Origin of the sequence: Janthinobacterium sp. SUN211, assembly GCF_030587315.1 — a bacterium.
In the GTDB taxonomy this organism is placed as follows: domain Bacteria; phylum Pseudomonadota; class Gammaproteobacteria; order Burkholderiales; family Burkholderiaceae_D; genus Janthinobacterium; species Janthinobacterium kumbetense.
Genome location: NZ_JAPWIC010000009.1, coordinates 112,841 through 170,121 on the forward strand (window position 1 = coordinate 112,841; position 57,281 = coordinate 170,121).

The following is a 57,281-nucleotide window of genomic DNA, read 5'->3' on the forward strand; positions in this document are numbered from 1 at the left end:
TTTCGCAAAACTTGCTGAAAACCAAGGATGGCGCGGGCCGCGTGGCCGCGCATGAAATCATGCTGGCCACGCCGGCCGTGCGCAATCTGATCCGCGAAGCGAAAGTAGCGCAAATGTATTCGGCCATCCAGACGGGCAGCAATGTGGGCATGCAAACCCTGGACCAGTGCCTCACCGACCTGGTGCGGCGCGGCACGATCTCGGCGGAAACGGCCCGCTCGGCCGCCAAGTCCCCTGAAAACTTCCCCGGATAAGCCATGCAGACGACGCACGAACACTATGGCGCCATGCATGCGCTGCTGGCGCAGATGCGCGCACGGGGCGGCTCGGACCTGTTCATCACGGCCGGCTTTCCCGCCGCCATCAAGCTCGACGGTAAACTGACGCCGCTGGCTGGCGGCGCGCTTGACGCGGCCCAGGCGGCCGGCTACGTGCGCGCCGTCATGAACGCGCGCCAGGCGGCCGAGTTCGAGTCCAGCCGCGAAGCCAATTTCGCCATCAGCCCGGAGGGGCTCGGACGTTTCCGCGTATCCGCCTTCGTGCAGATGGGCCAGGCAGGCATGGTCTTGCGGTTGATCAATACCGCCATCCCCAGCCTCGCTGGCCTTGGCTTGCCCGCCATTCTGCAAGACATCGTGATGAGCAAGCGGGGCCTCGTCATCATGGTGGGCGCCACGGGCTGCGGCAAGTCGACCACCCTGGCGGCCATGGTAGGCCACCGCAACGCCCACAGCCACGGCCACATCATCACCATCGAAGACCCCGTGGAATTTATCCATCCGCACGGCAACTGCATCGTCACCCAGCGCGAAGTGGGCGTCGATACGGACGACTGGGCCACGGCCCTGAAAAACACCCTGCGCCAGGCGCCCGACGTGATACAGATCGGCGAAATCCGCGACCGCGATACCATGGACCACGCCATCGCGTTTGCCGAGACGGGCCATCTGTGCCTGGCGACCTTGCACGCGAACAACGCCAACCAGGCGCTGGACCGCATCATCAATTTCTTCCCCGAAGAGCGGCGCCAGCAGTTGCTGATGGACCTGTCGCTGAATTTGAAGGGCATGATTTCGCAGCGGCTGATCCCCAACAAGGATGGCGGCGGGCGCCAGGCGGCGCTGGAAATCCTGCTCAATTCGCCGCTGATGAGCGACCTGATCTTCAAGGGCCAGGTGCACGAGATCAAGGAATTGATGAAAAAATCGCGCGAGCATGGCATGCAGACTTTCGACCAGGCCCTGTTCGACCTGCACGAGGCGGGCGCCATCAGCTATGAAGACGCGCTGCGCAATGCGGATTCCGTCAACGACCTGCGCCTGACGATCAAGCTCAAGGGCGCAACGGCGCCGGAACCGGCCCCGCAGGCGGGCGCCACCAAACTGGGACTCCTCTGACATGACCAGCATCCACGATTTCCAGGCCGAGGCGCTGGACGGCACGCCGGTCGACCTGGCGCGCTACAAGGGCAAGGTATTGCTGATCGTTAATACGGCCAGCGCCTGCGGCTTCACGCCCCAATACCAGGGGCTCGAAACGCTGTACCGCGAATTCCACGACCAGGGCCTGGTCGTGCTGGGTTTCCCCTGCAATCAATTCCGCCAGCAGGAACCGGGCTCGAACGAGGAAATTGGCGCCTTTTGCGAAAAAAACTTCGGCGTCACCTTTCCCCTGTTTGCCAAGGTCGACGTGAATGGCCCGCATACCCATCCCGTCTTTGCCCAATTAAAACAGGCGGCGCCCGGCATATTGGGCACGCAATCGATCAAATGGAATTTCACCAAGTTTTTGGTGCGCAAGGATGGCAGCGTATTTCGCCGCTACGCGACGGCCAGCAAGCCGGCCAGCCTGGCGGACGACATACGGCAATTGCTACAAGAGTAGAAGCGCAATACTTTGACTTAAGACAACAATCATGCGAAATCAATAAAACTGTATTTATTTCATGCTTGATATCAATATTGTGTTTCAAATAGCAAATATCGGTGATAATGTTTACATAATTATTCGCAGATATCGATCATAAAACGATGCCAGTCTTTGGGAAAATATTATCTTCATGGATGCGGATGGGCAGTTATTCCCGCCTCTTCATCCCTATTACCTTCCTGATACTCGCCGTTTCCGCCTTTCGCTATCACGCCCTGCTCGGGACGGAAACGGCGCTGGCCAATGCCCGCTACCAGAGCGAAGCCCGGCAACTCGACCTGTTCCTGGCCAATAGCGTGCTGCCGCTGGCCGTGCATACGGACCGGCATGCGATGCACGACAGCGTGCGGCAAGTGCTGCGCAGCGCCCTGCCGCTGAACCGCAGCCTCGCCGCCATGCGCTGGGATACGGCTGGCGCGCATGTCGAAGTGCTGGCCGACAACAAGCTGACCGACACGCTGGCCGACGGCGTGCCGGCGTGGTTTGCACGCCTGGCGGGCATGGCGGCCATCCGCAGCCGCCTGACGGTGGCGCTGCCGGATGGCGGCGACGGCATCCTCGACGTGCATTACACGCCCGGCCTGCCCCTGGCGCAGGTATGGCAACGGGTGCGCGGGCAAGCCGTCCTCAGCACCATCAACATCGTCCTCGTCTTCCTCCTGCTGGGCCTGATCCTGGCGTCGCACCGCAAGCTGCTGGCGCGGCTCGTGCAGGCGACGGACCGCTTCCGCGATGGCAACTTCGCCGTGCGCCTGGCGGCCGGCGCCACGCCCGAAGCGCAAGCCGTGTCGCAGTCGTTCAACGGCATGGCCGGCGATATCGAAGAATTGCTGACCTCGCTGAAGACCAGCCAGCGCCAGCTGGGCGAACAGTTGAACGAAACCGTGCACATGCAGCAGGCGCTGCAAAAGCTGTCATGGCAAAACTACAATGACGTGCTGACGGGATTGCCCAACCGCGCCGCGCTGGCCGCCCGCTTCGAACAGGAGCTGTTCCTGGCGCGCGAACGCCAGCGCCTGCTGGCCGTCTGCCTGTTCGACCTCGACCATTTCCAGGCCATCAACGACCGCTACGGCGCCGAAGCGGGCGATGAAATCCTCAAGCAGGTGGCCGGCCGCCTGCACGGCTTTACGGGCCAGATCCACTACGCGGCGCGCCTGGGCGGCGATGAATTCGTCCTGCTGCTGTGCGGCCAGGCCAGCATCGCCAGCATCGAACAGAACATCACGCAATTGCTGCAGGAACTGAGCCGCCCCTACCAGGGCGACCAGCAGGCGCTGCACGTGACGGCCAGCGTCGGCATCGCCGTCTACGCGGGCAAGGACTTGAATACGGAAAGCCTGCTGCGCCACGCCGACCACGCCGTCTACCAGGCGAAACTGACGGGGCGCAACCAGTACCACTTCTTCGACACCAACCTCGATGAAGAAGTGCGCACCCACCACAACCAGCGCACGGAAGTGCGCCAGGCCCTGATCAATGGCGAACTGCGGCTGTACTACCAGCCCAAGGTGAACATGCGCGCCGGCACGGTGGTGGGCATGGAAGCGCTGCTGCGCTGGCAGCACCCGCGCCGCGGCGTGCTGGCGCCCGCGCAATTCCTGCCGCTGGTGGAACAGACGGATTTGATCATCGACATCGGCGAATGGGTGCTGCGCCAGGCCCTGTGGCAGATGCAGCGCTGGGTCGCTTGCGGCAAGCACTGGGTCGTCAGCGTGAATATCGCGGCGCGCCACTTCCAGCAACCGGACTTCGTCTCGCGCCTGGAAACCATTCTCGGCGAATTTCCCGGCGTGCGCGCCAGCATGCTGGAACTGGAAATCCTCGAATCGTCGGCCCTGCACGACATCGAAGACGTGCGCCGCATCATCCGCGCCTGCCAGGCGCTGGGCATCACCTTCGCGCTCGACGATTTCGGCACCGGCTACTCCTCGATGTCATACCTGAAACGCCTGCCGGCGAATATCGTCAAGATCGACCAGAGCTTCGTGCGCAACATGCTCAACGACCGCGACGACCTGCACCTGGTGCGCGCCGTCATCGGCCTGGCCCGCTCCTTCAGCTTGACGGTGATCGCCGAAGGCGTGGAAAGCGTCGAGCATGGCGCCCGATTGATCCAGCTGGGCTGCGACCTGGCGCAAGGCTACGGCATCGCCCGGCCCATGCCGGCCGACGCCGTGCTGGAGTGGGCGAACAATTTCATCCCGGCGCCGCAGTGGCGCATCGCCCAATACAGCGAAGTGCCTATTTGACCGGGGTCAAGGCGGAGTCGATCAGTTCGATCCAGTGCCGCACGGGCGTCTCCGTGCCCGACTGCAGGTGGCTCAGGCAGCCGATATTCGCCGACACGATCATCTCCGGCTCACACGCTTCCAGGTTCGCCACCTTGTTGTCGCGCAACTGTTGCGACAGTGCCGGCTGCAGGATCGAATACGTGCCCGCCGAACCGCAGCACAGATGGCTGTCGGCGCACAGGCGCACGTCGACGCCGACGGCGCGCAGCACCTGCTCCACCTTGCCGCGCACCTGCTGGCCGTGCTGCAGCGTGCACGGCGGGTGGTACGCCACCCGCTTGCCGATGCGCCCTTGCAGCAGCGCAACCAGTTCCGCTTCAAACGCGGGCATGATCTCGGACAAGTCGCGCGTCAATGCCGCGATGCGCCGCGCCTTGTCCGCATAGCGGGCGTCGTGCGCCAGCAGATGGCCATATTCCTTCACCGTGGCGCCGCAGCCGGAGGCCGTCATGACGATGGCTTCCGCGCTGTCCACGCAGTCGACGTAGGGCCACCAGGCGTCGATATTGCGGCGCATGTCGTCCAGCGCCGCTTCCTGGTCGTTCAAGTGATGGCGCAGCGCGCCGCAGCAGCCCGCCTTCGGCGCGACGATCAGCTGCACGCCCAGGGCGTCGAGCACGCGCGCCGTGGCCGCGTTGATGTTCGGCGACATGGCCGGCTGCACGCAGCCGTCGAGCAGCAGCATGGTGCGCGCATGCCGGCGCGCGGGCCATGCCCCGGCGGCTGCGCCCGGGCGCAGCTTGTCCTGCAAGCCTTTCGACAGCAACGGCCGCAGCGCCTGCCCCGCCTTGTACACGGGCGTAAACAGCCAGCGGCGCGGCAAGGCTTCCTTCAGGGCGAAGCGCAGCGCCCGTTCGCGCAAGGGGCGCTGCACGCGCTGTTCGACGACGTTGCGGCCGATGTCGACCAGGCGCCCGTACTGCACCCCGGACGGACAGGTCGATTCGCAGTTGCGGCAGGTCAGACAGCGGTCCAGGTGCGTCTGCGTCTTGGCCGTGACGGGCGCGCCTTCGAGCACTTGCTTGATCAGGTAGATGCGTCCACGGGGGCCATCGAGTTCATCGCCCAGCAACTGGTAGGTGGGACAGGTGGCCGTGCAAAAGCCGCAATGCACGCAGGCGCGCAGGATGGCTTCGGCTTCGTCGCCTGCCGGCGTATTCTTGATGAAATCGGCGAGATTGGTTTGCATGCGCTCAAGTCATTCTGTGCGGGTTGAAGATGCCGGCCGGGTCGAAAGCGTGCCGCAGGCGCTGGTGGATTTTTTCAATGGCCGGCGCCAGCGGGTGGAACACGCCCACGGCCTTGTCGCCGCCGCGGAACAGGGTGGCGTGGCCCCCAAGCGCGGCCACGGCCTGGCGGATGTGCTGGCTGCCTGCCGCATCGGCATCGCCGTCGAGCTTGAGCCAGCGCTGCGCCCCGCCCCATTCGATCAGCTGGCGCCCCTTTACAATCACGGCGCTGGCGTGCGGCGGCAGCGACAGGCGCCACAGGCTGCCCGCGCCCGCGAAGAAAGCGTGCGTCTGTTCGCGCACGGACAGCCAGAAGGCGGCCGCGTCTTCCTGCGCCAGCAACTCGCCATTCAAGGATTGCAGGGCCGCCGACACGGCCGCCTCGGCGCCGGACAGGCGCACGCGCAAGACGCCGTCATGCCAGCAACTGGCGGAAATGGGCAGCGGCTTGCCCGCCCATTCATTGAGCATGCGCAAAGCGGCGATTTCCGCGCATTCCAGGCGCAAGGTCGCTTCGCGCAGCGGCAAGGGCAGCACTTTCAGCGACACTTCCAGGATCAGGCCCAAGGTACCCAGGGACCCCGCCAGCAGGCGCGCGACATCGTAGCCGGCCACGTTCTTCATCACCTGTCCGCCGAAGGCCAGGCGCTGGCCGTGGCCATCCATCAGCACGGCGCCCAGCACAAAGTCGCGCAAGGCTCCCGCGCTGGCCCGGCGCGGGCCGGACAGGGCGCTGGCGACGACGCCGCCCACCGTGGCGCCCGGCCCGAAATGGGGCGGCTCGAAGGCCAGCATCTGGTTGCGCGCGGCCAGCGCCGCTTCAATGTCCGCCAGCGGCGTGCCGCAGCGGGCCGTGATCACCAGCTCCGTCGGTTCATAGTCGATGATGCCCGCATACGCGCGCGTATCGAGCACCTCGCCTGCCAGCTGCTGGCCATACCAGTCTTTTGTGCCGCCGCCGCGCAGGCGCAAGGGGCGGCCTGCCGCGCTGGCCGCCAGGATCTGCTGCCTGAATTGTTCCGCTATCGCTTGCAAAAGAGTCTCCGGAAAATTAAAAACGGGGCAGGTTGGCGAACGGCAGGCGTCCCGCCGTCACATGCATCTTGCCGAATTCGGCGCAGCGGTTCAAGGTGGGAATCGCCTTGTCCGGGTTCAGCAAGGCATGGGGATCGAAGGCGCGCTTGACGGCAAAGAAGGCATCGAGTTCGGCGCGCGTAAATTGCACGCACATGGAATTGATCTTTTCCATGCCCACGCCATGTTCGCCCGTGATGGTGCCGCCCACGGCCACGCACAGGGCCAGGATGTCCGCGCCAAACGCTTCGGCGCGCTCGAATTCGCCGGGCATGTTGGCGTCGAACAGGATCAAGGGGTGCAAATTGCCGTCGCCCGCGTGGAACACGTTGGCGCAGCGCAAGCCATGCGTCGTTTCCATGCCGGCGATGCCCGTCAGGACTTCGGCCAGGCGCTTGCGCGGGATGGTGCCGTCCATGCAGTAGTAGTCGGGCGAGATGCGTCCCGCCGCGGGAAAGGCGTTCTTGCGGCCGGACCAGAATTTCATGCGCTCCGCTTCCGACTGCGACACGGCGATGGCGCTGGCGCCCGCCCCTTCCAGCACGGCCGTCATGCGGGCGATTTCCTCTTCCACTTCCTCGTGCGTGCCATCCGCTTCGCACAGCAAGATGGCGGCCGCGTCGATGTCGTAGCCGGCCTTGACGAACGGTTCGACCATGCGCGACGACGTCCGGTCCATCATTTCCAGGCCGGCCGGGATGATGCCGGCCGCGATCACGTTGGCCACCGCATTGCCGCCCGTGACGACGTCGTCAAAGGACGCCATGATGACCCTCGCCGTGGCCGGCTTCGGGATCAGCTTGACCGTCACTTCCGTGACGATGCCCAGCATGCCTTCGGAGCCGATGAAGACGGCCAGCAAGTCGAAGCCGGGCGAATCGAGGCATTCGCCGCCCAGTTCCAGCACGTCACCGTCAATGGTAACAACACGCACGCGCAGCACATTGTGCACGGTCAAGCCGTATTTCAGGCAATGCACGCCGCCCGAGTTTTCCGCCACGTTGCCGCCGATGCTGCAGGCGATTTGCGAGGACGGGTCGGGCGCGTAGTACAAGGCATGTTGCGCCGCCGCTTCGGAAATGGCCAGGTTGCGCACGCCCGGCTGCACCACGGCCGTGCGCGCATACGCGTCAAGGCGCACGATGCGGTTCAAACGCGCCGTCGACAGCACCACGCCATCGGCGATGGGCAAGGCGCCGCCCGACAGACCCGTGCCCGCGCCGCGCGGCACGATCGGCACCTTCAACGCGCGGCAGACGCCGAGGATGGCGATGACCTGTTCTTCCGTATCGGGCAACGTCACCACCATCGGCAGCTGGCGGTAGGCGGCCAGGCCATCGCATTCGTACGGGCGCGTATCTTCGGCGTCGGACAGCACGCAGCGGGCCGGCAGCACGGCCAGCAGGGCCGCGACGACTGCTTGCTGGCGCGCGGCGGTCAATCCGGATTCAGGGGCGGCATTGAGCATAGGATGTGAGCAAAAGTGCATGGGCGTGCAACGATTGTAAGCACAAAAGCGGCGCGCAGCGCATTTTTTGTCCTATTTGCGGGCAAATCCGGGGCCAGGCGGCGCGCGGTGTCGTATGCTGCCCCCATTCTTCTTTACAGGATCGACATCATGGGCAACCGACTTTCGAAAATCGCCACGCGCACGGGCGACAATGGCAGCACCGGCCTGGGCGACGGTAGCCGCACCAGCAAGGACAGTGTCCGGATCCACGCCATGGGCGACGTGGACGAACTCAATTCGAATCTGGGATTGCTGCTGTGCGAAGCCATGCCCGACGCCTTGCGCGACGAACTGGTGGCCATCCAGCACGATCTGTTCGACCTGGGCGGCGAAATCTGCATCCCCGGCTACCAGTTGATCAAGGAAGAGCACGTGCTGCGCCTCGACGACTTGCTGGCGAAATACAATGCCGACTTGCCGGCCTTGAGCGAATTCATCCTGCCGGCCGGTTCGCGCGCCGCCTCGCTGGCGCATGTGTGCCGCACCGTGTGCCGCCGCGCCGAGCGCAGCATCGTCGCGCTGGCCAATGCGGAACCGCTGCACGAACATCCGCGCCAGTACGTGAACCGCCTGTCGGACCTGCTGTTCGTGCTGTCGCGCGTGCTGAACCGCTTTGCCGGCGGCAGCGACGTGCTGTGGCGGCATGACCGCACGCGGGGATAATGCATCCAAAGCCGGCTTGGCCAGCGTACTGGCTGGCCGGTAAAATTATTTATTTATGGCAAGTACGGATCACAGCGGTCGTTGCATAGCATGTGTGCCTTGGTACAGGCACCTGGCGACATCGGATTTTTAATCATGCACTGTTCCAGGTTGTCATCGCAAGTCAGATAGCATTCCAGGTCGCCGTCGCCGGCGATCGCATACGAAGCGCTAACGCCCATGGCAAACAAAAAGAAACCCAGCTTTTTGAACATAAGCACTCCTTTTCGGGAATGAGGGACTGCAGGACGGTTGAGGTGATGCAGCCGGCCCAGCCAGGATGCTGGCGACCGGCCATCCTCATTTATGGCAAGATCGGATCGCAGCTGGCGTAGCAAATCTGTTGCATCCTTCTGCACGCGCCTGGCGACCCCGGCTGGCTGGTCATGCACTGTTCCAGCTCGGCGTTACACTGCGAGTAGCATTCCGGATCGCCGCCACCGGCGATCGCATACGAGGCGCTGAGGCCCATGGCAAACAAAAAGAAACCCAGTTTTTTAAACATCGGTACTCCTTTGCAGAAATGTCAGACGAGGGGCAACATCCATGGCGCGCCGTCTCTTACGCTCCATCCATAAACGGGTATGGCATCCGCGCGTCAATTACGTGGCGGGCGCAGGCATTCCTTCTGGCAAGCCTGATAATTCTCCATGCAGGCCGGCTGGCCGAATTCCACGCAATCGAGCAGGTTGCGTTCGCAGACAAAGGTGCAGTCAGGGCCAAATGCCTGGGCGCTGAAGGACAGGGCGGCGCCGACGGTAAACAGAAAAGCGGCAATCTTTTTGGACATGGTCAGCCTTTCAGGTGAATACGTTGAAACGTCAGATTTTCTTCAGCGCCGCTTCCAGCGCGCCCGTATTGAAACCCTGGATCTTGCGGTTGCCGATCAACACCACGGGCACGCCGCCGCCGCCGAGTTCTTCATGGGCTTTTCTCGCTTCCGGCGATTTTTCGATATCGAGATCGACAAAGTCGATCTTGTTTTCCTTGAAGTACGCGCGCGTCTTGGCGCAATAGCCGCACCAGTCCGTGCCGTACAACACCACCTTCGCCTGGGCATTCGGGAAATACGCGGCGTAATTGCCTTCCGTGTAAGTCGATTTGAATAAACCAGGCAATAAAGACAGGCCATAACCGCTGCCCAGGCCGGCGGCCAATATCACGCCATACATGGCGATGGTTTTAATTTTTTTCTGCATCATAAGTATTGTCAGAGGCGAAAATGATCGATGGCGGACGACGCAGCATGCGCTTGCCGCCCGCCTTGCAACGCACGGGTATCAGGCACCGATTTCGCAGACTTTCAGGCAGGCTTTGTAACTGCCGATGCAAAATGGGGACCTCTCGCCATTTTGCATCGTGCATTCCCGCCATTCTTCCTCGCAGGCAGAGCAGCCGATATCCGAAGCGTAGGCATAGGAAGCACTCAATCCCAGGGTAAAAATAAATGCTGCAATCTTTTTCATTTACTACTCTCCATGTTGGCGATTGCCTCAGGCAATCGCGTCAGACCAGTCGTAAGAAATTTCTTCTTTGCTTGCTACAAAATCGAATATAGACCGCACTTATTTTAGAGTCAACGTTTCCTTCCGATAAATTTCCACTTTGGAAAATATATCGGGAAAGCCCATCGAATGTGGAATTTGGAGAGATTGGGAGGCGCCAAACGTCTATACAATATCGGCGCCGCAAGCAGGTAAAGGCCGGCTGCGGGCGCAGCCGGCCGAGCGGCTACAGCACTTCCAGAAAACTCTTCAACGCAATGATTTCATCGGACGTCAGCTGCAAGCGCTGCAGCAGGGGCGACGTGACGGGAAACTTCGGATCGGCCGCCTGCTGCGCATTCTGCGGCACGGGGCGCGACATGCCCGCGTTGTACATGTTCAGCAAACCCACCATCTGCGGGAACAGGCCGTTGTGCATCCACGGCCCCGATTGCGCCACGCCGCGCAAACCGGGCGTGCGGAACTTGCCAACGTCCTCATCCTTGCCCGTCACCAGGTAGCGTCCCAGGTCTTCGTATTTCTTGCGCCCGTAATACGTCAATCCCAGGTTGTGGAATTGCTGGTCCGTCAGCAAGGCGCCGCTGTGGCAAGTCATGCAGCGCGCCTTGGTGCGGAACAGGTGCAGGCCCAGCAGCTCGCGGTCGTTCAAGTCGGCGCGCTGCCCTTCCAGGAAGGTATCGAAACGAGTGACAGGCGGCAACAAAATGCGCTGGTAGTCGGCCAGCGCCGTCAGGATGCGCGGCAAGGTCACGCCGGCGCCCCGGCCGAAGGCGGCGTCGAATTGCGCCGGATAGTCATCGAGCGCGGACAGCTTGGCCGCCAGGGCCGGCACGTCCATGGCCATCTCGTCCGGATGCTGCAAGGGGCCCAGCGCCTGCTCTTCCAGGGTGGCGGCGCGGCCATCCCAGAACAGCGACTTGATCTGGCCCACGCCCAGCAGGCCCGGCGCATTGCGCTGGCCCAGACGGCCTTCGTGGCCGACGGAGGCGCGCTTGCTGTCGGCAAAGCTGTGGGCGGGACTGTGGCAGCTGATGCAAGCCACCGCGTTCGCACGCGACAAGCGCGGGTCGTTGAACAAGCGCTGCCCCAGCGCCGCGACGGCCGGTGCCACGGGCGGCACAGGTATGGCCGAGACGGGCGCCATTTCCGCGGCGGCCACGCCGACGGGCAGGTGCGGACGGGGCCAGTCGGCAATGGGACGGGCATACGCCTGGCGCAGACAGGCTGCATTCCAGCCCGCCGGCGTGGCGCAAACGGTGGTAGTGGCTTCGCGCGCCGCCGCATCCCCTCCTGCAGGCAATCCCACTGTCATGGCCAGCAGCGCTGCGGCCACCCATCCGGTCTTTCCTGCTGTAAATCTATACACGTCGCTCATTCCTCTTTTGTACGCTGGCTTCGAGCAATGATAACCAGCAACATGGCAACAGCACAGCGAAAGGGGACAGGGCTTGTCTATTCGGCGATCTGCGTCAATTTTCCCGGCGTTTCCTCCGCCTGCGCCTGCACATGTTCGCGCAGCAAGCCGCGCAGCAACTGCACTTGCGCCACGGCATCGGCCTGCAGCGGCGTCAGGCTGTCGGCAACGCAGGGACCAGGCGCGCTGGCGTCGGCGGCGCCGCGCAGCAAGGCATCGATTTCCCCGCTGACGCCGGCGATCCACTGCTGCAGTGCGGGCGGCGCCGGCTCGGCCTGGGGACTCAGGCTGATGCGCGCCGTACTGCCCGCCACGCGGCGCAGCAGCGGCAAGGTGCGCAGCGCCGCCAGGCCCACGCCGCTGCTGCGGTCCAGGCGGCGCTCGATGCGCAAGCGCTGCAAGACCTGTTCCGCGTTATTGCTGGCCAGCCCCGCCTCGCGGCGCAGGCGCGCGATGGCGCTGTCCCACTTTCCGCCCGCCGCCAGCACGGCCAGCAGGTATTTCAGGTTGGCCGACACGGCCTTGGCCAGGCGCTGGTCCAGGTCGTCCGCCTCGCGGTCGGGCCACAGGAAAAACGTGGCCAGCAAGGCCAGCACGCAGCCCAGCACATTGTTGCCCAGACGACTCATCGCATACACCATCTCGCTGGCCGGCGCCGCATAATCGGCCACCAGCACGAAGGCGGGCGTCATGAACAGCACGTGCAGGCTGTAGCTGACACGGCGCAAGGCCATGGTGGCGACGATCAGGGGAAACACCACGAGCGAAATGCCCAGCGGCGTGTAAATGACCAGGCCGATCAGCACGGCCAGCACGGCGCCCAGCACGCTGCCCGCCACCCGCTCGATGCCGCGCGGCCAGGTGGTCGACACGGACGGCTGCAGTATCAATAAGGTCGCCATGGTGGCCCAGTAGCCGAACGGAATGTGCAGCGCCTCGACCAGCAGGAAGCCGGCCGTCGTTGCCAGCGACACGCGCGCCGCATGGCGCCAGCTCAGCGACTGCGGCGTGGCGTTGACTTTCGCCGTCTGCCACGCCTGCCCCAGCGCCAGGAAGGCCGCTTCGCGCCACGGCAGCTGCGCCGCGCGCGGCAAGCCCAGCTCCATGAAGTCCACGTTCAGGCGCAGCGGCAGCAAGGCGCCCAGCGCCGCTTCCAGGCGCCGTCCGCAGCCAGCCAGGCGGCGCTGCAATTCCAGTGGCGGCGTTTCCGGCTGGCGCTGCACGGCTTGCCCCAGGCGGCGCAGCAGCACGGCCATCACTTCCAGGCTGCGCCGCGCGCGCGGGTCCTGGCGCAGACGCTGCTGCTCGCGCTCGCACGTATGCGTGACGGCGATCAGATAGGCGAAGATGCGCTCGGCGTCGCTGAGCGCCAGCAGCAAGTTGTCGTACAGGGCGCTGCGGCCGGCGCGCGCGGGCGGCACGGCGGCCAGCGCCACGCGCGCCGCTTCCAGCGCGGCGCGCGCCTGCGAACGGTAGCTGGCGCCATGCGCGGCAACGTCCGCCTGCGCCGCATCATGTGCGAGGAAGCGCGCATTGTCGCGCGCGATGCCGGCCAGGCGCGAATACGCGGCGCGGATGGCGCGCCGGCTCGGGCCGAACGGGTGGATGCGCCAGACGGTAAAACTGAGCACGGTGGCGAACAGGCAGCCGAACATGTACAGGCCCAGGAAAGGCGCCGCCTGCGTCATCGATGCCAGCGGATGCGTGACCATCACCACGCAGGCCGTGGCGGCCAGGATGGCCACTTGCGCCGTGGCCGCGCCCCAGATGCGCGCCAGCGCGCCGGCCCAGGAAAACAGCAGCACGGCGATGGCTGCCGTCGCCACGCCATGGCCGGCCGCCAGCGCCGTCAGGCCGCCGGCCACCGTCGACAGCAAACCGAAGCCCACCATCGAGACGAAGCGCATGCGCCGCGTGCCGGCCGCGTCGGCCAGGCACGTCCAGAAGGCGCCGATGGCGGCCCAGGAAAAATCGGGATGGTCGAACAGCAGGCCCAGCAGCAGCATGGCGCTCGAGGCGCATGCGGCCCGCAAGCCTTCGGACAGGTTCGTTTCATCGATGGCCAGGCTGACCATCCACAGGGGACGGCGCTGCGCCAGGGTGTCGGTATAGGCGTGCACGCCCGTCAGCCAGCGGCCGGCCAGTGCGCGCGAACGGCGGTGAAGTTTCCTGAGATACAAGTTGGACTTTGAAAGGGTATCAAAGCGTCATCGTAGCATTCTCGAGCGAAAAATGTTGCAGTGCAACGTAAAATCCCCGAAGGCGAAAAAAAAGCGACACCGCGGTGTCGCTTTTCCGTATGCACGCCAGCTTAGCTGACGGCTGCCAGGCGCGGCGGCTGCGTGCCGCCAAAGCGCTGTTCGATCGAGGCGGCGATGCCGCTGGCGTCCAGGCCGACGCTTTTCAGCAGCTGCACGGGGTCGCCATGGTCGATGAAGGTGTCGGGCAAGCCCAGCATCAGGATAGGCTTGACGATGCCCTCCGCCGCCAGGGCCTCGGCCACGGCCGAGCCGGCGCCGCCCATGATGCAGCCCTCTTCCACCGTCACCAGGTAATCGTGCTCGGCAGCCAGCTGTTTCACCAGTGCCACGTCGAGCGGCTTGACGAAGCGCATGTTGGCCACCGTCGCGTCGAGCTTCTCGCCTGCCGCCACGCTAGTCGCCACCATCGAGCCGAAGGCCAGGATGGCGATGCGCTGGCCCTGGCGCTTGATCTCGCCCTTGCCGATCTCGATGCTGGTCAGTTCCGGCACGATGGCCACGCCCGCGCCGGCGCCGCGCGGATAGCGGATCGCGGCCGGACCTGGGTAGTGGTAGCCCGTGGTCAGCATTTGCCGGCATTCGTTTTCATCCGACGCGGCCATGATGACCATGTTCGGGATGCAGCGCAGGAACGCCATGTCGTAGTTGCCCGCGTGCGTGGCGCCGTCGGCACCCACCAGGCCGGCGCGGTCCAGCGCGAACGTCACGTCCAGGTTTTGCAGGGCCACATCGTGGATCAGCTGGTCGTAGGCGCGCTGCAGGAAGGTCGAATAGATGGCCACGACGGGTTTCAAGCCTTCGCAAGCCAGGCCCGCGCCGAACGTCACGGAATGCTGCTCGGCAATGCCGACGTCAAAGTAGCGGGTCGGAAACTTCTGTTCGAACTTGACCATCCCCGAGCCTTCGCGCATGGCCGGCGTGATGCCCACCAGGCGCTTGTCGTGCGCGGCCATGTCGCACAGCCAGTTGCCGAACACTTCCGTGTACGTCATCTTGGCGGGCGCCGTTGCCGGCTTGATGCCTTCGGCCGGGTTGAACTTGCCCGTGCCGTGGTACAGAATCGGTTCCGCTTCGGCCAGCTTGTAGCCCTGCCCCTTCTTGGTCACCACGTGCAGGAATTGCGGACCCTTCAATTGCTTGATATTTTGCAAGGTTGGGATCAGCGAATCGAGGTCGTGGCCATCGATGGGGCCGATGTAATTGAAACCGAATTCCTCGAACATGGTGGCGGGCACGACCATGCCCTTGGCATGCTCTTCAAAGCGCTTCGCCAGTTCCAGCACGGGGCCGGGCAAGACGGACTTGCCGACGTTTTTCGCGGCCGCATAGAACTGGCCCGACATCAATCGCGCCAGGTGGCGGTTCAGCGCGCCCACGGGCGGCGAGATCGACATGTCGTTGTCGTTCAGGATCACCAGCAGATTGACATCTTCCTGCACGCCCGCATTGTTCATCGCCTCGAAAGCCATGCCGGCCGTCATCGAGCCGTCGCCGATCACGGCGATCGCGTGCAGCGGGTCGCCCTTGATCTTGGCAGCTTGCGCCATGCCCAGCGCGGCGGAAATGGACGTCGACGAATGCGCCGTGCCGAAGGTGTCGTATTCGCTTTCGTCGCGCTTCGGGAAGCCGGAAATGCCGTCTTTCTGGCGCAGGGTGTGCATGCGCTCGCGGCGGCCCGTGAGGATCTTGTGCGAATAGGTCTGGTGGCCCACGTCCCAGACGATGCGGTCGTGCGGCGTGTTGAAGACGTAATGCAGCGCGACGGTCAGCTCGACCGTGCCCAGGTTGGACGACAGGTGGCCGCCCGTCTTGGAAACGGAATCGAGCAGGAAGCTGCGCAATTCCTGGGCCAGCGGCACCAGTTGCGAGCGGGCCAGCTTGCGCACTTGCGCTGGTTCATTGATGGTTTCTAACAGTTTCATTTATGCCTTCCGCTGCACGACCAGGTCCGCCAGCTCGCGCAAACGGCGTGCCTTGTCCCCGAATGGCGCCAGCGCCGCATGGGCGTCGCACCGCAATTGTTCTGCCAGGGCTTTCGATGGTTCCAGCCCCAGTATCGATACGTAGGTGGGCTTGTTGGCGGCCGCATCCTTGCCTGCCGTCTTGCCCAGGGTGGCCGAATCGGCCGTCGCGTCGAGCACGTCGTCGACCACCTGGAACGCCAGGCCCACGGCGCGCGCATACGCGTTCAGCGCCGTCATGTCGTCCGCCGTCAAGTCCTTGCCGGCCAGCGCGCCGAGAATCACGGCCGCGCGCAGCAAGGCGCCCGTTTTGAGTTGATGCATCTGTTCCAGCTGCGGCAAGGTCAAGGCCAGGCCGACGCTGTCGAGGTCGATCGCCTGGCCGCCGCACATGCCGGCCGAACCGGAGGCGTGCGCCAGCAGCTTGATCATGGCCATTTGCCGCGCGGGAGGAATCGCCGCGCCGTCGGCCAGCAGCATGAACGCCTGCGATTGCAGCGCGTCACCGACCAGCAGGGCCGTCGCCTCGTCGTAGGCGATGTGCACGGTGGGCTTGCCACGGCGCAAGGCATCGTCATCCATGCAGGGCATGTCGTCATGCACGAGCGAATACACGTGAATCATTTCCAGCGCGCAAGCAGCGCGCGCGAGGGTATCTTGATCGGCATCAAACAATTCGCCAGCCGCCATCACCAGCAGCGGGCGCACGCGCTTGCCGCCGCCCAAGAGCGCATAGCGCATGGCAGCGTGCAGCTTGTGCGGCACCGCGTCCGCCGCCGGCAGGAACTGGTCGAGCCGGCCTTCCACGCCGGACTGGGTGCTTTGCATCCAGTCGCCGAAGGTCACGCCGTCTTGTTGCATGCTGGCCATCATTGGGCGGCCTCGCCGGCATCCGTGAACGGTTTCAACATGTCGCCTTCGAGTACTTTCACCTGCGCTTCGACACTGTCGAGCTGGGTCGCGCAATACTTGACCAGTTCCGAGCCGCGCTGATACGCCGCGACCGATGCTTCCAGCGGCAACTGGCCCGCTTCCATTTGCGTTACCAGCTGCGCCAGTTCCGCCATTGCCTCTTCAAACGAGGCCGGCACTGCGGCAGCGGCAGTTAATTTCTTCGACATAGACTCAGATCTCTTCGTGGCACGAGGGGCTTGTAGGGAGACGCCGGGGATTCCCGGCCAGCATAGAAGCGTTATTTTAGAACAAACCACACTATTAAGTGAAAACTAAAGCGCAATCGACGCGCTCAAAGTCAATAGCGTTGCCAGCTTGTCAGTAGATTTTAGCCGAATCGCCCCTCTGCGCCGGAAATTGCGCGCCAAATGACAATGTTTCTCATTAAAAGCCTATTTGCCGGGGGGTTTTGATAATGCCGAGGCCGATCCGCGCTATAATCGCCGGTTCTGTCCGAAATACCGTTTCAACAAATTTGAATTCAGGTCTTTGCGGATTCTTTCTCTCTGTAGCGGTTGCCCAGGGAATGGCCTGGGGCACTGCTGACCGTTGTACATTTATGGGGGGTTGGGATGTCCGATCTGGCTACTCACGCCAAGCTGGCGCGCTCAAACGCGCAACTTCCGGTCCACGTCTATTTTGACGAAACGCTGTTGCAGCGTGAAATGCAGCAATTGTTCCAAGCCGGCCCGCGCTATGTCGGGCACGAGCTGATGGTGCCGGAAACCGGCGATTTTGCGACCCTGGCGTCTGAGAACGAAGGGCGCATGCTCGTGCGCAACGCCAATGGCATCGAAGTGCTGTCCAACGTGTGCCGCCACCGGCAGGCGCTGATGTTCAATGGCCGCGGCAATGCGAACCATATCGTCTGCCCGCTGCACCGCTGGACCTACGACCTCAAGGGTGAACTGATCGGTGCGCCGCATTTCCCCGAGACGCCGTGCCTGAACCTGTCGAAAACGCCGCTGCAAAGCTGGAATGGCTTGCTGTTCGAGCAAAACGGCTACAACGTGATGGAAAAATTGAAAGATTTGTCCGTCTCGAAAGACCTCGATTTTTCCGGCTACATGTTCGACCACGTGGAAATCCACGAGTGCGACTACAACTGGAAGACTTTCATCGAAGTCTATCTGGAAGACTATCACGTCGAACCGTTCCACCCGGGCCTGGGCAGCTTCGTCAGCTGCGACGACCTGCGCTGGGAATTCGGCAAGGATTACAGCGTGCAGACGGTGGGCGTGCACCGCGGCTTGCAGCAAGCCGGTTCGCCTGCCTACAAGAAATGGCAAGAGCAGGTGCTGCAATTCCGCGGCGGCGAAGCGCCGCCGTACGGCGCCATCTGGCTGACCCTGTATCCGAACATCATGGTCGAATGGTATCCGCACGTGCTGGTCGTCTCGACCCTGTGGCCCGACGGCCCGCAAAAGACGCGCAACGTGGTGGAGTTCTATTACCCAGAAGAAATTGTGTTGTTCGAGCGCGACTTCGTCGAAGCGGAACGGGCTGCCTACATGGAAACCTGCGTCGAGGACGATGAAATCGCCCAACGCATGGATGCGGGCCGCAAGGCCCTGATGGCGCGCGGCGTGAGCGAAGTAGGCCCTTACCAGTCGCCGATGGAAGATGGCATGCAGCATTTCCACGAGTGGTACCGCAACAATATCGAACTGTAATCCCTCAAGGGCCGCCTCGTGCGGCTTTTTTTATCCCCGCGTTTTTCAGGAATCAGATGCAATCTCTTTGGATGCTGTTTGCAAGTTTCATGTTTGCCATCATGGGCGTGTGCGTCAAATTGGCGTCGGACATGTATTCGACGTCTGAAATCGTCATGTACCGCGGCATCATCGGCATGGCCGTCATGAGCTGCACGATTTTGTACCAGGGCGGAAGCTTTAAAACCACGATGCCGGGCCAGCATCTGTGGCGCGGCGTGGTGGGCGTGATCGCCCTGTGGCTGTGGTTTTATGCGATCGCCATCCTGCCGCTGGCCACGGCCATGACGCTCAATTACATGGCGCCCATCTGGATCGCCGTGATTTTGCTGGCGGGCGGCTGGTGGAAGGCGACGCAGCAGGTCGAGTGGCCGCTGGTGGCGGCGATCGCCATGAGCTTTGTCGGCGTGACCCTGCTGCTGCAACCCGTGTTCGAAACGGACCAGGCGGCTGGCGCCATCACGGCCTTGATTTCCGGCATGTTGTCAGCCCTCGCCTACCTGCAAGTGCGCAAGCTGGGCTTGCTGGGTGAACCCGAATACCGGGTCGTATTCTATTTCTCGGTCGTCAATTTCCTCGCCGGCGTGATCGGCCACGTGGCCAGCGTCGGCGGCGGCCCCGTCGTCTGGCATGCGCACACGAGCGGCTACGGCATCGGCTTGCTGGCCGCCATCGGCCTGTGCGCCACCATGGCGCAGATGGCCATGACGCGCGCCTACCGCCTGGGCAAGACCCTCGTGGTGGCCAATCTGCAATATACAGGCATCGTCTTTTCCAGCTTCTGGGGCGTGGTGATCTTTGGCGACCTGTTCGACTGGCATGGCTGGGCCGGCATCGGCATCATTCTCGCTTCCGGCATCGCGGCAACCTATTACAATACCCGCAACACGGCCCGTGGCGCCGCGATCGCGCGCACGGATCCCATCGCCAGCGAAGTGTAAGGAGTCATGACCTTGTATACGACCTTGATCAACAGCAATGATTTGTCCAGCCACGTGAATGACAGCAACTGGGTCATCCTCGATTGCCGCCACGACTTGCTCAACCCGACGGCCGGCAGCGACGCGTTTGCCGCCGGCCACATCCAGAACGCCCAGTTCGCCGATATCGACACGGCCCTGTCCGGCCCCAAGACGGCGCGCGGCCCCGCCTTCACGGGCCGGCATCCCTTGCCCGACCGCAACGCCCTGCTGGCCACCCTGCGCGGCTGGGGCATCAATGACGACACGCAAGTGGTCGCCTATGACGGGCAAGGCGGCATGTTCGCCGCCCGTTTGTGGTGGCTGCTGCGCTGGGTCGGCCATCCAGCCGTGGCCGTGCTCGACGGCGGCCTGGCCGCCTGGCAGGCACAAGGCTTGCCGCTGGTCACGCCCGTGGCGCCCCGTCCTGCCGGCAAGCTCACGGAAAAAGCCAGCCTGACGCGCACGGTCACCGTGCAAGACGTCATCGCCAACCTGGAAACCCGGGCCTTGACGGTCATCGACGCGCGCGCCCCCGACCGCTACCGGGGCGAGAATGAAACCATCGACCCCGTGGGCGGCCACATCCCCGGCGCGAAAAACCGTTTCTTCAAGGATAATTTACAAGCGGATGGCCGCTTTAAAAGTGCCGAGGAACTGCGGCGCGATTTCAGCGCATTGTTTGATGCACCGCAAGCGGCCATCCTGCAATGCGGCTCCGGCGTGACGGCTTGCCACAACTTGCTGGCCCTGGAAGTGGCCGGCTTGCCTGGCGCGGCCCTGTATCCGGGCTCGTGGAGCGAATGGTGCGCGGATCCGGCGCGGCCCGTGGCGACGGGTAACTAAAAAAAAGCGGACCTCGGTCCGCTTTTTTATGCACTGTGGGTAACTACGATGTTATCCCCAGCGCTTGATTCAACTGCTCCAGTTCCACCTGCCACGCCTGCTGGCTGGCCGGCTTCTGGTGGCGCGGTTTTCTCGCCAGGTCTTGCGCCAGCAATTGCTCCAGTTCGCACAAGCGTTCCAACTGGACGTCGATGTCGGTTTGCGCTGGCGCAAGCGCAGCCGTTTGCACGCGCGGCGCGGCTGCCGGCGCTTGCCCATCCTCAAGACTCAGCCGTGCATACGCGCTGGCCGCATCGGGCCACTCTTCCAGCCCGCCGTCGGCCACCACCCAGTAGCGGTTGCAGGCCGTCTCGATCAGGTCGCGGTCGTGCGACACCAGCAGGCAACCCCCTTCGAAGCCCTGCAGCGCCAGCCCCAGCTCCGCCTTGCCCTGCATGTCCAAGTGGTTGCTGGGCTCGTCCAGCAGCAATAAATGATAACTGGCCAAGGAGAGGCCCAGGAACAGCAGCCGCGCCCGCTCGCCGCCACTCAGGGTGGCCACCGTCTGGCCATGGCGCGCATACGGAAAACCGGCCGTTATCAACGCCTGCTTGCGCGCCACCTGGCTGCGCGCAGCCTCGTTTTGCACGGCGAACGGGTACAGGGCGTCGGACAGGTCGGCCGTATCGGCCAGTTGCTTGAGCGACTGGTCGTAATAGCCGATGTTTGCCGCCTTGTGGTAGCGCAAGTCCGTCCGCTCTTGCTGCGCCTGGATCGCTTGCCAGCACAGGCGCAGCAGCGACGACTTGCCGCTGCCGTTGGCGCCCAGCAAGGCGATGCGGTCACCCGGTTTCAGCCACAGCTGGCCGACGTGGAACAGCACGGGAGACGCGGGCACGGCACGCACGTCCAGTCCGTCCAGCGCCAGCAGCTGGTCGGCCGCCAGCACCTTGCCGCGCAGACTCAAGCGCCACGGCGCGCCATCGCTGACGAACGATTGCTCATCTTTCAACTTGTCGATGCGCCGCTGCATGGTCTTGGCCTTGCGCGCCAGGTCTTCATTGTCATAGGTGCGGCCCCACAGGGCCAGGCGGGCGCTGCTGGCCGACAGGCGGTCGATTTCCTTCTGTTCGGCCGCATGGCGGGCGGCGGCGGCAATATCGGCCTCGGCCAGCGCCGCCAGCGCGGGGCCGCACGGCAAGTCGAAATCGTAGAGACGGCTATCGCGCAAGATCCAGCTGCGCGTGGCCACGTTGTCGAGCAATCGCTGGTCGTGCGAGACGAGGATGAAGGCGCCGCGCCAGGCCAGCAGGAATTGCTCCAGCCACAGCAGCGACGGCAAGTCCAGGTGATTGCTCGGCTCATCGAGCAGCAGCACGTTCGGCTCTTGCAGCAGGGCACGCCCCAGCAGCAGTCGCGTGTGCTGGCCGCCGGACAGAGAATGCACGGGCACTTGCGCCGTATCAACATCAAAGCCCAGTTCGGCCAGCAGGCTGTCGACCCGCCAATGCAGTTCCGGCTGCTCCAGCACGGGTGCCAGCAAGGCGTCGTACAGGCTCAGGCTGGCAAGTTCCGGCGGCAAGTGCTGCTCCACGTGCTGCAAGCGGCAGGCACGGGAATAATGGATGGTGCCGGACGTGGCTGCACGCGTGCCGCTGAGCAAGCCCAGCAAGGTGGATTTGCCGCAGCCATTGTGGCCGATCAGGCCGATGCGGTCGCCCTGGCGCAAGGTAAAGGCGAGTTCATTGAAGAGGAAACCGTCGTGGGTATCCAGTTGTAAAGCTTGTGTCGAGATCAGGGTAGTCATGGCTCTTGTCTTTGTTCGGGATGCAAGCATCCGCGTTAACAGGAGCGCTAACGACAACGGAGTACCAGGAAAGGACTCGTATAGGAGGGTGACTTTGCTCTGGCCAGGTTATCGCAGCGCGATAGAACGTGGGCAAGAGCTGGCAAATGCGCTTAAAGAGCGTGCGCGCCATACGGCGAGCAACAAGTTTTCTTCCATGATATTTTCCTCCTTTCTGTGCAAGTTAGTCAGAAAGGCAATATAGCATAGGTAGCACTGCGCCGGCAGTGCCGGACATCAACCGCCGTGGCGCTTATGCGTCAGGAACAGCACGATGCACACGCCCAGCGCGATCAGCAGCACTTGCGGGATGGTTTCGCGCAAGGTGGCGCGGCGCTGCATCTGCGGCATCAGGTCGCTCAAGGCGATGTAGATGAAGCCGGACGAGGCAAACACGAGCACGTAAGGAATCAGGTTGCTGGCGCGGTCCAGGGTGAAATAGCCGAGCAAGCCGCCCGCCACCGCCATCAGGCTGCACAGCAGATTGAAGATGTAGGCGCGCAGGCGCGAGAAACCCGCGTTGAGCAGCACGATGAAGTCGCCGATTTCCTGCGGGATTTCATGCGCGATGATGGCCAGGCCCGTCACCAGGCCCAGCTTCGGGTCGGCCAGGAAGGCGGCGGCGATCAAAATGCCGTCCGTAAAGTTGTGCATGCCGTCGCCCACCAAAATCATCCAGCCGGACTTGCCCGCTTCGTGCTTGTCGTGGCCGTGCGCGTGGTGGTGACCGTCGCCTTCGTGGTGGTGCGAATGGCGCAAAATCGCGAATTTTTCCAGCATGAAAAAGGCCAGCAAGCCCGCCAGCAGGGTGGCGAACAGGCTGCGCGGGTCCGCCTGCGATTCGAACGCTTCGGGCAAGGCGTGCAGCAGGGACGTCGACAACATGATGCCGACGGACAAGCTGACCATGCGCTCGACCACTTTGGAAAGGAATGCAAACGAAAAGATCGCCGCCGCGGTAATGCTGAACACGCCCGCGATCGTGGTCGCGAGCAAAATGGATATAAGGACGGGATCGATGATTTTCTTACCTCAAAATGGCGCCGGGTCACTGGCGCCCGCGATGCTGGCGTCTGGCCTGATGAATGCGTTGTTATCTATTGTTTAATTTTTTGCGCGTCTGGCGGCAGCGTCGCGCGATGAAGATGCAATTGTACTGCATTGGCGCGCACCGGGCATTTTACAGCCCGGTGCGGCTTGCGCGTCAATTTCTGGGAAATGCGGTATTTTTCTGTTGCGGCATCACGCCACACCGTGCTTTTTGAACCAGGCCAGGCAACGCGCATAACCGTCTTTTGCATCGGTCGCCACATAGCTGGGGCGGTAATCGGCATTGAAGGCGTGGCCCGCATCGGGATACACGACAAACTCGGATTGGTTGCCGCCCTTGGCCAGCGCATCCTTCATCTTCGCGATCGACTCCTGGCTGATGCCCGTATCCTTGCCGCCATACAAGCCCAGCACGGGGACTTTCAGGCTGGCGGCGATATCGATGGGGTTGCTCGGCTGCAAGGCAGTCGGTTCGCCGACGAGGCGGCCATACCAGGCCACGCCCGCCTTGATGGCCGGATTGTGCGCCGCGTACAGCCACGTGATACGCCCGCCCCAGCAAAAACCCGTGATGCCCAAACGGCTCGTGTCGCCGCCATTCTGTTTCGCCCATGCAACAACCGCATCGAGGTCCGCCATCACTTGCGCGTCCGGCGTCTTGGCGATGATGCCCTTCATTAAATCGGCAATGCTGGCCACCTTGGTGGCATCGCCCTGGCGCACGAACAGGTCGGGAGCCAGCGCCAGATAGCCCTGCTTGGCGAAGCGGCGCGCCATGTCGGCGATATGTTCATGCACGCCAAAGATTTCCGAAATGACCAATACCACGGGCAAACCCGTCTTGCCTTCCGGCTGGGCCGCATACACGGGCACGGCCTGGCCATCGACCATCACCGACATGCTTCCCGTGACGAGTCCGGCGGAATCCGTCTTGACGACGTTTTGCGCCGCCACGGGCAGCACGGCCACGGCAAAGCCCGTGCCCAGCGCCACCTTCAGGAAACCACGCCGGCCGTCCGGCCCGGACAAGCTGCTCTGGCCCAGCAAACTTTCACAATCGGTGATCATGTCGCTCATGCGTTTCTCCTGAAAATGTTGCATTAAGTGAAGTCAAATCTCTGGACCCAGACAAAATCGTAGCGAGCGGCCCCGAGTTCTGGCCGAGAAGCGCAACTGTGCCAGGCACGGGGCCGCCGAGGCAGTGAGCATCGCAGGCCGGAAATCGCGCCGCGCAGTAGATTTGGTCTGGTGTCCTAGTGCGCTTCGTCCCAATTGCGTCCTACGCCCACCTCGGCCGTCAGCGGCACTTTCAGCGCGGCCACGCCCGCCATCAGTTCCGGCAGCTTGCGCTTGACCAGTTCCAGCTCGGCGTCCGGCACTTCCAGCACCAGTTCATCGTGCACCTGCATGATCATCTTCGTCTGCAAGTTGTCCGCTTCCAGCCAGCCTTGCACGGCGATCATGGCCAGCTTGATCAGGTCGGCGGCCGTGCCCTGCATGGGCGCGTTGATCGCCGCCCGCTCCGCGCCCTGACGGCGCGGGCCATTCGGCGAATTGATTTCCGGCAACCACAAACGGCGGCCGAACACGGTTTCCACGTAGCCGCGCGCCTTCGCTTGCTGGCGCGTGTCTTCCATGTACTGTTTCACGCCGGAAAAACGGGCAAAGTAGCGGTCGATATAGCTTTGCGCGGCCGTGCGGTCCACGCCCAGGTTACCGGCCAGGCCGAATGCGCTCATGCCGTAGATCAAACCAAAGTTGATGACCTTGGCGTAGCGGCGCTGTTCGCTCTGCACTTCCGCGGCCGGCACGCCAAAGATTTCGGCGGCCGTGGCGCGGTGAATGTCGATGCCGTCGGCAAACGCGCGCAGCATGGCTTCATCGCCCGAGATATGCGCCATGATGCGCAATTCGATCTGCGAATAGTCGGCCGAGACGATGTGGCTGCCCGGCGGCGCAATGAAGGCTTCGCGGATGCGGCGCCCTTCCGCGCTGCGGATGGGAATATTCTGCAAGTTCGGGTCATTCGACGCCAGGCGGCCCGTCACGGCCACGGCTTGCGCATAGTTCGTGTGCACGCGCCCCGTGGTGACGTTGATCATCTTCGGCAATTTATCCGTGTAGGTCGACTTCAGCTTGGCCATGCCCCGGTATTCGAGCAGCACTTTGGGCAGCGGATAATCCTCGGCCAGCTTTTGCAGCACTTCCTCATCCGTCGACGGCGCGCCCGTTGGCGTCTTCTTGACCACCGGCAGTTTCAATTTCTCAAAGAAAATTTCGCCGATCTGCTTGGGCGAGCCCAGGTTGAATGGCTGTTCGGCCAGCTCATACGCCTTCTTTTCCAGTTCCAGAATCTTGACGGCCAGCTCGGCCGACTGGATGTTGAGCAATTCATCGTCGATCAGCACGCCGTTGCGCTCGATCTTTTGCAAGACCACGGCCGTCGGCATCTCGATCTTTTCATAGATGAAGGTCAGCTTCTCATCATTTGCCACATTGCCCCACATGGCATTGTGCAAGCGCAAGGTGACGTCCGCATCCTCGGCCGCGTATTTCGCCGCCTGCTCCACTTCCACCTGGTTGAACGTAATCTGCTTGGCGCCCTTGCCGCACACGTCCTCGAACGGGATGGTCGTGTAATTCAGGTGGCGCAGGGCCAGGCTGTCCATGTCGTGCTTCTTGTGCGATTCGAACACATACGATTCGAGCAAGGTATCGTGGGCGATGCCGCGCAACGTCACGCCGTGGTTGGCGAAGATGTGGCTGTCATACTTGAGGTTCTGGCCCAGCTTGGGCTTGTTCGCATCTTCCAACCATGGACGCAGTTTCGCCAGCACGTGTTCGCGCGTCAACTGTTCCGGCGCGCCCGCGTAATCGTGGGCCAGCGGGATATAGCAGGCGGCGTGCTCTGCCACGGAGAGGGAAATGCCGACCATTTGCGCCGTCATCGGTTCCAGCGACGTGGTTTCCGTATCGACGGCCGTCAAAGCCGCCGCATCGATCAGGGCGATCCATTTGTCCAGCTGCTCGTCCGTCAGCACGGTTTCATACACGGCGTCCACGGCCGGAGCGGCATCGGCAAACATGTCGCCCGTCGTGTTGGCGGCAGCGCCGCCAGGTGCCGGTGCGCCAACGGGCGACATCGGCGGCGGCGTGGCGCCCAGTTCGCGCAGCAGGGCCTTGAAGCCGTAGCGCTGGAAGAAGGCCAGCAGCGCTTCCTTGTCTTCGTGTTTCGCCACCAGCGAGTCGGCGATGGTCGTCATGTGTTCGGACAAGTCGCAATCGGTCTTGACGGTGATCAAGGCGCGCGCCTGCGGCAGCCATGGCAGGGCCGTGCGCAGGTTTTCACCCACGGCGCCGCCCACCTTGGCCGCGTTTTCCATCACGCCTTCCAGGCTGTCGTACAAGGTCAGCCATTTGACGGCCGTCTTCGGGCCGCACTTCGAGACGCCCGGCACGTTGTCGACCGTATCGCCGATCAGCGACAGATAATCGATGATGCGGTTCGGCGGCACGCCGAACTTGACCAGCACGGCCGCTTCATCGAGCTTTTCATTGCTCATGGTATTGATCAGGGTCACCTGGCTGTTGACCAGCTGCGCCAGGTCCTTGTCGCCCGTCGACACCACCACATCCATGCCGGCGGCGGCCGCCTGCACGGCCAGGGTGCCGATCACGTCGTCCGCTTCCACGCCGTCGACCATCAGGATAGGCCAACCCATGGCGCGCACGGCTTCGTGGATCGGTTCGATCTGCAGGCGCAGGTCGTCCGGCATCGAGGCGCGCGTGGCCTTGTATTCCGGATACATGTCATCGCGGAAAGTTTTGCCTTTGGCATCGAAAACGCAGGCGATATAGGCGGCCGGGTAGTCGGCGCGCAGGCGGCGCAGCATGTTGACCATGCCGTGCATGGCGCCCGTGGGATAGCCGTCCGGGCTGCGCAGGTCGGGCAGCGCATGGAAGGCACGATAGAGGTAACTGGAACCGTCGACTAACAGCAGGGTGTTTTGCATAATGCCAATAAAATAAGGTGAGCCGCGCCAGCCGGGAAGAAACAGCGGCAGGCGGGCGGAATATCGCCCAATTATCGCAGAGTTTAGGGCCGCGCCACCGGCCGCAACGCCTGCCGCTTCCGGCGTTTTTGCCACCCTGGCGGCCCCGTGCGGGCGCGCGGGCCGCCACTGCCGGCCATTTCGGCACATTAATCAGCCGTATTAAACAGCATTGCCTACCAGTTTGTTACAATGCCTTATAGATAAATTGACGGCATTACACTACTGCACGCGCTGCAGTCCCTCACATGGAAGCGAACCCATCATGATGCGTACATCGACACTCTGGACATTCCTCGCCCTGCCCCTGCTGGCATGTTCGGCCATCGCCAGCGCCCAGACGCCGGCCAAACCGAGCGACGCGCCGCCACAACTGGAACGCATCGAGGAAATGGGCGAAGCGCCCATCACCGTGGCGCCGGCCGCGGCCAAGCAGCAGATTACCGAAAAACGCGAAGCGGGCGTGACGTCCGAAGTGAAAGTGACGAGCGGCGGCAGCACCTATTACATGAAGCCGGCCGCCGGCGGCGACCAGGCCCACAGCGGCGCCCTGCGCGGCCCGCAATGGAAAGTACTGGAATTTGATCTGGGCAAGAAGAAACAGAAACAACGCGACGAAGAGGCCGCGGACGCGCCAGCGCCGCCCGCACCAGCGAAGTAAGCAGCCACTCTCTTCTGCCCTGCCCCGGCCACCTGCGGGGCAGCCGGCTTTTTTTGACCTTTTAGACCATTCCTCTCTTTCCCATGGCAGTTTTTACCGCGCTACACCTGGACGATATCGGCCAGTGGATCACGCAATTTCCACTCGGCAAACCTCTGGCGCTCAAGGGCATCGCGTCCGGCATTGAAAACAGCAATTTCTTCCTGAGCACGGAGTGCGGCGAGTATGTGCTGACGATCTTTGAAAACCTCAGCTTCGAGCAATTGCCGTTCTATCTGCAACTGATGCGCCATTTGGCGGACCGGGGCGTACTGGTGCCGGCGCCGATCGCCAATGCGGACGGCGAACTGGTGACGGCCTTGCAAGGCAAGCCGGCCGCCATCGTCAGCAAACTCGACGGCAGCTCGCAGATGGCGCCGCAAGCCGTGCATTGCGCGGCCGTGGGCGCCATGCTGGCGAAGATGCACCTGGCGGCGCAGGATTTCCCCCTGCAACAGCCGAATCTGCGGGGCCTGGACTGGTGGAACACCACCACGCCGCTCGTCCTGCACCACCTCGACGATGCCAAAGCCCATTTGCTGCGCGCGGAAATCCACTTCCAGGACGCCTTTGCTGCCTGCGATACCTATAAAGCCATCCCGCGCGGTCCCGTGCATGCCGACTTGTTCCGCAACAACGTCATGTTTGACGGCGAACAACTGACGGGCTTTTTCGACTTTTACTTTGCCGGCTGCGACACCTGGCTGTTCGACGTGGCCGTCACCGTCAACGACTGGTGCGTGGACCTGGCCACGGGCGTGCTCGACAAGGCAAGAGTGCGCGCCCTGCTCGACGCCTACCAGGCCGTGCGTCCGTTTACGCATGAAGAACAGACGGCATGGCAACCGATGCTGCGCGCCGCCGCGCTGCGCTTCTGGCTGTCGCGCCTGTACGATTATTACCAGCCGCGCGAAGCGGAAATGCTGACCCCGCACGATCCCACGCATTTCGAACGCATTCTGCGCGAACGTATCGCCACACCTGCTCCGGAACTGTTTTAAACATGGAAAAATTACCTGCAAGTACAGGTTGGCAATGGGTGAAACAAGGCTTCGCCCTGTTTCGCAAGCAACCTGGCGGCATGTCGATGCTGTTTCTCGGCTATATGTTCTGCATGCTGGCCGTCAGCATCGTGCCCGTGCTCGGCCAGATGCTGCCCGTCATCCTCGTCCCCGTCTTTTCCGTCGCCTTCGTGCAAGGCTGCCTGAACATCGACCAGGGCAAGCGCGTCTTGCCCAGCCTGTTGATCTCGGGCTTCCGCAAGCCGGCCTTTCCTTCCCTGTTCGGCCTGGGCGTGCTGTACATCCTGATGGCCATCGTGGCCATCGGCGCCTCGACTTTGGTGGACGACGGCTTGCTGTGGCAACTGGTCACGGGGCAATTGACGGAAGAAGCGGCGCGCACCGCCATCCCCGAATCGCGCCTAGGCCTCGGCATCCTGCTGGCCATCGTGCTGTACGTGCCGGCCGCCATGGCCTTCTGCTTTGCCGCACCGCTGATCTACTGGAAACAAACCGGGCTGGGCAAGGCGCTGTTCTTCAGCTTTTTCGCCGTCTGGCGCTCGCTGTCGGCCTTCATCGTCTTCGCCGCCACCTGGTTCGCCATCAGCGTCGTCACCAGCCAGTTGCTGGCCGTCATCTTTGGCCGCACGCCGCTGATGATGCAACTGATGATGCCGCTGTCGATGATCTTGACCATCATCATGCATTGCTCGTTCTACGCCGCCTACCGCCAGATCTTCGGCTTGCCCGTCGATGAAAGCAAGACGGTGTCGCTGGACAAGCCCAACGACTGATTTTCACGCCGCATGAAAAAAGGGCAGCCTGCGCAGGCTGCCCTTTTTTATTGCTACTCAGCAAACTAGCGGCCCAGGCGTTCCAATTTGGCGATGCCCAGGTCGAGCACCTTCATGCCGTGCTGGCCGAAGTTGATTTGCGCGCGCGCATTGCCGCCGCCGCCTTCGATATTGACGATCACGCCCTCGCCGAACTTGGCGTGCGCCACGGATTCGCCGATGCGCCAGCCGCCGCCCGTGGCTTTTTGCGCGATCTTTTGCGCAATCGCATTGTCCGAACCCAGGCTGGCCAGCTTCGGCGCCTCGTCCCAGGCCGACTTGCGGTTGCCGAACCAGTTCGCCTGCACCTTCGGCGACAGCCATTTCAGCGATTCTTCCGGCAATTCGTCGAAGAAGCGCGACTTCATGTTGTAGCGCGTCTGGCCGTGCAGCATGCGCGTCTGCGAAAAGCTCATATATAAGCGCTTGCGCGCGCGCGTGATGGCCACGTACATGAGCCGGCGTTCCTCTTCCACGCCGTTGTCTTCCTTCGAGCTGCTTTCGTGCGGGAACAGGCCCTCTTCCAGGCCGGTAATGAACACGTTGTCGAATTCCAGGCCCTTGGCCGAGTGCACCGTCATCATCTGCAGCGCATCCTGGCCCGCCTGCGCCTGGTTGTCGCCCGCTTCCAGCGACGCGTGCGACAGGAAGGCGGAGAGCGGCGACATCACGGCCGGCAGCGGCGCATCGGCGTCCAGGATTTCGATGCCATCCTGGTTCACGACGGGCGCGCCCGACTGCGCCTGGGCCGCTGGCCCCAAATGCGCCGGTGCGCCCTGGCCAAAACCTTCTTCGGAAATGAACTGGCTGGCCGCGCTGACCATCTGCTCCAGGTTCTCGATGCGGTCGGCGCCTTCCTTTTCATTCTGATAATGTTGCAGCAAGGTACTCGCTTCCAGCACCACTCTGACCATTTCCGGCAAGGACAATTGCTGCGTTTCGAAACGCACGCCTTCGATCAGCTTGACGAAGCCGGCCAGCACGCTGCCCGCCTTGCCCGCCACGTACGGCACGGCCGCATACAGCGAAATGCCGTACTGTTCCGACGCGGCCTGCAATTGCTCGATCGAGCGCATGCCGATGCCCCGCGTGGGGAAATTGACCACGCGCAAGAAGGCCGAATCGTTGTGCGGATTGTCCATCAATTGCAAATAGGCAATTGCGTGCTTGACCTCGGCGCGCTGGAAGTAGCGCTGGCCGCCATACACGTGATATGGAATCGCGGCCGAGAACAGCGCGTGTTCGATCACGCGCGACTGCGCGTTCGAGCGGTACAAGATGGCGATTTCACTGCGCGACGCGCCATCGGCGATCAGGCTTTTCGCCTCTTCGATGATCCATTGCGCTTCCTGCAAGTCGGAACTGGCTTCATACACGCGCACCTGCTCGCCATGGCCCGCGTCCGTGCGCAGATTCTTGCCCAGGCGCTTGCTATTGTTCGCGATCAATACGTTGGCGCTGTCGAGAATGTGGCCGTGCGAGCGGTAGTTCTGCTCCAGCTTGATCAAGTTCTTCACCTGGAACTCGTGCTCGAAGGCACTCATGTTGCCCACGTTGGCGCCGCGGAACGCATAGATGCTCTGGTCATCGTCGCCGACGGCAAACAGGGCGCCGCCATCGCGGCTGCCGTGGCCGGCCAGCAATTTGAGCCAGTTGTATTGCAGGTTGTTCGTATCCTGGAACTCGTCCACCAAAATATGGCGGAAGCGCGCCTGGTAGTGCTCGCGCAAGGGCTGGTTGCGGCTGAGCAATTCATACGTGCGCAGCAGCAATTCGGCAAAATCGACGACGCCTTCGCGCTGGCACTGGTCGTCGTACAGCTGGTACAGCTCGACCATCTTGCGCTCGTGCGCGTCATACGCTTCCACGTCCGTGGCGCGCAAGCCCTGGTCCTTGGCGTTGTTGATGAAATACATCACCGTCTTCGGCGGGAATTTTTCATCATCGATATTGTTTGCCTTCAACAAACGCTTGATCACGGACAATTGATCCTGGGAATCGAGGATCTGGAAGGTCTGCGGCAAGGCCGCGTCGCGGTAGTGCGTGCGCAGCAAGCGGTTGCACAGGCCGTGGAAGGTGCCGATCCACATGCCGCGCGTGTTAATCGGCAGCATGGCCGACAGGCGCGTGAGCATTTCCTTGGCGGCTTTGTTGGTAAACGTCACGGCCAGGATGCCGGGCGGCGATACCTGCTGGGTCTGGATCAGCCACGCGATGCGGGTGGTCAGCACGCGGGTCTTGCCCGAACCGGCGCCCGCCAGGATCAGCGCATGCTGCGCCGGCAAGGTGACGGCAGCCAATTGTTCGGGATTGAGGTTGTGAAGAAGATTTTGCATGCCGTGATTATACCGGCATGGCTAAAAATACTGTGCATTTGTCCAGCGGTCGCGCCGGATTCGCCGCGTGCGCGCTACAATCGGCATCACTGCACAGCTGATGAAAACATGCCCATGACACCTCCCAGCCACCTCGACGGCGCCCGCGTACTGGCCTGGGCCTGGTCCGACTTGCCTTTCGGCCATGTCGCCGCTGAAGATGGCGCCGCCCCCATCGCCATCCACGGCCTGGCCGTGTGCCGCTACGGGGACGAAGCGCAAGTCTACCGTTTCAGCTGCGACGCGCGCTGGGACACGGTGCAGGATGACGCATATGCCAGCGAGGACGACGCCAGGCAGTTGCCGGCGCAATACCGCGCCGTGGCCGCCGCGTGGCATACGCAGTGAAGTACGCCATCCGCACAGCCGGCAGCGCCGACCTGCCCCTGCTGGCCCAGGTCGAGCGCAGCGCCGCGGCCCTGTTTGCGCAGGCCGGCCCCGGACTGGCGTGGCTGGCGCAGGGAGAACCCTTGCCATTGAGCGCCTTACAGGCGCTGCAGCGCGAGGGCCGCGTCTGGGTGGCCGCCGATGGGCACGCTGCGCCGGCAGGCTTCCTGGCCGCCGAACCGCTCGACGGGCAACTGTTCATCGTGGAATTGTCCGTTGCCCTGCCGCATCAACGGCAGGGCGTGGGCGCGCGCTTGCTCGACGCGGCAGCGGCACATGCCCAGGCGCTGGGCTGCGCCTGCCTGACGCTCAGCACGTATCGCCACCTGCCATGGAACGCACCCTACTATGCGCGCCATGGTTTCAGCGAAATCGGGGCCGCGGCGCTGGGCGCAGGCCACGCGCTCAAGCTGGCGCGCGAAGCGCAGGACGGACACGATCCGGCGCTGCGCTGCCTGATGCGCAAGCCACTGGCCTGCTAATTGAGCACATCCTTCAGCGCACCAGCTTGGCCTTGCCCTCGCTAAGCGCCTGGGCGATTACCTGGCGCGTGGTCTTGTCCGCGATCTTGACGACTTTTTCCTGCTGGCGGCCCAGGTCGCCCATTTGCTTGCCCAGCGCTTCCATCGGCTTGCCGCGCTGCTCCATCTGGCGCGACATCTGCTCCATTTTCTCGGCCTCGCGCTCGTGTACGTCGGCGATGCGGTCGTTGATCTCTTCCATCTTGTCCTGCGCATCTTCCATCTGCTGCTGCAGGCCTTCCACGTCGCGCTCGGCCGCGCGGCGCGCCGTGTCGCTCGTCGCCAGCGCCTGGCGGCGCGAGGCGTCGCCGAGCTTGCGGCCCAGCTCCTGCTGCTGGCGGCCCAGCAAGCGCAGCTGTTCCGATTCGCGCGCGCTGCCTTTTTCCAGGCTGCGGGCGCCCATCTTGCGGCCCATTTCCCCCATGGCCTTGCCGTGCGCGCCCATTTGATCGCCAAGCGCGCTCATCTCCTTGCCCAGCTGTTTCGAGGGTTCCCATGCCGTGCGCACCTTGCCCAGCAAAGCCGCATCCTGCAGCACATAGGCCTGCCCCTGGTCGCGGAACCACAGGAACGGCCCCTTGATCGAGCGCTTGAGTTTTTCCACCTGCTCCGAGTGAATATCGCTGTCGATGACGATGACGCCCTCGCTATCCCTGGTGCCATCGACCAGCGCATAGCTTTCGCCCTTGTCGAGCGAACGGCTGACCTGCACGCTGGGTGCGGCCGGCGGGGCCGGTGGCGCGGGCGGTTGCGGCGGCTGCACGGCCAGCGCGCTGCCGCCAAGCAGGATACCGGCCAGGCTGAGGATCAAACGATGGGAAGTGGTCATGGCTGCCTCGTCGCAAAAGTGGTGGAGCGTTGACTGTAGCGGCAAGCGGACCTGGCCTCCAGCGCCGTGCGACAGGCTGCAAAAAGGCCTGCCTGGATGGCAAGCACGGACGATGGATGGCATGCCGGGCAAAAAAAAACGGAGGCCGCAGCCTCCGCAAAAACGCCGTGGTACGGCGTATTTCAATTAAATTTCAATTAATTAATACAGCACGACGGAGCGGATCGATTCACCGCTCTTCATCAAGTCGAAACCTTGATTGATATCATCGAGCTTCAGCCTGTGTGTGATCAAATCATCGATATTGAGCTTGCCTTCCATGTACCAGTCGACGATCTTCGGCACGTCCGTGCGGCCGCGCGCGCCGCCGAAAGCGGAACCTTTCCACACGCGCCCCGTCACCAGCTGGAACGGACGCGTGGAAATTTCCTGGCCGGCCGCCGCCACACCGATGATGATGGACTGGCCCCAGCCCTTGTGGCAGCACTCGAGCGACTGGCGCATGGTGGTGGTGTTGCCGATGCATTCGAACGAATAGTCGGCGCCGCCGTCCGTCAGCTGCACGATGGTGTCGACAACGTTTTCCACCTCGTTGGCGTTGACGAAATGCGTCATGCCGAACTTGCGCGCGATGGCCTGGCGCGCCGGGTTGATGTCCACGCCGATGATTTTGTCGGCGCCCACCATCTTGGCCGCCTGGATCACATTCAAGCCGATGCCGCCCAGGCCGAACACGACCACGTTCGCGCCCGCTTCGACCTTGGCCGTAAACAACACGGCGCCCACGCCCGTCGTCACGCCGCAACCGATGTAGCAGACTTTATCGAAGGGCGCATCTTCGCGGATCTTCGCCAGGGCGATTTCCGGCACGACGATGTAGTTCGAGAAGGTGGACGTGCCCATGTAGTGGAAGATGGGCTTGCCGTCGATGGAAAAGCGCGACGTCGCGTCCGGCATCAGGCCGCGGCCCTGGGTCGAGCGGATCGACTGGCACAGGTTGGTCTTTTGCGACAGGCAGAATTTGCACTGGCGGCATTCCGGCGTGTACAGGGGGATGACGTGGTCATCCTTCTTCAGGCTTTTCACGCCAGGCCCCACGTCGACGACGATGCCCGCGCCTTCATGGCCGAGGATGGATGGGAAGATGCCTTCCGGATCGGCGCCCGACAGGGTGTAGTAATCGGTGTGGCAAATGCCGGTAGCCTTGATCTCGACCAGTACTTCGCCCTCGCGCGGACCGGCCAGGTCGACTTCTTCGATCGTCAGCGGAGCGCCCGCCTTCCATGCAATCGCTGCTTTGGTTTTCATGTGTGTCCTGTGTATGGTTGAACCAGGCGCGCCAGCGCGCCGTATCGTCACATCATAACAAGGCAGGCGCCGACGTGCCACGCCGGCGCCGGTGCAACGCTTACTTGAAACTCTTACTTGGTTTTCGCCCGGTTCAAAAACGCGCCGTGCAAGCCGTTCAGGGTTTCCTCGGCCAGCAGCAGCTGGCTGGCGATTTCATTGATCTTGCGGCGGCTGGAGCGGGCGTGGTCGCGCAGCACTTCGAACGCCGTGTTGCGGTCCGTCTGGAACTTGCCCATCAGCAAACCGACGGCCAGGCTCGTTTCCCGGCCGGCGGCCAGGGCCGCGTTCAGGTTCAGCTCGGTGCGGCGCAGCTGGCGGATTTCATCGGCGCGCGCCAGGCCCGCTTCGAACGCCGGCATCAAGCGGCCTTCGTCAACGGGTTTGACGACATAGCCGACGGCGCCGTAGGCGGCCGCCTGCTTGCCCGATTCGCTGTCGCCGCTGCCGGACAGGAACATGAATGGCACGGCCGTTTCGCCGTGCAGGCGCTTGGCCAGTTCCAGGCCGGACATGCCCGGCATGTGGATGTCGAGCAAGGCCAGGTCAGGCTCGCGCTGGGCGATCAGCTGCAGCGCCACTTCGGCCGAATGGGCCAGGGCCGTCTCGTAGCCGGCATGGCGCAGGACTTCGCCAAGGAATTCCAACAGGAGCTGGTCATCGTCAACGATCAGGATAAGGCGTTTCGCGGCGGCTGGCTGACTCATGGGTAAAGGGACCTCGGTAATGAATGATGCCCTTATTATATGCCGATTATTCGCCAAATCCGCCCCCTCACGCCTCCCCAGCCTGCGCAAACAGCAGATTGAATTGCTGCACCGCAATATCCACATCGTCCGCCTGAGATCCCTTGCCAAATACGCTGCTGATCGCCGCCACCATGTCGGCCCCGCGCGCCACCAGCGGCGCCGCGTTCTCCGGCGTCATGCCGCCGATCACCACGCAGGGCAAGGCGATCTCGCGTTTCGCCTGCAGCACGATATCCAGGGGCGTCGTCACCGGATACTTTTTCACCAGCGATGGATAAAAGCCGCCGAAGGCCACGTAACTGGCGCCGCCCTCTGCTGCCGTGCGCGCCAGGGCCATGTCGCCATAGCAGGAAGCGCCGACGATCTTGTCCTTGCCCAGGCGCGCGCGCACCTGCGCGACGGACGCGTCCGTGCCGCCCACGTGCACGCCATCCGCGTCCAGCTCTTCGCACAGCTCGAGAAAATCATTGACGATGAAAGGCACGCCATACTTGCGGGCCAGGATCAGCAAGGCGCCCGCCTGTTCGCGCCGCTGCTCCGCGTCGGCGCTCTTGTGGCGGTATTGCAGCAGCGCCACGCCGCCATGCAAAGCCTGCTCCGTGATATCGAGCAGGCGGTCGGTGTCATCCCAGTTCGGGGTGACCAGATACAGTCCACGCATGATGTTTTCCTTATTCAATGAATCGTTGCGGCATGAGTTGACCTGGCGCAATCGCATACGCGCCGGCCAGGGCCGCATGGCAATAGGCTTGCGCCCGGTCAAGCGCTTGCGCCAGCGGCTGGCCCAATGCCAGGCGGGCCGCGATGGCCGACGCCAACGTGCAACCGCTGCCATGAAACTCTCCGGGCAGGCGCGGCCAGCGCCACTCGCGCGCGCGCCCGTCACCGTCCAGCCAGCGGTTGACGATCTCCTCGCCGTCGCCGTGGCCGCCCGTCACCAGCACGTGTCCACAGCCTTGCGCGCGCAAGTTATCTGCGCCATCAAGGGCCAGCGCTTCCGGCCCGTTCGGTACGATGACGGTAGTCACCGGCAGCAAGGGCGCCAGCGCCAGCACGGCGTCGTCCCGGCTGAGCACGTCGCCATGGCCGCTGGCCAGCACGGGGTCGAGCACGACAGGCAAGTTCGGCCGGGCCAGCCGCAATTGGGCGATCAGTTGCGCAATGACGGCCGCATTCGCCGCGCTGCCGGGAATGCCGACCTTCACGGCATCGATGGCGATCTTGTCGATCAGCGCCTGCGCCTGTCGGCGCAGCAATTCCGGCGCCACAGGCTCGACAGCAAACACGCGGTCGTTGTCCTGCACCGTCAGCGCCGTGATCACGGGCAAGGCATGCGCGCCCTGCGCCGCAATCGCTAGAATATCGGCGGCGATGCCGGCGCCGCCCGACGGGTCGGCGCCGGCAAACACCAGCACGGTGGGACGCCGTCGCGCCATCACGCCAGCCGGCCCGCCATCGGCGACGAAGGCGAGGCGGCGAACTTGCGCGGCATGCGCCCCGCCAAAAACGCTTCGCGCCCGGCCCGCACAGCCAGCTTCATCGCATGCGCCATGCGCACGGGGTCACGCGCGCCGGCAATCGCCGTATTCATCAGCACGCCATCGCAGCCCAGTTCCATGGCAATGGCCGCATCCGACGCCGTGCCCACGCCCGCATCGACGAGTACGGGCACTTTCGCCTGCTCGATGATCAAGGACAAGTTCCACGGGTTCAAGATGCCCATGCCCGAACCGATCAGTGACGCCAGCGGCATGACGGCCACGCAGCCGATGTCTTCCAGAATCTTCGCCTGGATGGGGTCGTCGCTGCAATAGACCATCACGTCGAAGCCATCCTTGACCAGCGCTTCGGCCGCGACCAGGGTTTCCGGCATGTGCGGAAACAGCGTCTTTTCATCGCCCAGCACTTCCAGTTTCACCAGATTGCGCCCGCCCAGGAGTTCCCGCGCCAGTTGCAGGGTGTACACGGCGTCTTTCGCGTTGTAGCAGCCGGCCGTATTCGGCAAGATCGTGTACTGGTCCGGCGGCACGAAGTCCAGCAGGCTGGGCGCGTTCGGATCTTGCCCGATATTCACCCTGCGGATCGCCACCGTGATGATCTGCGCTTCCGCCGCGTCCGTCGCTTCGCGCGTCTGCGGCAAATCCTTATACTTGCCGCTGCCCACCAGCAGGCGCGATTGGTACTGTTTGCCTGCGATGGTCAGCAGGTCGTTGTTTGTTGCGGTATTCATGTGCGTTTCCTTGTCTATTCTCAACTTAACCGCCGCCAATCGCGCGTACGATTTCCACCTGGTCTTGAATTTCCAGGACCCTGTCCTGCCACGCCTTGCGCGGCACGACGCTGCGGTTGACGGCCAGCGCCAGCGCCTGGTTTTCCAGCGACAGCGCGGCGATCAATTGGTCCAGGGTTTGCCCCGGCGGCACCTGGTGCGGCGCGCCGTTGAGCGTGATGTCGATCAATGCAGTCATCACGCCCTCCTTCAGACCTTGCGGTACAGCTCGGCGCCGTTCTTGATGAATTCGATGGCTTTCACCTCCATCCCCTGCTGCAGCGCCTTGTCTTCCGCGATGCCCATGCCGGCCGCGTATTCGCGCACTTCCTGCGTGATCTTCATCGAGCAGAAATGCGGGCCGCACATGGAGCAGAAATGCGCCACCTTGGCCGAATCCTTGGGCAAGGTTTCATCGTGGAATTCGCGCGCCTTGTCCGGGTCCAGGCCGATGTTGAACTGGTCGTCCCAGCGGAATTCGAAGCGGGCTTTCGACAGCGCGTTGTCGCGGATCTGTGCGCCCGGATGGCCTTTCGCCAGGTCGGCCGCGTGCGCGGCGATCTTGTACGTGATGATGCCGTCCTTGACGTCCGCCTTGTTCGGCAAGCCCAGGTGTTCCTTCGGCGTCACGTAGCACAGCATGGCCGTGCCATACCAGCCGATCATGGCTGCGCCGATGCCCGAAGTGATGTGGTCGTAGCCGGGCGCGATATCCGTCGTCAGCGGCCCCAGGGTGTAGAACGGCGCCTCGCCGCACTGTTCCAGCTGCAAGTCCATGTTTTCCTTGATCAATTGCATGGGCACGTGGCCCGGACCTTCGATCATCACTTGCACGTCGTGCTTCCAGGCAACTTGCGTCAGCTCGCCCAGGGTTTTCAGCTCGCCCAGCTGGGCCTCGTCATTGGCGTCGTAGATGGAACCGGGGCGCAAGCCGTCGCCCAGCGAGAACGACACGTCATACGCCTTCATGATTTCGCAAATCTCTTCGAAATGCGTGTACAGGAACGATTCCTGGTGGTGCGCCAGACACCATTTCGCCATGATGGAGCCGCCGCGCGAAACGATGCCCGTCAGGCGCTTGGCTGTCATCGGCACATAGCGCAGCAGCACGCCCGCGTGGATGGTGAAGTAATCGACGCCCTGCTCGGCCTGCTCGATCAGGGTGTCGCGGAAGATTTCCCACGTCAGATCTTCCGCCTTGCCATTGACCTTTTCCAGCGCCTGGTAGATGGGCACGGTGCCGATGGGCACGGGGCTGTTGCGCACGATCCATTCGCGCGTCTCGTGGATGTGCTTGCCGGTCGACAAGTCCATCACGTTATCGCCGCCCCAGCGGATGGCCCAGGTCATCTTTTCCACTTCCTCGCCGATGGAAGACGTCACGGCGGAATTGCCGATATTCGCATTGATTTTCACCAGGAAATTGCGGCCGATAATCATCGGTTCCACTTCCGGGTGATTGATATTGGCGGGGATGATGGCGCGGCCGCGGGCGATTTCCTCGCGCACGAATTCCGGCGTGATTTCGACCGGGATGCTGGCGCCGAAGGACTGGCCCGGATGCTGGCGGCCCATCAGGTCGGCCAGGCGCTCGCCCATGGGGCCGGAAGCCTTGAGTTCGCGCAAATACTCCTGGCGGCGCATGTTTTCGCGGATGGCGACGAATTCCATTTCCGGCGTGATGATGCCTTGGCGCGCGTAATGCATTTGCGTCACGTTCTTGCCGGCGATGGCGCGGCGCGGCTTGCGGTGCAAATTGAAACGCAGCTCGGCCAGCTTCGGGTCCGCCAGGCGGGCGATGCCGTAGTCGGAGGTGGGGCCAGGCAATTCTTCCGTGTCGGCACGCTCCATGATCCATGGCAGGCGCGGCGTATCGAGGCCGGAGCGGATATCGATGTTCACGTCCGGGTCCGTGTACGGGCCGGATGTGTCGTAGACGTAGATCGGCGGATTCTTTTCGCCGCCGAACGATGCTTCCGTGTCGGACTGGCTGATCTCGCGCATGGGCACGCGGATGTCGGGGCGGCTGCCTTGCACGTAGATCTTGCGCGAATTGGGCAGCGGCGCGATGGCGGCTTCGTCGACCGTGGCGGTGGCGGAAAGGAATTTCGGATTGGCGTTCATTTTGGCTCCTTGGCTAGACTATTTTTCAGCCTGGAGCCAGCTAAGGAGGTTCGGAATTGCGCACGCGGAAAAGCGGGGTGCAGTCATCCTAAAGCTTCCCTTCGCTGGCATTATCCAGATCAGGTTCGGAGGGTATTTCTCACCCGCGCTTGCACCGTGTTTCCACAGCGAAAGGCAGGACCCCTAGCGTTTGCCGCCTTGCGGCAGCGAGCCAATTATACGCGGTTCGCGCCGCGTGGCCAGATGATTTCTTGCAGGTGTCGTCTTTGCGCATCTGCTGCATTGCAACAGACGGCAGCGCGCTTATTTCTTCTTGCCCCAGCGCCAGCTGGTCGGTTCGCCCTTCAGCTGGCAGATGAAAATGAGCACGGCAACGATGGCCACTTCATAGACGATGTAGCCGACCAGCATGGTTTGCGGAGGGAACAGGAAGGCGCCGCAGGCGAACAGCGCCAGCGCGGCCAGGAACACCAGCCAGCCTTGCCAGGTGATGGGCAAGCCCCAGCCCCAGCCATAGGTCTTGGCGGGGAACCAGTAGGAGGGAGATTTGTCGGTCATGATTTTTCCTGGTCTGTATCGATGGCGCCCAGTATAAATCAGGCACTGCGATGGCGCTCCGTGACATCGAGGCCGATGCCGCGGTAGCCGATGAAGCGGCTGCCCGTGTCGAACATCGGTTCGCCGCTCACCTGCAGGTATTGCGTGCTGCCGTCGAGGTTGGCGCGGCTGTAGATAAAGTCGAGAAACGGTTCCCTTGCGGCAATCTTGGCGTCGAGCAAGGCGCGTTCGGCCGCGTTCCAGCGCTGCGGCTCTTCCTCGCTGCCGATGCCCAGCATTTCAGCCACGGGGCCGGAAAAGCGCGTCAAGTTGCCCTGCGCATCCTGTTCCCAGTACCAGTCGGACGACAGTTCCGTGAAGCGCTGGAAGCGCGCTTCGCTTTCGCGCAGCTCCGCCGTGCGCACTTCCACCATCTGTTCCAGCGACTTGTTGTATTCGGCCAGCTTCTGGTACAGCAATCGCACTTCCAGCATGTTGTGGATGCGCGTCTTGACTTCCACCAGGTCGAAGGGCTTGCTGACGAAATCCTTGGCGCCCGCCTGCAGCGCGCGCAGCTTGTGGCCGGGCTGGGCCGTGATCACCAGCACGGGCAGATAGCTGCCCGCCTCGAGGTCGCGCAAGCCTTCCATGACTTCAAAACCATCCATTTCCGGCATCTGCAAGTCGAGCAGGATCAGGTCGTAGCGGTGCTGCTGGTGCAGCGCGCGCACGGCTTGCGGGTCCATGGTGGAGGTGATGCGCGTATAGCCGGCATTGCGCAGCACCTGTTCCAGCAGCATGACGTTGGCCTCCTGGTCATCGACGATGAGGATGCTGGCGTTCAGGATCTCGGTGGCTTGAAGCATGGCGGTATTCCTAAAAATAAATGCTGAATTAGCGTACTGCATGAGTGTCGTCGGCCAGGCCGTGCGCGGCCGCATGGTGCAGGGCCACGTCGAGCGCATCCATGAATTCGACGACCTTGATCGGCTTGGTCAGGTAGCGGAAGAAGCCCGCTTCCAGGCCCTTTTCGATGTCGCGCGGCACGGCGTTGGCCGACAGGGCCATCACGGGAATATGTTTCGTGAGCGGATCGTCGTGCAGGATATGCAGGGCGCCATAGCCGCTGATGCCGGGCAGGTTGATATCCATCAAGATCACGTCCGGTTGATACGTGCGCGCCAGGTCGATGCCCAGGTGCGCATCGATGGCCGTCAGCAGCTTCAAGTCGCTGCGGCGGGCGATCAATTGCTCGACCAGCGCCAGGTTGGCGGGATTGTCTTCCACGTACAGCAAGGTGCGCTGGCTTTCCTGCGCCTCCTGCGCCTGCGGCAGCGCGTCGCCGTCGCCCAGCATCAGTGCCGGCGCATTGCTGGCGGCCAGCTCGAACCAGAAGGTGGTGCCCACGCCGACGGTGCTGTCGACGCCGATGGTGCCGCCCATCAATTCAATCAGCTGCTTGGTGACGACGAGGCCGATGCCCGTGCCCTCTTCCGTGCTGTTTTCCTGTCCCAGGCGGTTGAAGGGCTGGAACAGCTGCGCCACCTGCCCCGCATCGAGGCCGGCGCCGCTGTCGCGCACGCTGACGCGCACCTTGGCGCCGCGCTGGCTGCAGTCGACGGTGACGGAACCACCGCCCTGGTTGTATTTGATGGCGTTCGACAACAGGTTGATCATCACCTGTTTCACGCGCGTGCGGTCCGCATGCACGAAGTAGGCTTCGCCGCAGCGGGGGAAATGCAGGCTGATGCCCCGCTTCTCCGCCTGCGGCGCGATCATCGCCTGGCAATCCTGCAGCACGTCGAGCAGCGACATCGCTTCCTGCGACAACGTCACCTTGCCCGATTCGATCATGGCCAGGTCGAGGATTTCATTGATCAAGCGCAAGAGATACCAGCCTCCCTTGAGTATCTGTTCGATCGAGCGCTGCTGCGGCACGGTGGGCGGCGGCACGTCGGACGCCATCAGCTGCGCAAAGCCCAGCACGGCATTCAGGGGCGTGCGCAATTCGTGGCTCATGCTCGACAGGAATTCGGACTTGGCCCGGTTGGCCTTTTCCGCCACCAGGCGCGCCTTCTTCAGTTCGGCATTGTTGGTCTCGACCAGCGAGCGCGTGTACGCCTGCTGTTCGCGCAGGCGCTGGTCCAGCAGCGCCTGTTCCGCCTCGACCTGCTTGCGCGCCGTATTGTCGGTGCCGATCAGCAAGTAGCCGATGACCTTGCTCTGCGCATCGCGCAAGGCCGTCACGGAAACGATGGCGGGGAAGCGGCTGCCATCGTTGCGGATGTAGGTCAGTTCATAGATGTCTTCGATGCCGCGCGTGGCCTTGAAGACGAGCGCTTCCACGCCCGGCGTGATGACGGTGTCGAGTTCGGCGCTGAGGGCGGCCGCGCGCGCGACAATTTCTTGCGCATCGGAAATGCCGGCCGGCGTCAGCTTGTCGACCACGTCGCTCGCCGCATAACCGAGCATGCGTTCGGCGCCCACATTGAAAATCTGGATCACGCCCTGCGCATCGGTGGCGATGCACGAGAAATTGGCGCTGTTGAAGATCGCATCCTGCAAGGCGCCCGCCTTGAGCAGCTGGCGCGGCAGGCTGGCCGCCACCGTGCGCCGGTACAGCGCCACGAGCAGCATCAGCAGCAAGAAGACCAGCGCGTCGATGACGCAGGCCGTCTCGAACGGCGCGCGCCAGGCCAGCACGCCGACGGCCAGCAGCGCGACGGCGCTGAAGGAAAACGCCAGCGCCATGGGCCAGCGCGACGGTGCGCGCGGGGGAATGTTTTCGACAGATTGCATGAGGTAGCCCGGGCTATGACAACGATAAGAATACGAGGCAGTGCGGTCTTCAGGAAGACTGGCGCTGGCGCACGTCCGACAGCAGGCGCGCAAATTCCTTCTTGACCACGCCATAGCATTCGCACACATGGCCTTCGAGGCCGGCGCGGTCCAGCACGGAAATATGGCCGCGCCGGTAGCTGATGAAGCCGCGCTGCTGCAGGCGCCCGGCCGCTTCCGTCACGCCTTCGCGGCGCACGCCCAGCATGTTGGCGATCAACTCCTGCGTCATGGTCAGCTCGCGGTTCGGCAAGCGGTCCATGGTCAGCAGCAGCCAGCGGCACAGCTGCTGCTCCACCGTATGGTGGCGGTTGCACACGGCCGTCTGCGACATTTGCGTGATCAGCGCCTGCGTATAGCGCAGCAGCAAGCGCATGACGGGCCCCGCGCGGTCGAACTCTTCCATCAGCAAATGGGCCTTCAGCCGGTAGCCGACGCCGCCCGTCTGCACGACGGCGCGGCTCGGCGTCGAGTTGCCGCCCATAAACAGCGACACGCCCACGACGCCTTCATTGCCGACACCGGCAATTTCCGACGAACCGCCGTTTTCCAGCAGGTAATGAATGGAAACGATGGCCGTGGTGGGGAAATACACATGCTGCAGCTTGTCGCCCGAATCGTAGATCACGTCGCCGAGCAGCATCGACACTTGCTCCAAATACGGGGCCAGGCGCGCGAAATCGGCGTCGAGCATGGCGGCAAGCAAATGGTTTTGATTCGGGTTGTGCAGCTGGGCATGCGGACTCGACATGGGCAGGTTTCCTGGTTTCCAGTCGTCAGCTAGGGGATCGATGAAAGGCGTCCGAACGAGGGCCGCCATGTGGTGCAGCGTAACACAGCGCTGGCACGGTGCCCCGACTATATTTCTTGCCGGCATGGCCGTCCGTTCGGTAGCGAACGGACGGTATTTCGCCGCCCGCCCTACAGTCAGTCACTGCCCGGCCTGCCTGATCATGGATCGGCACCGGCGCTGCCACGGGACGTCACCATGCAATCATTCTTCAAGCGCATCTCCATTTCCGTTTCCACTTCGGCCCTGCTCACCCTGGCGTTCGGATTGTGTTTGACGGCCCTGTGCTACGCCTCGGCGCGGCAGATCGAGTCGGAAAGCACCCGGCTGCTGCTGCAGTACCACGCCAGCGCGCATACCTTGGGCGCCGCCCTGCTGCCGGCCAAAGGCATGGGCCTGGACGCCAACCACCGCGGCTCGCTGTACGTGCTGCTGGGCGGTCTGCTGTCGAGCCTGCTGGCGGCCGCGTATGTGTATCAGCTGGTGTCGCGCAATTCCGTGATTGCCCGCATCACGGGCGAACGCACGGCGGCGCTGCAGTTTGCCAATTTGCGCCTGTCCGAAGACATCGCCGCGCGCATGCACAATGAAAAGTCGCTGCGGCTGCGCGAGCGCATCATCGAAGTGTCGGCCAATGCCATCATCCTGTGCAGCGCCGACGCGCCCGGCTACCTGATCGAATACGTCAACCCCGCCTTCGAACGCATCACCGGCTATGCGGCCGGCGAAGTGATCGGCCAGCGTCTGGAAGACTTGCAAGGTCCCGAGCAAGGGCGGCAAGACATGCACGCCATTACGGCGGCCCTGCGCGAACAGCGCGAAGGCAAGGCCATCGTGCGCAATTTCCGCAAGGATGGCAGCTGCTACTGGAGCGAGCTGTTCGTCGCTCCCGTGCGCGACGATGGCGATGGCCCCGTCAGCCACTTTGTCGTGGCGCAATACGACATCAGCACCGTCATGCGTTTCGAACAGGAACTGGAATTTCAGGCCAGGCACGATATCCTGACGGGCCTGGCCAACCGGGCCCTGCTGCGCGAACGGCTGGAGCAGGCGATGGCCGTGACGCGGCGCAGCGGCCTGCCCCTGTGGGTGGTTTTCATCGACCTCGACCGCTTTAAATTCGTCAACGATACCCTGGGCCACGATGCGGGCGACCTGGTGCTGAAAAGCGTGGCCGAGCGCCTGCGCGACGCGACGCGCGAAGTCGACACCGTGGCGCGCCTGGGCGGCGACGAATTCGTGCTGCTGTTGCCCCAGCACGGCAATGGCGAACCGGGCGTGGCCATCCTGCAGCGCATCCAGGACGCCGTGACGCAACCGCTGCAACTGGGCGAATATGAATTTTTCCTCAGCTGCTGCATGGGCGTGGCCGTGTATCCCGACGATGGCGACGATGCCGACACGCTGATCAAGCACGCCGACATCGCCATGTACCGCGCGAAGGAACAGGGACGGGGCCACTGGCAATTCTATGCCGCGAGCATGAATACGGGCACCCTGGAACGGCTGGGACTGGAGAGCGAATTGCGCCACGCCCTGGAGCGGGGGCAATTCCACCTCGAGTACCAGCCCCAGCTGGACCTGGCCAGCGGCACGGTGGTGGGCATGGAAGCGCTGCTGCGCTGGACCCACCCGCAGCTGGGACGGATTCCGCCGGCCAGCTTCATCGGCCTGGCCGAGGAAATGGGCTTGATCACGCCCATCGGCGACTGGGTGCTGCGCACGGCATGCGCCCAGGCGCGCGCCTGGCAGCTGGCCGGCCATGGCCCGCTGCGCCTGGCCGTCAATCTGTCGGCGAGGCAATTCAAGCAAAAGAACCTGCTGCACGCGGTGGCGCAGGCGCTGGCGGACACGGGACTCGCCGCGGCCCACCTGGAACTGGAATTGACGGAAAGCATGGTCATGCATGACGTGGATCAAGCCACGGTCATCATGGCCAAGCTGAAGGGACTGGGCGTGCAACTGTCCATCGATGACTTCGGCACCGGCTACTCCAGCCTGGCCTACCTGCGCCACTTCCCCATCGACGTATTGAAAATCGACAAAACCTTCGTCAGCGACATCACGCACAGTGACGATGACGCGGCCATCGTGCGCGCCATCATTTCACTGGCGCACAGCCTGCGCCTGAAAGTGATCGCCGAAGGCGTGGAAACGGCGCAGCAGCTGGACTTCCTGCGCCAGCACGGCTGCGACCAGATGCAGGGCTATTTGTTCAGCCGCCCCCTGGCCGCCGCCGCTTTCGAGACATTGCTGCTCGAAGGCAACATGCTGCCCGCTTAAAACGCGTGGCGCAGGCCGATGTTGAAGGCGCGGTTGCCGCTGCCCACTTCGGTTGCATTGCCCACCATGTAGGCGGCGTCGTTGCGGTTGCGGATATGCGCGTAGGCAACATACACCTTGCTGCGCTTGGACAAGGCATACGTGGCGCCGATGGCCAGCTGCTGCGCGTCGCGGTTGGCCGCATCGCGGTCATCCTTGCGCACATACGAGGCCAGCAGGGTCGTCGCACCGAGCGGCACGGAGACGCCGACGATGGCGTCGCGGCTGTCGGTGGACTGGGCCGGCGCCTGCGCTGCGCCGTACGGATTTTCCACAAAGAACATGCTGCTGCCATCGCCCGTGTTGCGGCCATAGCCGGCAAACGCCGTGGCCACGCCAAAGTTGTAATTACCGGCCAGAATGGTGTTATTCACGTCGGCCTTGCCCGGCTCGCCGGCACGGCTCTGGCGCGCCAGGCGCAAGATCAGGGGGCCGTTGACATAACCCAATGCCAGGCCCAGCGAACGTTGATCTGCCGCAATCCCCGTGTGCTCGCCGGCACCATACATGACGGTGCCCGTCACGCCGCGCCATTCCGGCGAGGTGTAGCGCACGGTATTGTCGATGCGCGTGGCCGAATAGCCGGCCAGGTTGGTCGCCGCGCCGGCCAGGCCGCCCTCGAACGGATCGGCCACGTCGGTCAGCGCCTGGCTTTGCAGGTTGTACTGGCGGCCCACGGTCAGCATGCCCAGCGGGCTGTCGATGCCGACAAACGCCTGGCGGCCGAACAATTGCCCCGCCTGGTCGGAGCGGCCCGAGTCGCTCAGGACGCCCGCTTCCAGGGTGAACACGGCGTGCAAGCCATTGCCCAGGGATTCAGTGCCGCGCAAGCCCAGGCGCGAGCCGGCCGATACGCCGCTGGTGAGCTTGCTGACGCCGCCTTCCTGCACCAGGCCCGCATCCATCAAGCCATAGATGGTGACTGACGACGGGATGACTGACGACGGGCCGGCAGACGACTGGGCGTGGGCGGCAGGCAAGACGCCCAGGGTGGCGATGGTCGAAACGAGGCCGACACTGATCGAGAGTTTTTTCATGCTGGTTTCCTTGTAAAGGCAAAACCAGGAAAGCGCGCGGCCATGGCGCGGCCACAGGCGTCAAGGCGCGCCGTAGTTACATGCCGTATCGAAAGACGACGGGCCAGATAACAACATTCCTGGCTAAGCTGTGGCGGCGCGGCCGATAAAGACGATGGCGCGCGGTATTCCGCCGTGAATGGTGCACCGCTGGCGGTGCGCGTGGCTCAGGCGCCCGGCCCGAAGGGGACGCGCTGAAGGTGGCTGGCATCGCGGATGCGCTGGCCTTGAGACGCGGGCGCGTGTTGGATATGAAACGTTGATACAACCGCGTCTGCAGGCGCCGTCCGCAAGGATGAGGCAGGAGGCGCCGAGGCCGGCATTATAGCATCGGCAGCGCCTTGATCCCCGTTCTGTTGCAGTAAAACGACTCGCCAGGCCGCCAAAACACAGCGATGTCGCCGCCCAAGGCGGCGCATGCCGATCACCAGGCGAACGCTATTGCGGCGGCAGGCTGGCGGCCTTGTCCTTGCATTGCATTGCGTAGCGGTGCGGCTGCCGGATGCTAGCGCGCCGCGGCAGCGGCCCGCAACGCGGCCAGCACGGCTTTGTTTTCCGACGTCGACGCCCGTTGCTGCGCCATCTTCAACACGGAAATCCCCCCGGCCTGCGGATCGGCGCCCAGGCCCAGCAGCAGCTTGACCATCGCCGCGTCGCCATTTTCGACGGCCGCCAGCAAGGGCGGAAGATAGCCGTCGCTGACGACGGGCGCGCCCATCGCGGCCAGGCGGGTGACCCAGTCTGGCCGCTGGCTGCGCACGGCATGCCACAGCAGCGTCTCCTTTTCCAGGCGCCGCGAATCGAGCGCCGCCCCCTGTCCCTTGTAAGACTCTTCGGCGGCGGGGCCGACTTGCTGCCATGGCATGCCGGGCACCACCAGTTGGCGCAGCACGTCTTCGGACGCCGGTTGATGGTTGTACATGGCGCGCATCGCGGCATCGAGCCAGCGGTCCTTGCCCTTCGCGTCATGCCGGGGCACGCGCTGCTTGAGCCAATCGAGCACGCCGGCGTTGCCCGCTTCGGCGGCAAAGGCGTACAGCGACTTTTCCTGCTCATCAATATTCGGCGTGGTGCCGGTGGCCAGCATTTTGTCGAGCACTTCAGTGCCGCGCGTCAGGCGCAGCAAGCGCCCCCATGTCAACGAATCGGCCAGCGGCCGTTCGGCTGGCTGCGCAGCCCCGCCTTTCTTGGCTTTTTTCTCTGCCAGATACTGATCTACCAGCAAATATGGCCGGCCCGCGCCTGCGTCGAGCAAGGCGATCATGCTGGCCGTCCGTTCATTCGCGTCGATCAATTCCGGCAAGATGCCCGCATCCTCCTGCTGCAAGGCGTATTCCAGCGGCGCCATCGTTTGGTTTTCGCCGCCGTATTGCCGCGCATCGGCGCCATGGGCCAGCAACAGGCGCACCATCGCGGCATTGCCATACAGGGCAGCCAGATGCAGGGGCGCGGCGTGGTACAGCGTATCGCCTTCGCCGAGCGGCACGCCGCGTTGCAACAGCAGCGTCATCATGCGCAGCTTGGTGGGCAACAGCGCGGCGTGCCGCTCACGCAGCGCCTGGCGGCGGGCCGGCTCCGACGCCTGCGCCAGTCGCTCCTGATCGTCGTCCCGCCACGTTTGCGCCTTCAGCCATGCCGCTTCGGCTTTGAACATGCCGGATGGGGGCAAGATCAAATAGTTCAGCAAGGGAAGCCTGTCGATCGCATAGTTGCCCGGCTCGGCGACACCGGCAAGCAGCTTGCCGAAGGCCGCTTCATCGCCCTCTCTGGCAGCCTTGAACAGCGCCGTCACCTCTGGCGTCGGCGGCAGCTTGTTGCGTGCCTCGTGCACATAATTGATCAAGCGTTCCATGCCGTGCACGGAGACCTGCGGCAATGGCATGCCCACCTTCCATGCCCGCGCCAGCTGATCCGCCTCGGCGTGTTGCGCCGCATTCAATTTCTTTGCCCAGCGGGCCACGACGTCGCCGGCCTCCGCCGCGCCGCCCGCCGCCGCCAACTGGCTCAGCATGGAAGCGAGCACATAGTCCTGCGGCACGCCCGCCTCCTCTCCATACAGAACAGCCAGCTGCAACTGGGCCTTGGCACTGCCGCTTTCGGCGGCCTTGCGCAGCCAGCGGGCGGCCTGCGGTTCATCCAGGCCGCCCGTGCCTTTCCAGCACAGCAAGCCCAACTGGTAGGCGGCTTCCATGTCGCCGCCCTCGGCGGCGCGGCGGTACCAGTCCTGCGGCGAACGCTGTCCCGTCAGCGACGTCGCCGGTAAGGGCGCGCCCCGCTTCCAGCCGGCAGCCAGGCGCACGGCTTCATCGACCTGGTCCGGCGACATCCTGTCACGCTGCGCCGGCAGGGACTTCTCCATCGCGGCCGCGCCGCTCCACTCCTTGTCTTGCTGCGCCAGCAGGTTGAGCGCGTACGACAGCACCCTGTCGACCGGCCCCCCTTCGCCCCGTTCATGCATTTGCGCCAGTTCCTGCAGCGGCTTGCCGTCACCCTGCGCGGCCATGACGCCCAGCCAGGGCCGCGCGCGCGCGGGATTGCGCATGCGGCCCGGCGCGTATGCATACATGAAAACCAGCGCCTTCTGCGCGGCGCGGTCGCCCCCCTTGGCCGCCAGCAGATACCAGCGCTCGGCTTCGGCCTCGCTGCGCGCCACGTCCCGGCATCCTTGCTCGCCCAGGTAGATATCGGCGAGGACTTTTTGCGCCTCGACATCGCCACCTTGCGCCGGTCCGCGCAATTGCCTCACGGCCTCGCTGCAGCGCCCGGCCTGGAAAGCCGCCACCCCTTCCGGAACGCCGGCGCATGCGCCACCGGCAGCCAATCCGACGCCGAGCACGGCCAATTGCCACATTTTTTTCATGATAGTCTGGGCTTTCAAGTAATGTTGCAAATATGATAGCTTAGAAAAAATACAATGAAGCAATATTGCTCAATCGTGCGCGGCTTTTCGGCCCATCCAGGGCCGCTATTTGCTGCGCATGCTTTATGCACCCCTTATAATGGTTCCTTTTGCCAATCACACGCCAAATCATGGAATTAGCCAAGTCTTTCGAGCCCGCCGACATTGAACAATTCTGGCGCACCGAGTGGGAACAGCGCGGTTACTTCACCGCCACCCTCGATGCCGGAAAACCTTCCTTCAGCATCCAGTTGCCGCCGCCGAACGTCACCGGCACCCTGCACATGGGCCATGCGTTCAACCAGACCATCATGGATGGCCTGACCCGCTACCACCGCATGCTGGGCCACAACACGGCCTGGATTCCCGGCACCGACCACGCGGGCATCGCCACGCAAATCGTCGTGCAACGCCAGCTGGACGCGCAAAAGATTTCGCGTCATGACCTGGGCCGCGAGAAATTCGTGGAAAAAGTGTGGGAATGGAAAGAAAAATCCGGTTCCATCATCACCGGCCAGATGCGCCGCCTGGGCGCCTCGGCCGACTGGCAGCGCGAATACTTCACGATGGATGAACCGCGCTCGAAAGTCGTCACCGACGTCTTCGTGCGCCTGTTCGAACAAGGCTTGATCTACCGCGGCAAGCGCCTCGTCAACTGGGACCCCGTGCTGGGCACGGCTGTCTCGGACCTGGAAGTGGTGTCCGAGGAAGAAGACGGCTCCATGTGGTACATCAAGTACCCGCTGGCCGACGGCAGCGGCTTCCTGACGGTGGCCACCACCCGTCCTGAAACCATGCTGGGCGACGTGGCCGTGGCCGTCGATCCGACGGACGAGCGCTACACGGCGCTGGTGGGCAAGATGCTCAAGCTCCCCCTGACGGACCGCGAAATCCCCATCATCGCCGACGAATACGTCGACAAGGAATTCGGCACGGGCTGCGTGAAGATTACGCCTGCGCACGACATGAACGATTACGCCGTGGGCCAACGCCACAAGCTGGCGCAGATCGTCATCCTGACCCTGGACGCGAAGATCACGGACGATGCGCCGGCAGCGTACCGCGGCATGGACCGCTTCGCCGCGCGCAAGCAGATCGTCGCCGACCTGGACGCGCAAGGCTTGCTCGAGCAAGTCAAGCCCCACAAGCTGATGGTGCCGCGCGGCGACCGCACGGGCGTCGTCATCGAGCCGATGCTGACGGACCAGTGGTTTGTCGCCATGAGCAAGCCGGCCCCGGAAGGCACTTTCTTCCCAGGCAAGTCGATCGCGGAAACGGCGCTGGACAAGGTTGCCAACGGCGAAATCAAGTTCGTGCCGGAAAACTGGAGCACCACCTACAACCAGTGGCTCAACAACATCCAGGACTGGTGCATCTCGCGCCAACTGTGGTGGGGCCATCAAATCCCGGCGTGGTACGACGACGCCGGCAATATCTTTGTTGCGAAAACGCAAGCCGAAGCGGAAGCCAAGGCGCTGGCCGCCGGCAGCACGGGCCCGCTGAAACGCGACGACGACGTGCTCGACACGTGGTTCTCGTCGGCCCTGGTGCCGTTCTCGACTATGGGTTGGCCTGAAGAAACCCCGGACATGAAGGCCTTCCTGCCGTCGTCCGTGCTGGTGACGGGTTTCGACATCATCTTCTTCTGGGTCGCGCGCATGGTCATGATGACGGCGCACTTCACGGGCAAGGTGCCGTTTGAAACCGTCTACGTGCACGGCCTCGTGCGCGATTCGACAGGACAGAAGATGTCCAAGTCGAAGGGCAACACGCTGGACCCGATCGACTTGATCGACGGCATCGACCTGGAAGGCTTGATCGTCAAGCGCACCACGGGCCTGATGAACCCGCGCGACGCGGAAAAGATCACCAAGGCGACGCGCAAGGAATTCCCGGAAGGCATTTCGGCCTACGGCACGGACGCCGTGCGCTTCACCATGGCCAGCTATGCCTCGCTGGGCCGCAACATCAATTTCGACCTGGGCCGCTGCGAAGGCTACCGCAACTTCTGCAACAAGATGTGGAACGCCACCCGTTTCGTCATGATGAACACGGAAGGCAAGGATTGCACGGCGAACGACGTTGATCTGTCGCAAGCGGACAAGTGGATTATTTCCCTGCTGCAAAAGGCCGAACTGGACGTGGCCAAGGGCTTTGAAGACTTCCGTTTCGACAATATCGCCGCATCGATCTACAAATTCGTGTGGGACGAGTATTGCGACTGGTACCTGGAAGTCGCCAAGGTGCAAGTACAGCAAGGTACGGAAGGCCAGCAGCGCGCCACCCGCCACACCCTGCTGCGCGTGCTGGAAGTGGTGCTGCGCCTGGCCCATCCGATCATCCCCTTCGTCACGGAAGCGTTGTGGCAGACAGTGGCGCCACTGGCCGGCAAGACGCTCAAGCCGGAGGGCGATTCGATCATGATGCAGCCGTATCCGATCGCCAACACCGACAAGATCGACGAGTCGGCTGAAGCGTGGATGCAGCAGCTGAAAGCCTTGACGGACGCGACGCGCAACCTGCGCGGCGAAATGCAGATCTCGCCATCCGTGCGCGTGCCGCTGATCGTCGAGGCAGGCAATGCCAGCGAGAAAGAAGCGCTGGCGTCGTACGCACCGTACATCCAGTCGCTGGGCAAGCTGGCCGAAGTGCAGATCGTCGATGCGTTGCCGGACTCGCCTGCGGCCGTCGCCATCGTCGGCACCACCAAGCTGATGCTGAAAGTGGAAATCGACGTGGCCGCCGAACGCGAGCGCCTGGGCAAGGAAATCGCCCGCATCGAAGCGGAAATTGCCAAGGTCAACAGCAAGTTGGGCAATGAAAGTTTCGTCGCGCGCGCCCCGGCCGCCATCGTTGCGCAAGAAAACGAGCGTTTGCTCAGTTTTTCGGCGACAATTGAAAAACTGCGCGAACAGTTTGCTAAACTAGCCAGCGCATAAGGCAAGTTTGGAAAGATTGCGCGGCGTCATCCGTGACGCCGCGCAGGATGGCTGGTCTTGCCTTGGTATATATACTGTTCGTGACCCGATCAAAAAAACCATTGGAGACTAGCAATGCATAAAATTTTCAAAGCAAGCGTCACAGCAAGCATCATGATGGCCGCCCTGGCCATCGCCGGCAGCGCCACCGCGCGCGACGGCAACTACACCCCTGTCGGCACGTGGAAAACCATCGACGACGCCAGCGGCAAGCCGAAATCCCTCGTCGTCATCACGGAAAGCAATGGCGTCTTGCAAGGCAAGATCGAAAAGCTGTTCCGCGGCCCGAATGAAGAGCAAAATCCCAAGTGCGACAAGTGCACGGGCGCCAACAAGGACCAGCCCATCATCGGCCTGGTGATCCTGTCCGGCCTGAAATATGACGGCAAGGAATGGACGGGCGGCGAAATCACGGACCCGGCCAGCGGCAAGGTCTACAAGAGCAAGGCCGAGCTGATCGAAGGCGGCACCAAGCTGCAAGTGCGCGGCTATGTCGGCGTGCCGATGTTTGGCCGCTCGCAAACGTGGGTGCGCGAAGAGTAATCAACGCACGCCCTGTCCTGATGAAGCCGGCCCTGCGTCGGCTTTTTTGCGCCCCCCCTGCGGCAAACCTGTTGTTTTCCAGGCCAAATTCCTCCCATTCTGGCGTATTTCCACGTGCGGGCAAGCTATGCGCGCCACCGAACATACTTGAAGTTTCCTAAATGAAATAGTGCATGCCTGTGACGCCATCGCCCTGTAGCGAAAGGCGGCATGGCTCTGCCGGATGACCCCATCCGCGGATGCCCGGCAATGACTGCCATGCACAAAGGAACTATATGAATCTCTTCAAGCGATATCTGACCCCGCTGCTCGTCTCGGCAGGTTTGTTGGCCATGACCGCCCTCGCCGGCTGCGGCGGCGGTGACCAGGGGCGCGATCCCATCCTCGGCTTGCCGGGCGCCACCCTGTCCAGCCTGGCCGTCACGCCCGCCACGGCCACCGTCGCCATCGGCGCCGGCCAGCAATTCACGGCCATCGCCACGTATAGCGACGGCTCCGCGCAAGACGTCAGCGCCAAGGCGGCCTGGACGTCGGCCACGCCGGCCAATGCCACCGTCAATGCCGCCACGGGCTTGAGCACCGGCATTGCTGCCGGCGGCAGCAGTATCAGCGCCGCGTTTGGCGGCAAGAGCGCGGCGGCCCAGTTGACCGTCTCGCCCGCCACCCTGACGGCCATCGCCATCACGCCGCTCGCGCCATCGATCGCCATCAGCGCAACGCAGCAATTCACGGTGAGCGGCAGCTTCAGCGATGGCGCCACGCGCGACGTCACGGCCGTCTCGACCTTTGCCTCGGCCAGCCCTACCACGGCCAGCATCGCCGCCACCGGCCTGGCCCTGGGCAAAGTTGCCGGCACGACGCAGATCACGGCCACCACGGGCACGCTCACGGCCAGCACCGTGCTGACCGTCACGCCAGCGACCTTGCTGGCTATTGCCGTCACGCCGCAAAACCCCATCATTCCCGTCGCCGCGACGCGCCAGCTGGCCGTCCTCGCCACGTATTCGGATGGCAGCACCGCCGACGTCACGGCCGGCAGCAGCTTCGTTGCCGCCACGCCCGCTTTCGCCAGTGTCGCCAGCAATGGCCTCGTCACCGGCGTTGCCTTTGGTAGCAGCGTCATGAATGCCAGCTTCAACGGCAAGACGGCCAGCACCACCGTCACCGTGCCTGCCGCCACCATCGTCAGCATCGCCGTCACGCCGGCCACCGCCAGCATCGCGGTCGGCACCCAGCAACAATTCATTGCCACGGCAACGTATTCGGACAGCTCGAACGCCATCATCACCAATAGCGCCGCCTGGACCTCGGGCACCGTCGCCAATGCCACGGTATTGAACACGGGCGTCGCCACGGGCATCGCCGTCGGCACCAGCAATATCACGGCCACGGCCGGCGGCCAGTCGGGCAGCGCGCTGCTGACCGTCTCCGCCGTCGCCATCCCGCCCGTCCTGAACCCGATCATCCTGGGCCGCGCGGCGCCATTCGGCGTGCTGGCCGGCACTTCGATCACGAACAATTCGGGCGGCACCACCCTGATCACGGGCGACGTCGGCGCGCCTTCGCAAACGGTCGATCCGACCCAGGCGGCCGGTTTTACCAACTACAAGTCGGGCGCCATCCTGGCCGGCGCCATGACGGATTTGCAAGCGGCGATCACGGACGGCAACAGCCGCACTTGCGACGTCAGCTTTGCCGGCGGCATCGACCTGGGCGGCCAGACCTTCGGCCCCGGCGTGTATTGCTACGCGGGCGCCATCAGCATTACGGGTACCTTGACCCTGAACGGTCCCGGCGTGTACATCTTCCGCACGGCGCTGACCTTGAATTCGACCGTCAACTCGGTGGTCGCCCTGAACAATGGCGCCACGGCCGACAACGTCAGCTGGCTGCCCGTCGGCCCCACCACCCTGGCCGCGAACAGCGTCTTCAAAGGCAATATCCTGGGCCAGTCGGCCGCCATCACGGTGGGCGACAACACGACCCTGCTCAATGGCCGCGTGCTGACGGCTGCCGCCGTTACCCTGCGCAACAACCAGATCACCAAATAACCGGGACATGACCATGACTATCGCACACACACTGGGCGCCCTGAGCGTGATGGCCGGCGCCTTGCTGGCAGCGCAAGCGGCGCAGGCGCAGGACAACACTTTCATCAACCCGGACTGGGCCAACAGCGCCTGGTACCTCGGCGCGGGCGTGGGCCAGTCGCGCGCCACCATCGACGAACCGCGTCTGCGCGCCAGCCTGGCCGCGAATGGCGAAACCGTCACCGGTTTTGCCAAGGACGAGCGCGACACGGGTTATAAATTGTTTGTCGGCCGACAACTGAACCAGTATGTCGCCGTGGAAGCGGGCTACTTTGACCTGGGCAAGTTCGATTTCCAGTCGACCACCAGCGGCAACGGCGTGCTGAACGGGCAAGCGGGCTTTCGCGGCGTGAACCTGGACTTGCTGGGCCAGCTGCCGCTGTCGCAGCGCATATCGTTACTGGGCCGGGTCGGCATGCACTACACCAAGACCAGCACGGAATTCAGCGGCAACCGCCTGCTGGGTTCGGCCAATACGCATGCCAGCGAGCGCAAGCTCAACGCCAAGCTGGGTCTGGGCCTGGAATACAAGTTCAGCGAAGCGCTGGCCCTGCGCGGCGAAGTCGAGCGCTATCGCTTGAACGACGCCGTCGGCAACCGCGGCGATGCGGACTTGTATTCCGTCAGCCTCGTGTATAAACTGGGCCGCCCGGCCAGCGCCACGCCCGCCTACCAGCCGGCGCCGCAAGTGGCATTGCCGCCCATCAGCGAAACCATGCCGGCCCCCGTGGCCGAGGTAAAGCCGGCGCCCGTCTCGGAAAAAGTATCATTTGCCGCGGAAGCGCTGTTTGATTTC

General features: G+C 63.3%; 50 protein-coding genes, 2 pseudogenes and 1 riboswitch (2 of these 53 running past the window's edge). Of the genes and pseudogenes, 19 read left to right on the forward strand and 33 right to left on the reverse strand.

Annotation, left to right across the window (positions count from 1 at the left end; genetic code table 11):
• From O3301_RS24720 to O3301_RS24735, 4 genes are all read left to right on the forward strand, one after another.
• Positions 1-254, forward strand: partial view of a type IV pilus twitching motility protein PilT gene (locus tag O3301_RS24720; protein ID WP_289913621.1) — the 3' portion only. The gene continues 790 nt to the left of window position 1, outside the view; only the last 254 of its 1,044 coding nucleotides appear in the window; its start codon lies off the left edge, out of view; it ends in the stop codon at positions 252-254.
• A 3-nt stretch (positions 255-257) separates the two neighbouring features.
• The gene (locus O3301_RS24725) at positions 258-1,397 is read left to right on the forward strand and encodes a PilT/PilU family type 4a pilus ATPase (protein WP_180278624.1); all 1,140 of its coding nucleotides are present in this window, start codon (positions 258-260) and stop codon (positions 1,395-1,397) included.
• A 1-nt stretch (position 1,398) separates the two neighbouring features.
• Positions 1,399-1,884 carry a glutathione peroxidase gene (locus tag O3301_RS24730; RefSeq protein ID WP_305057768.1) on the forward strand — a complete coding sequence of 162 codons (486 nt, stop codon included), beginning with the start codon at positions 1,399-1,401 and terminating at the stop codon, positions 1,882-1,884.
• 185 nt (positions 1,885-2,069) lie between these two features.
• A complete protein-coding gene (locus O3301_RS24735; protein ID WP_099665478.1) occupies positions 2,070-4,181 on the forward strand; it encodes a bifunctional diguanylate cyclase/phosphodiesterase in 2,112 nt (703 codons plus the stop codon).
• On the opposite strand, the gene glcF is transcribed toward O3301_RS24735, so the two are convergent.
• Genes glcF through O3301_RS24750 form a run of 3 tightly spaced genes read right to left on the reverse strand, consistent with a single transcriptional unit; the run spans position 4,174 to position 7,994 of the window.
• Complete coding sequence (gene glcF / locus O3301_RS24740; RefSeq protein WP_305057769.1) at positions 4,174-5,412, reverse strand: glycolate oxidase subunit GlcF; 1,239 nt, start codon at positions 5,410-5,412, stop codon at positions 4,174-4,176. The two genes, O3301_RS24735 and glcF, sit on opposite strands and share 8 nt — an antisense overlap.
• Positions 5,413-5,416: 4 nt before the next feature.
• Entirely contained in the window at positions 5,417-6,487 is a 1,071-nt protein-coding gene (gene glcE / locus O3301_RS24745) for a glycolate oxidase subunit GlcE (RefSeq protein WP_305057770.1), read from the reverse strand.
• A 16-nt stretch (positions 6,488-6,503) separates the two neighbouring features.
• Positions 6,504-7,994, reverse strand: a complete 1,491-nt coding sequence (locus O3301_RS24750) for an FAD-linked oxidase C-terminal domain-containing protein (protein WP_305057771.1) — start codon at positions 7,992-7,994, stop codon at positions 6,504-6,506.
• A gap of 150 nt (positions 7,995-8,144) precedes the next feature.
• Between O3301_RS24750 and O3301_RS24755 the strand changes: the two genes are divergently transcribed.
• Entirely contained in the window at positions 8,145-8,699 is a 555-nt protein-coding gene (locus O3301_RS24755) for a cob(I)yrinic acid a,c-diamide adenosyltransferase (RefSeq protein ID WP_099665482.1), read from the forward strand.
• A 53-nt stretch (positions 8,700-8,752) separates the two neighbouring features.
• Here the strand turns inward: O3301_RS24755 and O3301_RS24760 are convergent, their stop codons facing one another.
• From O3301_RS24760 to O3301_RS24805, 10 genes are all read right to left on the reverse strand, one after another.
• Complete coding sequence (locus O3301_RS24760; protein ID WP_289913615.1) at positions 8,753-8,953, reverse strand: hypothetical protein; 201 nt, start codon at positions 8,951-8,953, stop codon at positions 8,753-8,755.
• 89 nt (positions 8,954-9,042) lie between these two features.
• Positions 9,043-9,243 carry a hypothetical protein gene (locus tag O3301_RS24765; RefSeq protein WP_289913614.1) on the reverse strand — a complete coding sequence of 67 codons (201 nt, stop codon included), beginning with the start codon at positions 9,241-9,243 and terminating at the stop codon, positions 9,043-9,045.
• Between the two features lie 93 nt (positions 9,244-9,336).
• The gene (locus tag O3301_RS24770) at positions 9,337-9,528 is read right to left on the reverse strand and encodes a hypothetical protein (protein WP_305057772.1); all 192 of its coding nucleotides are present in this window, start codon (positions 9,526-9,528) and stop codon (positions 9,337-9,339) included.
• 31 nt (positions 9,529-9,559) lie between these two features.
• Positions 9,560-9,940, reverse strand: a complete 381-nt coding sequence (locus O3301_RS24775; protein ID WP_289913612.1) for a glutaredoxin family protein — start codon at positions 9,938-9,940, stop codon at positions 9,560-9,562.
• Between the two features lie 78 nt (positions 9,941-10,018).
• Complete coding sequence (locus O3301_RS24780; RefSeq protein ID WP_289906814.1) at positions 10,019-10,204, reverse strand: hypothetical protein; 186 nt, start codon at positions 10,202-10,204, stop codon at positions 10,019-10,021.
• Between the two features lie 265 nt (positions 10,205-10,469).
• Complete coding sequence (locus tag O3301_RS24785) at positions 10,470-11,609, reverse strand: cytochrome-c peroxidase (protein ID WP_305057773.1); 1,140 nt, start codon at positions 11,607-11,609, stop codon at positions 10,470-10,472.
• Positions 11,610-11,695: 86 nt separating this feature from the next.
• Positions 11,696-13,837, reverse strand: coding sequence for an FUSC family protein (locus O3301_RS24790; protein ID WP_305057774.1), 2,142 nt, complete (start codon positions 13,835-13,837; stop codon positions 11,696-11,698).
• A 131-nt stretch (positions 13,838-13,968) separates the two neighbouring features.
• Complete coding sequence (gene dxs, locus O3301_RS24795; protein ID WP_289900412.1) at positions 13,969-15,840, reverse strand: 1-deoxy-D-xylulose-5-phosphate synthase; 1,872 nt, start codon at positions 15,838-15,840, stop codon at positions 13,969-13,971.
• Positions 15,841-16,740: a polyprenyl synthetase family protein gene (locus O3301_RS24800; protein ID WP_289906811.1), complete on the reverse strand. Its 900-nt coding sequence runs from the start codon at positions 16,738-16,740 to the stop codon at positions 15,841-15,843. It lies immediately after the preceding gene.
• Positions 16,741-16,748: 8 nt separating this feature from the next.
• Positions 16,749-17,000 carry an exodeoxyribonuclease VII small subunit gene (locus O3301_RS24805; protein ID WP_251351026.1) on the reverse strand — a complete coding sequence of 84 codons (252 nt, stop codon included), beginning with the start codon at positions 16,998-17,000 and terminating at the stop codon, positions 16,749-16,751.
• A gap of 405 nt (positions 17,001-17,405) precedes the next feature.
• On the opposite strand from O3301_RS24805, the gene O3301_RS24810 reads away from it, so the two are divergent.
• Positions 17,406-18,506 (forward strand): aromatic ring-hydroxylating dioxygenase subunit alpha, encoded by a 1,101-nt coding sequence (locus O3301_RS24810; protein ID WP_092612841.1) that lies wholly within the window; start codon positions 17,406-17,408, stop codon positions 18,504-18,506.
• A gap of 71 nt (positions 18,507-18,577) precedes the next feature.
• Positions 18,578-18,955: pseudogene (locus O3301_RS28630) on the forward strand (EamA family transporter); the annotation flags it as partial.
• On the opposite strand, the pseudogene O3301_RS28635 reads toward O3301_RS28630, so the two are convergent.
• A pseudogene (locus O3301_RS28635) lies at positions 18,907-19,026 on the reverse strand (hypothetical protein); the annotation flags it as partial. The pseudogenes O3301_RS28630 and O3301_RS28635 overlap by 49 nt on opposite strands.
• Positions 19,027-19,498: 472 nt before the next feature.
• Between O3301_RS28635 and O3301_RS24820 the strand changes: the two are divergent.
• Positions 19,499-20,350: a sulfurtransferase gene (locus tag O3301_RS24820; RefSeq protein ID WP_305057822.1), complete on the forward strand. Its 852-nt coding sequence runs from the start codon at positions 19,499-19,501 to the stop codon at positions 20,348-20,350.
• A gap of 43 nt (positions 20,351-20,393) precedes the next feature.
• On the opposite strand, the gene O3301_RS24825 is transcribed toward O3301_RS24820, so the two are convergent.
• On the reverse strand, positions 20,394-22,136 hold the full coding sequence (locus O3301_RS24825; RefSeq protein WP_305057776.1) for an ABC-F family ATP-binding cassette domain-containing protein: 1,743 nt from the start codon (positions 22,134-22,136) through the stop codon (positions 20,394-20,396).
• 276 nt (positions 22,137-22,412) lie between these two features.
• The gene (locus O3301_RS24830; RefSeq protein ID WP_099665490.1) at positions 22,413-23,171 is read right to left on the reverse strand and encodes a ZIP family metal transporter; all 759 of its coding nucleotides are present in this window, start codon (positions 23,169-23,171) and stop codon (positions 22,413-22,415) included.
• On the opposite strand from O3301_RS24830, the gene O3301_RS24835 reads away from it, so the two are divergent.
• On the forward strand, positions 23,083-23,283 hold the full coding sequence (locus O3301_RS24835) for a hypothetical protein (protein ID WP_175539385.1): 201 nt from the start codon (positions 23,083-23,085) through the stop codon (positions 23,281-23,283). The two genes, O3301_RS24830 and O3301_RS24835, sit on opposite strands and share 89 nt — an antisense overlap.
• Before the next feature lie 134 nt (positions 23,284-23,417).
• Here O3301_RS24835 and O3301_RS24840 read toward each other — a convergent pair whose 3' ends face one another.
• Positions 23,418-24,302, reverse strand: a complete 885-nt coding sequence (locus O3301_RS24840) for a dienelactone hydrolase family protein (RefSeq protein WP_305057777.1) — start codon at positions 24,300-24,302, stop codon at positions 23,418-23,420.
• A gap of 176 nt (positions 24,303-24,478) precedes the next feature.
• The gene (polA, locus tag O3301_RS24845; RefSeq protein ID WP_305057778.1) at positions 24,479-27,238 is read right to left on the reverse strand and encodes a DNA polymerase I; all 2,760 of its coding nucleotides are present in this window, start codon (positions 27,236-27,238) and stop codon (positions 24,479-24,481) included.
• A gap of 304 nt (positions 27,239-27,542) precedes the next feature.
• Between polA and O3301_RS24850 the strand changes: the two genes are divergently transcribed.
• From O3301_RS24850 to O3301_RS24860, 3 genes are all read left to right on the forward strand, one after another.
• Complete coding sequence (locus tag O3301_RS24850; protein WP_070278239.1) at positions 27,543-27,938, forward strand: hypothetical protein; 396 nt, start codon at positions 27,543-27,545, stop codon at positions 27,936-27,938.
• 83 nt (positions 27,939-28,021) lie between these two features.
• Positions 28,022-28,978 (forward strand): homoserine kinase, encoded by a 957-nt coding sequence (locus O3301_RS24855; protein ID WP_305057779.1) that lies wholly within the window; start codon positions 28,022-28,024, stop codon positions 28,976-28,978.
• 2 nt (positions 28,979-28,980) lie between these two features.
• Positions 28,981-29,772: a BPSS1780 family membrane protein gene (locus O3301_RS24860; protein ID WP_034784808.1), complete on the forward strand. Its 792-nt coding sequence runs from the start codon at positions 28,981-28,983 to the stop codon at positions 29,770-29,772.
• Between the two features lie 65 nt (positions 29,773-29,837).
• Here the strand turns inward: O3301_RS24860 and O3301_RS24865 are convergent, their stop codons facing one another.
• A complete protein-coding gene (locus tag O3301_RS24865) occupies positions 29,838-32,147 on the reverse strand; it encodes a UvrD-helicase domain-containing protein (protein WP_099665494.1) in 2,310 nt (769 codons plus the stop codon).
• 114 nt (positions 32,148-32,261) lie between these two features.
• Here O3301_RS24865 and O3301_RS24870 point away from each other — a divergent pair, with 114 nt between their 5' ends.
• Positions 32,262-32,534 carry a hypothetical protein gene (locus O3301_RS24870; RefSeq protein ID WP_305057780.1) on the forward strand — a complete coding sequence of 91 codons (273 nt, stop codon included), beginning with the start codon at positions 32,262-32,264 and terminating at the stop codon, positions 32,532-32,534.
• The gene (locus O3301_RS24875; protein WP_305057781.1) at positions 32,519-33,055 is read left to right on the forward strand and encodes a GNAT family N-acetyltransferase; all 537 of its coding nucleotides are present in this window, start codon (positions 32,519-32,521) and stop codon (positions 33,053-33,055) included. Before O3301_RS24870 ends, O3301_RS24875 begins: the two co-directional genes overlap by 16 nt.
• A gap of 13 nt (positions 33,056-33,068) precedes the next feature.
• Here the strand turns inward: O3301_RS24875 and O3301_RS24880 are convergent, their stop codons facing one another.
• The 12 genes from O3301_RS24880 to O3301_RS24935 form a co-directional block, all read right to left on the reverse strand.
• A complete protein-coding gene (locus O3301_RS24880; protein ID WP_143451388.1) occupies positions 33,069-33,923 on the reverse strand; it encodes a hypothetical protein in 855 nt (284 codons plus the stop codon).
• Between the two features lie 201 nt (positions 33,924-34,124).
• Complete coding sequence (locus O3301_RS24885) at positions 34,125-35,231, reverse strand: S-(hydroxymethyl)glutathione dehydrogenase/class III alcohol dehydrogenase (RefSeq protein WP_034749160.1); 1,107 nt, start codon at positions 35,229-35,231, stop codon at positions 34,125-34,127.
• Between the two features lie 113 nt (positions 35,232-35,344).
• A complete protein-coding gene (locus O3301_RS24890; protein WP_034749164.1) occupies positions 35,345-35,977 on the reverse strand; it encodes an ANTAR domain-containing response regulator in 633 nt (210 codons plus the stop codon).
• A gap of 67 nt (positions 35,978-36,044) precedes the next feature.
• Entirely contained in the window at positions 36,045-36,680 is a 636-nt protein-coding gene (thiE, locus tag O3301_RS24895; protein ID WP_289919664.1) for a thiamine phosphate synthase, read from the reverse strand.
• Between the two features lie 10 nt (positions 36,681-36,690).
• A complete protein-coding gene (locus O3301_RS24900; RefSeq protein ID WP_305057782.1) occupies positions 36,691-37,455 on the reverse strand; it encodes a hydroxymethylpyrimidine/phosphomethylpyrimidine kinase in 765 nt (254 codons plus the stop codon).
• Entirely contained in the window at positions 37,455-38,249 is a 795-nt protein-coding gene (locus O3301_RS24905; RefSeq protein ID WP_305057783.1) for a thiazole synthase, read from the reverse strand. Before O3301_RS24905 ends, O3301_RS24900 begins: the two co-directional genes overlap by 1 nt.
• Before the next feature lie 25 nt (positions 38,250-38,274).
• Complete coding sequence (gene thiS, locus O3301_RS24910) at positions 38,275-38,478, reverse strand: sulfur carrier protein ThiS (RefSeq protein WP_369812241.1); 204 nt, start codon at positions 38,476-38,478, stop codon at positions 38,275-38,277.
• Between the two features lie 20 nt (positions 38,479-38,498).
• Complete coding sequence (thiC, locus tag O3301_RS24915) at positions 38,499-40,412, reverse strand: phosphomethylpyrimidine synthase ThiC (RefSeq protein ID WP_099665500.1); 1,914 nt, start codon at positions 40,410-40,412, stop codon at positions 38,499-38,501.
• Between the two features lie 79 nt (positions 40,413-40,491).
• A riboswitch (TPP riboswitch) is annotated at positions 40,492-40,607 on the reverse strand.
• Positions 40,608-40,715: 108 nt separating this feature from the next.
• Positions 40,716-40,970, reverse strand: coding sequence for a hypothetical protein (locus O3301_RS24920; RefSeq protein WP_077399591.1), 255 nt, complete (start codon positions 40,968-40,970; stop codon positions 40,716-40,718).
• 38 nt (positions 40,971-41,008) lie between these two features.
• The gene (locus O3301_RS24925; RefSeq protein WP_099665502.1) at positions 41,009-41,815 is read right to left on the reverse strand and encodes a response regulator; all 807 of its coding nucleotides are present in this window, start codon (positions 41,813-41,815) and stop codon (positions 41,009-41,011) included.
• Between the two features lie 28 nt (positions 41,816-41,843).
• Entirely contained in the window at positions 41,844-43,748 is a 1,905-nt protein-coding gene (locus O3301_RS24930) for an ATP-binding protein (RefSeq protein ID WP_289919667.1), read from the reverse strand.
• 49 nt (positions 43,749-43,797) lie between these two features.
• A complete protein-coding gene (locus O3301_RS24935; protein ID WP_099665503.1) occupies positions 43,798-44,538 on the reverse strand; it encodes a Crp/Fnr family transcriptional regulator in 741 nt (246 codons plus the stop codon).
• 237 nt (positions 44,539-44,775) lie between these two features.
• Between O3301_RS24935 and O3301_RS24940 the strand changes: the two genes are divergently transcribed.
• On the forward strand, positions 44,776-46,860 hold the full coding sequence (locus tag O3301_RS24940) for a bifunctional diguanylate cyclase/phosphodiesterase (RefSeq protein ID WP_289906794.1): 2,085 nt from the start codon (positions 44,776-44,778) through the stop codon (positions 46,858-46,860).
• On the opposite strand, the gene O3301_RS24945 is transcribed toward O3301_RS24940, so the two are convergent.
• Together O3301_RS24945 and O3301_RS24950 are read right to left on the reverse strand one after the other, a co-directional pair.
• Positions 46,857-47,936 carry a porin gene (locus tag O3301_RS24945; protein ID WP_305057784.1) on the reverse strand — a complete coding sequence of 360 codons (1,080 nt, stop codon included), beginning with the start codon at positions 47,934-47,936 and terminating at the stop codon, positions 46,857-46,859. The two genes, O3301_RS24940 and O3301_RS24945, sit on opposite strands and share 4 nt — an antisense overlap.
• Before the next feature lie 544 nt (positions 47,937-48,480).
• Positions 48,481-50,835, reverse strand: coding sequence for an ankyrin repeat domain-containing protein (locus O3301_RS24950; protein WP_305057785.1), 2,355 nt, complete (start codon positions 50,833-50,835; stop codon positions 48,481-48,483).
• 170 nt (positions 50,836-51,005) lie between these two features.
• Between O3301_RS24950 and O3301_RS24955 the strand changes: the two genes are divergently transcribed.
• The 4 genes from O3301_RS24955 to O3301_RS24970 form a co-directional block, all read left to right on the forward strand.
• Positions 51,006-53,813, forward strand: coding sequence for a valine--tRNA ligase (locus tag O3301_RS24955; protein ID WP_305057786.1), 2,808 nt, complete (start codon positions 51,006-51,008; stop codon positions 53,811-53,813).
• A 114-nt stretch (positions 53,814-53,927) separates the two neighbouring features.
• Positions 53,928-54,395 (forward strand): DUF2147 domain-containing protein, encoded by a 468-nt coding sequence (locus O3301_RS24960; protein WP_305057787.1) that lies wholly within the window; start codon positions 53,928-53,930, stop codon positions 54,393-54,395.
• A 275-nt stretch (positions 54,396-54,670) separates the two neighbouring features.
• The gene (locus O3301_RS24965; protein ID WP_305057788.1) at positions 54,671-56,446 is read left to right on the forward strand and encodes an ice-binding family protein; all 1,776 of its coding nucleotides are present in this window, start codon (positions 54,671-54,673) and stop codon (positions 56,444-56,446) included.
• A gap of 13 nt (positions 56,447-56,459) precedes the next feature.
• Positions 56,460-57,281, forward strand: partial view of an OmpA family protein gene (locus tag O3301_RS24970; protein WP_305057789.1) — the 5' portion only. Its footprint extends 321 nt past the window's final position; the window shows 822 of its 1,143 coding nt (coding positions 1-822); it begins with the start codon at positions 56,460-56,462; the stop codon falls past the right edge of the window.

What these genes read in the sequence shown, in the direction of transcription:
- O3301_RS24725 (WP_180278624.1), top strand. Translation starts at nt 258, where the DNA reads ATGCAGACGACGCACGAACACTATGGCGCCATGCATGCGCTGCTGGCG.
- O3301_RS24730 (WP_305057768.1), top strand. Translation starts at nt 1,399, where the DNA reads ATGACCAGCATCCACGATTTCCAGGCCGAGGCGCTGGACGGCACGCCG.
- O3301_RS24735 (WP_099665478.1), top strand. Translation starts at nt 2,070, where the DNA reads ATGGGCAGTTATTCCCGCCTCTTCATCCCTATTACCTTCCTGATACTC.
- glcF (WP_305057769.1), bottom strand. Translation starts at nt 5,412, where the DNA reads ATGCAAACCAATCTCGCCGATTTCATCAAGAATACGCCGGCAGGCGAC.
- O3301_RS24750 (WP_305057771.1), bottom strand. Translation starts at nt 7,994, where the DNA reads ATGCTCAATGCCGCCCCTGAATCCGGATTGACCGCCGCGCGCCAGCAA.
- O3301_RS24755 (WP_099665482.1), top strand. Translation starts at nt 8,145, where the DNA reads ATGGGCAACCGACTTTCGAAAATCGCCACGCGCACGGGCGACAATGGC.
- O3301_RS24760 (WP_289913615.1), bottom strand. Translation starts at nt 8,953, where the DNA reads ATGTTCAAAAAGCTGGGTTTCTTTTTGTTTGCCATGGGCGTTAGCGCT.
- O3301_RS24765 (WP_289913614.1), bottom strand. Translation starts at nt 9,243, where the DNA reads ATGTTTAAAAAACTGGGTTTCTTTTTGTTTGCCATGGGCCTCAGCGCC.
- O3301_RS24770 (WP_305057772.1), bottom strand. Translation starts at nt 9,528, where the DNA reads ATGTCCAAAAAGATTGCCGCTTTTCTGTTTACCGTCGGCGCCGCCCTG.
- O3301_RS24775 (WP_289913612.1), bottom strand. Translation starts at nt 9,940, where the DNA reads ATGATGCAGAAAAAAATTAAAACCATCGCCATGTATGGCGTGATATTG.
- O3301_RS24780 (WP_289906814.1), bottom strand. Translation starts at nt 10,204, where the DNA reads ATGAAAAAGATTGCAGCATTTATTTTTACCCTGGGATTGAGTGCTTCC.
- dxs (WP_289900412.1), bottom strand. Translation starts at nt 15,840, where the DNA reads ATGAAACTGTTAGAAACCATCAATGAACCAGCGCAAGTGCGCAAGCTG.
- O3301_RS24800 (WP_289906811.1), bottom strand. Translation starts at nt 16,740, where the DNA reads ATGCAACAAGACGGCGTGACCTTCGGCGACTGGATGCAAAGCACCCAG.
- O3301_RS24805 (WP_251351026.1), bottom strand. Translation starts at nt 17,000, where the DNA reads ATGTCGAAGAAATTAACTGCCGCTGCCGCAGTGCCGGCCTCGTTTGAA.
- O3301_RS24810 (WP_092612841.1), top strand. Translation starts at nt 17,406, where the DNA reads ATGTCCGATCTGGCTACTCACGCCAAGCTGGCGCGCTCAAACGCGCAA.
- O3301_RS24825 (WP_305057776.1), bottom strand. Translation starts at nt 22,136, where the DNA reads ATGACTACCCTGATCTCGACACAAGCTTTACAACTGGATACCCACGAC.
- O3301_RS24835 (WP_175539385.1), top strand. Translation starts at nt 23,083, where the DNA reads ATGCGCTCGACCACTTTGGAAAGGAATGCAAACGAAAAGATCGCCGCC.
- O3301_RS24840 (WP_305057777.1), bottom strand. Translation starts at nt 24,302, where the DNA reads ATGAGCGACATGATCACCGATTGTGAAAGTTTGCTGGGCCAGAGCAGC.
- polA (WP_305057778.1), bottom strand. Translation starts at nt 27,238, where the DNA reads ATGCAAAACACCCTGCTGTTAGTCGACGGTTCCAGTTACCTCTATCGT.
- O3301_RS24850 (WP_070278239.1), top strand. Translation starts at nt 27,543, where the DNA reads ATGATGCGTACATCGACACTCTGGACATTCCTCGCCCTGCCCCTGCTG.
- O3301_RS24855 (WP_305057779.1), top strand. Translation starts at nt 28,022, where the DNA reads ATGGCAGTTTTTACCGCGCTACACCTGGACGATATCGGCCAGTGGATC.
- O3301_RS24860 (WP_034784808.1), top strand. Translation starts at nt 28,981, where the DNA reads ATGGAAAAATTACCTGCAAGTACAGGTTGGCAATGGGTGAAACAAGGC.
- O3301_RS24865 (WP_099665494.1), bottom strand. Translation starts at nt 32,147, where the DNA reads ATGCAAAATCTTCTTCACAACCTCAATCCCGAACAATTGGCTGCCGTC.
- O3301_RS24870 (WP_305057780.1), top strand. Translation starts at nt 32,262, where the DNA reads ATGACACCTCCCAGCCACCTCGACGGCGCCCGCGTACTGGCCTGGGCC.
- O3301_RS24880 (WP_143451388.1), bottom strand. Translation starts at nt 33,923, where the DNA reads ATGACCACTTCCCATCGTTTGATCCTCAGCCTGGCCGGTATCCTGCTT.
- O3301_RS24885 (WP_034749160.1), bottom strand. Translation starts at nt 35,231, where the DNA reads ATGAAAACCAAAGCAGCGATTGCATGGAAGGCGGGCGCTCCGCTGACG.
- O3301_RS24890 (WP_034749164.1), bottom strand. Translation starts at nt 35,977, where the DNA reads ATGAGTCAGCCAGCCGCCGCGAAACGCCTTATCCTGATCGTTGACGAT.
- thiE (WP_289919664.1), bottom strand. Translation starts at nt 36,680, where the DNA reads ATGCGTGGACTGTATCTGGTCACCCCGAACTGGGATGACACCGACCGC.
- O3301_RS24900 (WP_305057782.1), bottom strand. Translation starts at nt 37,455, where the DNA reads ATGGCGCGACGGCGTCCCACCGTGCTGGTGTTTGCCGGCGCCGACCCG.
- O3301_RS24905 (WP_305057783.1), bottom strand. Translation starts at nt 38,249, where the DNA reads ATGAATACCGCAACAAACAACGACCTGCTGACCATCGCAGGCAAACAG.
- thiC (WP_099665500.1), bottom strand. Translation starts at nt 40,412, where the DNA reads ATGAACGCCAATCCGAAATTCCTTTCCGCCACCGCCACGGTCGACGAA.
- O3301_RS24920 (WP_077399591.1), bottom strand. Translation starts at nt 40,970, where the DNA reads ATGACCGACAAATCTCCCTCCTACTGGTTCCCCGCCAAGACCTATGGC.
- O3301_RS24925 (WP_099665502.1), bottom strand. Translation starts at nt 41,815, where the DNA reads ATGCTTCAAGCCACCGAGATCCTGAACGCCAGCATCCTCATCGTCGAT.
- O3301_RS24930 (WP_289919667.1), bottom strand. Translation starts at nt 43,748, where the DNA reads ATGCAATCTGTCGAAAACATTCCCCCGCGCGCACCGTCGCGCTGGCCC.
- O3301_RS24935 (WP_099665503.1), bottom strand. Translation starts at nt 44,538, where the DNA reads ATGTCGAGTCCGCATGCCCAGCTGCACAACCCGAATCAAAACCATTTG.
- O3301_RS24940 (WP_289906794.1), top strand. Translation starts at nt 44,776, where the DNA reads ATGCAATCATTCTTCAAGCGCATCTCCATTTCCGTTTCCACTTCGGCC.
- O3301_RS24945 (WP_305057784.1), bottom strand. Translation starts at nt 47,936, where the DNA reads ATGAAAAAACTCTCGATCAGTGTCGGCCTCGTTTCGACCATCGCCACC.
- O3301_RS24950 (WP_305057785.1), bottom strand. Translation starts at nt 50,835, where the DNA reads ATGAAAAAAATGTGGCAATTGGCCGTGCTCGGCGTCGGATTGGCTGCC.
- O3301_RS24955 (WP_305057786.1), top strand. Translation starts at nt 51,006, where the DNA reads ATGGAATTAGCCAAGTCTTTCGAGCCCGCCGACATTGAACAATTCTGG.
- O3301_RS24960 (WP_305057787.1), top strand. Translation starts at nt 53,928, where the DNA reads ATGCATAAAATTTTCAAAGCAAGCGTCACAGCAAGCATCATGATGGCC.
- O3301_RS24965 (WP_305057788.1), top strand. Translation starts at nt 54,671, where the DNA reads ATGAATCTCTTCAAGCGATATCTGACCCCGCTGCTCGTCTCGGCAGGT.